Consider the following 57,671-nt stretch of genomic DNA (forward strand, 5'->3'; position numbering starts at 1 on the left):
TTTTCGGGCGTTCGATTGAACATTCTGTCGCATCAATAATGACCCAGTTAAAGTGTTCTTCTGCTGTGGTTATGCTTCGTTTTGGCAGGGTAAAACGTCTTGATTTCATCAATGCATCTTCAACCTTTTTAATGGTTCGATTCACATTACTTTCAGCGATATGGTAATTTGCCGCTAATTCCAGTTGAGTGCTGTAGTTGCGTAAGTAATTGAGAGTTAATAACAACTGATCCTCTATATCTAAAGTATGAGGTCGACCTGATTTCTTTTTGAGTGATTCTGCTTTTTCTAGAACCTCTACCATTTCAGTAAAAACTTGTCGAGGTACGCCAACTAAGCGTTTGAATTCAGAATCTGAAAAACGGTTTAATTTCTGATATCTCATGAAATTTATATGGAGGTGATTTTTACTTTCGCAAGAGGTCTATTATATTTTTAATATATAAAACAATCTATTGTGTTTAAATGTGACGCGTCATGTGTGCATCACATAGGTTTTAATTTATGCTTTTTATATATTTATAATTTGTTGAATTATATTGATTTTATATTTATTAGGTAACCCGAATCATGGATAAGCCTGATTTTACATCTTTATAAATTGAGGCTTATTTTGATGACAGATTTGATAAGCACAGAGTGATGCATAAATCCCAGCGAAATAACCTGAAAGAGAACGATAGCGACTGCTTACTAGATTGTATTGCTGCTTCAATAAGCTAAAGATCGTCTCTATTTTATTGCGTTGTCTCAGCATAAGCTCATCCTCTAATGAGAGTTCTAATGGTCGCATGTTCTTGCAATGATACGTAATTCAACACCTTGCGCTCCTAGCTTATCTTTTAAAATCTCACTGATGTAGCCACGATCACCGAAGATCTTACCAATGTAACCTTGGGCGAGCTTCGGCAGAATCTTGATATCTGAAGTATGGCCATTCGAAAGTTGGGTGTGAATAAATTGACCCTGAGCATCCACCAATACATGCAATTTGCATCCATAGAACCAACCCATTGAGCTTCTACCTCGTGTGGTAATTTGTTTTAAAGATTTATGACGTTGAATACGCTGATTTTTACATACGGGTAGAGTTGTAGAGTCAACCCAAGCACACGTTGTTTGAGCATTGGAAGTTAAAGAAATATGCAATGCCTGAAGTGCCAGTTGATGTTGGTTGATCAAATAAACGATCCGCTGATAGGATGGTAATGTTTTAAAAAGCTTGGAGTAAAAGCGCTTTATCATTCTATAAAAGGCTTTGAAATGATGAAGTTGAGAGTTTTTATACCAAACTGCGATAAAGATAATTTCAGATAAGCATAGAACACCTGATCGCTGTCTGACTTTAGGATTTTCTTGTTTTAGATATTGCCAATAGATGGCTTCATTTTTTTGAAAAAAATCATCAATCGTGCAGAATAAAGTTGTAAACTCGAACATAGGATGGCTAGTTGAATGGTTTGTGTCGTAACTCACTTATCAACTCAGTCATCTTTTTTTTCAACTGAATTTCTTATCCATGATTCGGGTTATATAAAAAATATTAATGAATTTGTGATTTGAGATTAATGTGAGCAGCTTTGAACCTAAGCAGTGTGAATTATGTCAAGCTATTAAGCTAAGGCACACATAATTCATTGAATATAGCTCTAAATAGTAGTAACCTCACTGGAGAAACTTCTCCAGTGAACTTTTTTGTAATGAAATCCGCTATTTTTACTCTACATTTTTCAGGTCATGAAACCTTTGCACTACGCTATGGTTGGCTAAATAAAGCATATAATAATTTTAGTTTAAATGAAAAAGATATTGAAAAACAAGTTGTTGAGCTTGGTGTTGGTAAGAATATGGTTAACAGTATTAAATACTGGGCTGAAGTTTCAGGGTTGGTGCCGCTCAAAGATTCTGAGAATAGTAAACAAAACTATATAACTGTAATAAATGAAATTTTTGCAAAATATGATACTTACTTAGAGTTGAATGAATCTACTTGGTTACTACACTATTTTATTCAAAAAAACTTTACTGATCTAACATTTGCTCGTTGGTATTTTAATTATTGTAATAAACAAGTCTTTGAGAAATCTGAATTACTTAATGATCTTATATTTTGGCTTGAAACAAACGGTTTGAAGCTACCTTCGGAAGCGACTTTGCAAAAAGATTTAGATTGTTTCATTCTTTGTTACTCAAAAAAACTAAGTAAGAAACAGCTTAATGAAGATGCATTTATTTCGCCGTTAAATGAACTGAATCTAATTTATCAGGTGGATTCTCATAAGTTTAAAGCTGATCTACTTGAGCAAAAAAATCTTTCAGTGGATATATTTTTATATTGCTTAACAGATTTTTGGCAAACACATTTTTCGGAAGCTCCTTCACTAAGTGTAGATATGATTTCGACTTATCCTGGAAGCCCTGGTCGTTTATTTCGTTTGAATAATGCATCGGTCGATTATTTCTTAAATCAATGTGCAGTGATTGACGGTCGTTTTAACTGGACTGATACATTAGGAATGCGAAGCTTATCGTGTTTGGATATCAAAAATGTAAATTTAAACGAACTATTAGCTAATATTTATCGTGAGTATCAGAAATGAATCAAAACTATAAATTAAATCATTACTATGAAATTCACGTAAATCATCTACTCTCGACACGACTTGATAGTGACATATCGAAGGAGTTTTTTGAGCGAGTAATTTTTCATGGAACAGCGTATAATTCATTGAAAACAATAGTTGATTCTTTTTATGAGAATACTCAATCTGCTTTTACTTTGACAGGTGGATATGGTACGGGTAAATCTACTTTAGCAGCGATTTTATCAGGGCTTTTACATCCAAATGATGAAATTAGAGAGGCCGCTAGAGCTTTAGTGCAAGATTCTGATTTAATTAAACAAATTGATAAAAATTTCAAGTTATCTAGTGATAAACCTTGGTTGATTATTAAAGCAGTCGGAGGGGTAACTTCACCTGTTGAGCTGTTTTATAAATCCATCCTAAAGGCACTTCAAGATGCAAATCTTATGGATGTATTTGAAGGTGACTTATTCTTTCTACCAGATCAGATAGATAGTGATCATCAATTAATTGAATGGATTGATGAAGTATTTAGAGCATTAGATGGAAGAATTTCAGGTAGTTTATTTATCTTAGATGAGATGGGTAAGCTTTTAGATCATATTGCTAGAAATAATGGTGATCTACATTTATTCCAGGATTTATCTGAGAGAATCAATAGACTTTCTACTAAGCAGTGTCCATTTATCTTTTTAGGGATTTTGCATCAGGCGTTTGCTGACTATGCAAAAGGGATGAGTCATCATATCGCTTTAGAATGGACTAAAATTCAAGGTCGTTATGTTGATATCTCATATCGAATTTCATTAGATGAATCGGTTGCACTTGTTTCTAAAACAATAAAAGTAAGAGAAACTCAAATTCCAGAAGCTATTACAGCTGTAAATAATGCCTTAGTAACTAAAGTTGTAGGTTCTATTAAATCTCGATTGACAGAGAATAGTCCAAAACTGAATGTATATCTGCAAGAGGCTTTGCCACTACATCCATTAACTACGGTACTGCTTGGTATTATTTCTAAAAGTAGCTTTAGTCAAAACGAACGTAGTATTTTTAGTTTCCTATTGTCAGTCGAACCTTTTAGTTTTAGGAAGTTTCTAGAGTCAGAAGTTAATCTAAATTCAACTTATACAATTGTTGATTTATGGGATTACTTAAGTCAAAACTTGCAACACCAAATCCTAAGTTCTAAAGAAGGGCATTTATGGGCAATCGTTGAAGAAACTCTCACTTTACTTAGTAAAAATCTAAGTAAAAAAGAGGGGTTAACTGCGGAAAGTGAAGAATTATATCCTAACGTGATTAAAGCAATTGCGATGCTTAACATGTTTGGTAAATCTTTAGGTATTTATCCCTCAGTAGATTTAATTGCTCACGCATTACCATCTTCATCAAAAAACCTAGAAATACTCCCTGCATGTCTAAAAAATCTAGAAGATTGGGGGATAATTACTTATTGGAATCGTACAAAGTCTTATGAAGTTGTTGAGACATCTGAACTCAATATTCAGCAATTGTTACAAGAGAAGTTGGAAGCATTAAGTAACCAACAAAATTATTTTGAGCACATCAACTATAAGGGCAATTCAGTACTTGCAAAACGCCACTATCATGAGAGGGGTGTAATGCGTTGGATGGATCAGCATCTAGTAAATGATCTTCCTGGATTAGAACGTCTCATAAATAAATCTGAATTTATTAAGTCAAAAGCTTTTGCACACTTTGTTTTAATAACAGATCAAGCTCTTAATTCAACGAAACTAATTGAATTATCGAAGCTACATTCTCGTCTTGTTATTGCTAAGTTGGATAAGATCAGTGAGTTATTAAGTTGGTCCAAAGAAATTTATGCTCTGAATGAAATTTTTAGAGAATTGCCAAAACTGATGCTGGATACCGTTGCGAAAAAAGAATATGAGCAACGGTTAAACTATGCATATCAACAGGTCGATGATCTATTTAGCCAGTCCTTTGAATCAGTGGAATGGTACTGTAAGGGGAACCTGTTAAAGGGTAAGTCTTTATCCATTATTGTTTCTGATTTGGCTGATGAGCTATATCAATCATGTCCAAAAATTTTAAACGAGTTAGTTGTGCGACATGATGTTTCTAGCTCTGCAGCAGCTGGTCGTAAGAAACTACTAGAAAATATGTTGGAGAATTCGAATCAAGAAAATTTAGGTATCGCAAAATTCCCACCAGAAAAAGCAATTTATTTGTCTTGTATTAAACAATTAGGCTTACATCAGTTTAATGCGGAGAAGAAGGAGTGGGTATTTGATTTTCCAGTCTTAGATAAATCTAATAGAGAGCAAAGTGAAAATTTAGAGCGTGTTTCGAAATTATTCCAACGTGGATATAAAGTTTTCACAGATACAAAGTCTTTAGTTCCTTTAACAGAGCTTTATAAGGTATGGTCAGATACACCATTCGGTATTCCTCAAGGTGTATTACCAATATTTGCTTTAACCCTTTTGTTGGCTAAAGAAAAGAGCCTTGCTTTTTATGATAAAGATGTAACTCAAGAATTTAAGTTTATTAGTGAAATTGATGATGAGTACATCAATAAACTGGTTAAGCGACCTCATGAGATTGCGGTTAAATATATTAAAGAGCCTGCTGAAAAAAATAGGTTTATCAATATTCTAGCGAATAGTATTAAAGATATTTTTGAAAAAAATATAGAAGCTACACCTTTAGCTGTTGCACGTTTTCTAGTTTCATACACTGTGAAGCAGTCTAGTTGGGCTAAGTTTTCTAAGGATAAAGAATATTTTGACGAGAAGGTACAGTTATTAAGATCATTCCTTGTTAAGGCAGATGATCCTTACAAATTGCTATTTGAAGACTTGTATGATGTGCTTGAGGTTTCTACAAGATCTGATGATCTAGTTCTTGCAGATCTATCAAACTTACTTGGTAGTTTTATGGGTGCAAAGCCAAATCTATTGAGAAATTTTGAAGGTAGATTACGTAAAGAACTCGGTAATATCACACCTGAAATCATTCAAGAAGCAGATGCAGTGAGCAAGTTTGCAGCTGATTGGAAAATGAAAAAATTTGCGGAACATCTATCTAGAAGCTCAAAAGGGTCAACTCAATGGTTGTCAAATTTAATTACATTGCTGGGTCAGATACCAGAAAAAGATTGGACAGATGATAGTCTGAAAAAAGCTTTTGAAGCTCTGCCTAGTTATGTCCAAAGATTTAAGCAACTAAGCTTTTTTGCTAGAAATGCTGAGAAATCAGAACAAATTTCATCTAATAAGCGATCCTTAGCAGTAATTATTAACACGGATCAAGGTCTTGAAGAATATAACCGAGACGTCATTGTAGATTCGACTATTGAGGATGATTTAAAAAAATTGCAAAAAGAGCTACTTAAAAAGGTGAATACTTTTGACCTAAGTGATGATGCTAAAGCAATGGTATTATATGGGTTGCTTAAAGATTATTTACATCCGATTGGTGAGGACAAAGCATGACCCTTGAAAAACCAGTAAAACATGTCCTAGGGCTTTCTGGTGGTAAGGATAGTGCTGCGCTTGCTGTCTATATGCGAGACCACTATCCTGAGTTAGATATTGAGTATTTTTTCACAGATACTGGGAAAGAATTGCCTGAAGTCATGGATTATCTAAACCAATTAGAATCTTACCTAGGTAAACCAATTTTGCGCTTAGGTTCAGATAAAGATTTCGATTACTGGTTGAAGGAATATAATCATTTTCTTCCGTCTGGCCATCAACGCTGGTGTACTGTTCAGATGAAATTAGTACCATTCGAGAAGTGGGTAAAACCATTTCTTGATGAAGGGTACGAAATTATCAGTTATGTTGGGATTCGTGCAGATGAGCCTTGGCGTGAAGGTTATGTGCCAACTCAAAAATTCTTAACCACAAAAATGCCATTTGCTGAAGATGGTCTAGTCAAAGAGGATATTATTAATATTCTTGAAGGGACTGGATTAGGTCTTCCTAAATATTATGAATGGCGTTCACGTAGTGGATGTACGTTCTGTTTTTATCAAAGAAAAATTGAATGGGTGCGTTTGATGGAGCGACATCCTGATAAATTTGAGGAAGCAAAGTCCTACGAAAAAAAGTTGAATGATGATAAATCTACAAATGGTGAAACTTATTATTGGATGGGTAAAAATACACCGTTAACTACACTTGAAGATCCAGATCGTGTGGCGAAAATTAAAGCTGACCATGAGAAAAAGCTTGAGAGATTTAAGAAGAAGCGTCGTCGTAATGCTCTATATGATGATCAGTTGATTGAAATGATCGATTTAGATGCTCTATATGATGATATGGAAGGTGGTGGTGCTTGTGTAACCTGTTATAAGTAGGCTGCTTTTAAAGCAGCCTACTTATAATTTTAGACAACAATAGATGGAAGGGAAGCCAATAAATTATTTGTAATGGTTTTGTATTGCTGGGTTACTTTCTCATGATCTATACTTTCGTTTAACATATAAAGTAGAATATTTTTCAGCAGAGTTTTATTGTCATTCATCATCGTATTTTTTCTCTCATCCCACATCAGATGAAGAAAAGGTTCATCTGTTAAAGTTTTCGGTAATAAGGATGCGAGTCTAACAGATTCCTTTAAACTATAAGTTTCTGTTAAAATGGCAATTATTTTTACAATAAGTTGAAGACCGATTGGTCTAAATAAAATATTTCCGCCATTATTATTTCTATATTTTGCGACTACTTTAGGGTAATCTGGAGAGTCAAAAAATTCTTTAATTTCAGGGAAGTATTTCTTCATTAGCTTGAAAAATATTCTTGAAAGTTTGAAATATCTCTGAAGTTCTTCATCTGATGGTCGAACTTTTTGGAGATCTACCTTCTTTTTTTTCAATGAAGTATTGAAAGATGTAAAAATAATAGTCATTACATCATAGAGGTTGCCGATAGTTGTAAGGCTTTTAGTATTGGTAAAAGGCATATTATTTGTTGCTACGAAAGCGATTCTCTCTTCAGAGAAAAACCCACTTTCTTCGATCAACCATCTAACAGTTATAGACATAACATCATCTTCATCAAGAGCTATGATATCTCCTTTTTTAACTGGTCTTGCTGTTTTATTTAAGGTGGTAAATAATCGACGGGTTCTTTCTAATCCTTTAGAGGTGATATGATGAGAAACGAAAATTACTGACACCTCATCATAAGGATCATTTTCGATCATTTTATTTTTTACAGCTTTTTTTATTCCAGCTAAACGATGTTGTCCATCTAGTGCAAATAATTTTTCTTGACCATTTAGGGATAAGAAACCAACAGATGCTATTGCTTCTTCTGTTAGTTGAATCTGGTTTGCATTTTGGATATTGTTTTTAATATTTGTTAATGGTAACCATGATGGTTCACCGCCGTAAGTAGCTACGACAAGAGAGTTAAAAAAACGTTCGTCTTGATCTTTCAAGTATTCTGCAACGCTTTTACTACGTGAATCTGTAAGACTACGTTGGATCATGTCTGATAGTTGTTCATTTTTATGAATTTCCTTAGCAAAATTAACTCTTTTACTAACTTCATCTAAACTCATTAAGCAACTATAATATACCCAATCACCCATAATGCCTCTAAGGGCTGGTAATAGAATTGGTGAAGATTCATCTAATTGTTCAGTCATTTAAATGCTCCTAACATTTGTTTAATTTCTGCTTCTAAATCACCTTTAGAGAAGGGAGGTAATAAGGCAACATTTAAATTTTTTTCAAGTGTTTCAAGCTCTTCTGATGTAACAGTATCATCTATAGGAGCATAAAAAAATCTCAAAACTTGGTTCCAATTTCCAATCATATTAGCAATATGAGGTCTTTTCATGATTTTTTTTTCATTTAAATAGTCTTTATACCTTGCGCGAATAGATCTTTGAGATTTCCGGCCAGCGATTCCTATATACACAATATAACCATGCGTTGGAAAAAGCGCGTGATTATCACGGCATATTGCAAAAGCATATATTCCACGTTTGTCATCAGGAATATTCTCTATTTTATCTTCACCATATTTAATAGATTCCCAAGCAAGTGTAGTAATGCCAAAGTCATCTCTTAAAATTAAATTTGGTGAAAGACAAAACTCAATTCTATAGCGTCCAAGCTCATCATGTAACTTATTAACGAAGTCATGCAATTTTTGAAAATCTTTCAACATTCATTCTCACAAGAGTTTTAAATCTGTATTAAAAATTGATTAATTAAATTTTCATTAATATTATATCCCAAACTGAGTCTAATAGATTGATTTGCTGAAATAAAATCTAATCCTATCTCACGAAGTACATAAGACATTTCAATATTCAGAGAAGAGCAAGCTGAGCCTTGAGAACATAAAAAATCTGAGTTCGCTACAAAATGTGATGCATCAAAGTCTGGTAAGCGAACATTTAGAATATGAGGAATGTAGTGTGTATCTGGAGAGTTGATAACTCCACTGATTTCGATAACTTTTGCTCGCAACAAGGAATTTATTTTATTTACTTCCTCAAAACTATCTTCAATAGTTTGATCTTCTACGGCGGCACCGAATCCTAAAATCAATGGAGTAGCAAGAGTCCCACCTCTTAACCCATATTCCTGGCCAGCTCCATGAATAACAGGTTGCATCCTAGTTTCTCGCAAGTCTCTAATGTACAGAGCTCCGACACCTTTAGGACCATAAATTTTATGAGCGGATAAAGAGAGCATATCTATATTTAGCTCATCAACATCGATTGGAATTTTTTTATAAGATTGAGCAGCATCTACATGAAATTTTATATCTCTTTCAAAACAAGCTTGGCCTATAGCTGCAATAGGTTGGATTGACCCAAGCTCGTTGTTTACATGCATAATACTAACTAAAACAGTATCTTCTCTCATTGCTGAGATTACTTCTTCAGGATCAATAATTCCATTTTTCTGGGGAGGAATATATGTGATGTCATAACCATGTTCTTTTTCTAAGAAGTGGCATATGGAGAGAATACATTTATGTTCTATCGAAGAAGTAATGATATGTTTGCCTTTTTTTTGATTAGCTAATACATATCCTTTGATTGCTAAATTATTAGATTCAGATGCTCCACTAGTAAAGATGATTTCACTTCTATACGCACCAATTGATTCAGCAATTATAGCTCGCGTATTTTCAATTTTTTCTGCTGAAGATCGACCTAACTTATGGGCAGAAGATGGATTTGAGTATTCTTCTTCAAATGCTCGGAACAATTCATTTTTGACAGAAGGCAAGAGCGGAGTAGATGCTGCAAAATCTAAATAAATCATTTTCGGTCAATAAAAAAGAGATGCTTTTAGCATCTCTTTTTTTTATTATTTATGCAATCATTCTAACCATTTAATTAATTCATCCCAAGCAAGTTCATATAAGCGTTTCGAACGAGTGACAATAAAACCACTTGTCCAAGGTTTAGTCATGTTTCCTAGGGTAACCAAGTTAGGCATATATTTTTGAGCGGCTAGTAGATCTTTAGTCAAATCACCAAATCTAATGTTATTAATGCTTGCTGCTTCATTTAACACTTTTGCTGCCTCATTAGGATCTTGGGCACCGACAACTTTATAGAAAATACGTTTTTCTGCCCAAACTCTGTTTCCTAATGATGAATTTAAATCATGTGAGATTAATACAAGATTACCTAAAGTATCTTTGAGTTCACCATTTTCATAAATTGCTACATCCCATGTGCCATTGTTTGACTGTGGTGCAATGTGTTCTAAAGATAAATTTCGGTCATCAATATAACTATCTATATCTAAGCATGGGTTAGAAGAGTTTCTACCTTTAACTAATAACCCCTCATATGCTGAATCTATGACTGCATCATGATGAGCCGCAAGTAATAGGAGCTTTGCAACTTTTTTAGCACTACTATAAATAGGTAAGTGACTCGATATTGATACAAAATTATCTTTATCAATTAATTTACCTTTTCTGTTGAGATCTAGCAGTCTTGATTTGAGTTCTGCCTTGAAAAGATTAATATTAATAATCTGATCATTCATATAAATTTTTGCGAGTTTAGGTAGCCCTGAAGGCATATCATCCTTACTTAAAAACTCACGGTATTCATTGTCAATACCGCCAGTACCACGACGGGATGCACGCCAGAGTGTGCTAAAAGCTACCATTGCTTTAAGTGCATCTTCAAAATCTTTGAATCGAGCTATCTTCTCTTCATCACTCTGAGCATCCAAAATTTGGCTATAAAATAGTGTAAGAATAGGAATTACGATTGTGTGATTAATATCTTTAAAGAACTTGAGACCTAGTTTACTTGTAGGTGAGAGCTGCATGGAGCCAAATACTTTAGAAAGATCACTATAAGAGTCCGATTCCCAGATATATTTCTTAAAATTTGCGCAATGGCTTAACATTTTGATAAATGTCAGTTGATTAGCTGTCTCTTCGAAAGCTGTTTTTAGCTCACTACGTTGCTCAGCGAGGCGTCCTGAAATACGTAGGCCAGAGTAGGAGCTAAAGAAATGGATGAGTAATTCTTTTGTGGCTTTTTGAAGTTCTGGTCCAACGGAAAAAACGCAAAGGTATTCAGCAACCTGATCCATTAGAGATTTCTCTTGAGAAGTCTCATAATTTGCTAAACCCACAGCATTAACCACACGAGGTTTAAATGTTTCAAATGCTGTTAGTGGCTCACCTGTAGTATTAAGTGATTCAAAAATAGTAAAGGCATAATCTTCATTTTTACCTTTTACTACGGTTAGTACTACACGATGTAAGACGTACCGTGCATAAAACACTAGAATACATAACTTATCGAAGAATTCTTTTTCATTTGAAGGCAAGTTAAGAATATTAGGAACAGGAGCTAAGTGATTTAATAACCCTTCTTGCAATAAGTCAGAAGCATAGATATCACTGATTTCTGGGATTTCTTCAATTTCATCGAGAGTTGTACTGCGATTACTGATTAAGCTTTTGAAAATTTTCATGAGCTGAGTGAAGCGATCCACAATAGCTTCTTCACCTTCCATGCTGTTATTACGTTTTATAGGTTTGTATTCAACTACTTCGTAATCAGCTTTATCAATCTCGGTTATATAGTTAAATATGAGATTAGCAATTGGTGAATCATATTTACGTGTTGCTGTACCTTTAGACCATTGATCATCAATCGAACGAATCATTCTTGGATATAAAGGTGATTTACCGAAAGAATATTTTTCATAAAAAGTTTCAGACAAAGCTGAGAGGACTTCACGAGTCTGTCCGTCAAGCCATTCTATTGCTGTAACATGACTTTCTAATTCGCTTAAAGATGCATCTGAATCAGGTGCATTGCTTAATTTTTCGTATTCAGCAGTAATACTTTTGGTTTTTTTTAAAAATTGTTTATGGGCAAGATTTAAAGAATTGTGCAAGGCAATACAAACTAGCAGTAAAGTGGTCATACGTTGTTGACCATCAATTACAGTTAAAACTTTGCTAGGTACATCGGCTCTAACAATTGGTTGAACTGTTGAGTTGTTTATGTCATGAATCGTGATAACTGTTCCGAGAAATGTAAAGCTATCATCAGACTTCACCAACATTTTAAAACCATGGCTAATGTCTTCTATTAGTCTACTGACTTTATCTTTGTCCCAACTATAAGGTCTTTGATATGAAGGAATATATAATCCTAGACCTCTATCTGCGAGTAACTCCATTGGAGATTTTGATATTGCTTCAAAAATTGTTTTAGGATCTACAGCCATTATTCCCTCTGAATATAGTTTTGTTGAATTCATCAATCATACAAATAATATGTTCTTGTTCCAAAAGAAAAAACTATCAAACTCAAAATAATTAATTGAAAAGATATGATGCAACAGGATTTCAATTATATGACGACAGATTTTGTCGCCCAATTTTTTGTTTTTATGTCTTTGTATTTTAATATAAACCGAATCATGGATAAGCCTAGTTTCACATCGTTGTAAATAATGGCCATTCGAGAGTTGGGTCTGAATAAATTGCCCCTGAGCATCCACCAATACATGCAATTTGCATCCATAGAACCAACCCATTGAACTTTTGCCTCGTGTGGCAATTTGTTTTAAAGATTTATGACGTTCAATACGCTGAATTTTACATACATGTAGAGTTGTAGAATCCACAAATAAAGTGAGTGTTCAGACTAATATGTTATAGTTAAATAAAAAACATACGCTATAGACAAACCTGTGTTCAAATAATGGAAAAAGTTCTTTAATTTGAAAGAATGAAGTTTCTTCGACAAAGGTTTTAAATGCAGCTAAATCTTTAATTTTATGAGGCCGTCTTGCTTTATCTGGATGAGGGCGATTGCCACTTCCTTGTCAGGACATAAGGCTAATCCATAGATCTAAAGTGGTACGTGCAATCTTAAAAATACTGCAAGTTTTAGATTTATTTTACATTTTCTGTAATAATCCAAAGCTTCCTGGCAAAGATCATTTGAATAGGACTTTGGTATATCAATATCGTTGAGTGCTTTTTCATAGTCTGCAAACTTTGTATTATCAGCTATGACAGCTTGTTTTCAACCCAAAAAGAGATAAATTTTATCTTGTTCGAGTAGATAGAGATTTACTACAATCAAATAAGAAGACATTCTGCAAATGGTTGATTAAGCTCTGAAGCCTTTGAGCAGAGATATTCTAAGAGTTTGGCGGGATTGGTCGTCCATGATACTGTCTAAGATGAATATATAATCTATTCAATGTGCTGACTACAACGTGTGGCATATTAAGCTATGTTTTTTATTAAATATAATTGATTGCAGTTAATCATAAGAAAAGCCTAATGTCCGTCACTAAACTTAATTCATGTACGCTATTCTTATTTTTTAGAAATGTAGTCAAGGGATGAAAAGAAGGATATTAAAAAGTTTTAGTGTTGAACATGACTAATATTATGAGTTTATTGAAAATATGAGAAGTGGATGAAATGCCTTATATTCTGAGTCTAATGTATATCCTAATAATGCTAGGGGTTTATCTATTTTTACTCCTGCTTCCTTATTATATTGCTTACTCTTTGATAGAACCCTCAAGCTTTTTAGGGGTTGTAGGAGTATTTGTGCTTGGCTCTATTGTTGTGCCACTAACAATCGGCACAGCTTTTTTATTTCTAGGGGGAATAGGGGGCATATTTGCAGTCTTTGAAAAGATTAAATCATCTTATCAGAATGAAACTATAGGAGATCATCATCTCATTAAAACGATTAGTCCTTTAGACCCACCATTAGATACTGAAAGACGCAATAGAAGAACAATCGTGTTGGTAATGCTATTCGCAGCAATAGGAATTAGCATAGCTACTCTTTTTATCTACGCCGTACAAGATTATCAAGAATTAAGCATGCCTAGTGAGGTGCAAGAACATAGCTCTGAGAATATTCGAGATGTAGAGAAGAGCAATAGTGATGCAGATGAACTATATTTAGCAACAGACCTACAATCGGAAGACACGAGTACATGGGAAAGTAGAGAGCCTATTGAGGATGACTATTCATTAATGAGCAAGGCTGTCAAACAAGTATTTGATACTATTTCTTCGTCTGGTATTAGTGGGACTGCAAAACAAGTTAGAGATTGCTATGTCAATTCATCAAATACTGCTTTGTACTGCATTTACCTAGATAATGCTGCACGCCTATTTGATAAAACTATGGCGGAACAGGCTGGATTGGCAAGAAATGAATATTTGGCAGATGCAAGAGTACAAAAAAGAAATCAAGAATACTATTATCTTCCTCATGGGCATATAGCCAATGCAGAACAACATACAAAGAAAATGGAAAGCGAGTTGATGCACTTTCTTGCTCAAGAATATGAATTGCGATACTCAAGTAAAAATAACAATGAATCTACTCAATCCAGCTTACCCGATCAACCCAATGATCTTTTAGCTAATTCGCCTACTACTATTAATGCTGAAATGAATCAGGGTGCTATACATAAGCAGCATAATATTTCTGAAGTCGATGTCGAAACTTTGATGAGAGAGGATAAGATTTCTGAAGAAAAAACTCCTCTATCTATTGAAGAAGATGATGATTTAGACGAATGATGTAGTTCGCCAAAACCCCACTACTTTTGCCATAATTTTAAATGATGCCGTTAATGGTATTGTTTGCTGTGGCCATTTTTCATTTAAAACCTGCAAAAACATACCATCAGTTTCTATGACTAAGCGTTTAAATAAGGCCTCTTGATGATCTTGAGTTTGTACAATCACAAAATCTCCTGTCTTAAGGGATACTGATTCTAGATCAGTAGTGACGTACAGATAATCATGTGGACGGAATTCTGGCAGCATAGATTCGCCTAAAACTTCTAAGGCATAACAATCCTTGATCATATTGGGATGGGCTGCTAGCCAATTTTTATGATTTGCGTTGACATTTTTTAATGAGTTTTTTTGATTGGCCTGTTGCCAAGATAAAACAGGAATCAAATGATCAGTAGGTTGAGTATTTGATTGCTTTTCATCAGTAGATTTCATCACTCCTATGCCAGATAAGAGCCATTCTGCATTTACATTTAAAAAGTCAGCAATTAGAGGAATCTTAGATGTTTCAGGGATAGCCTCACCTTTTAGCCATTTTCCAGCCCCTTTGTCAGAGATACCAAAAGTCTGACTTAAAATTCGAGCACGTCCACGTAAGGGTAGTTGTGCATTGTCCATTGCCATATGAAGGCGTTTAGAAAAATCATTTTTAACTTTTTCTGTTTTGAGATTCATAGGCTTAGGTAATGAACTGAAAGTTCAATTCTATTCGCTATTGAAGGAACTTTCAGTTTCTGTTAAATTGAACTAATAGTTCAACTTGGTGCTATTTTATGGCAGAAACAGTTAAACATGTAATTCTCGCTTCAGGCGGAGTAGCTAAAGTGGCTCAGGCTGTCAATTTAACAGAAAGGGCTGTCTATAAATGGATTCAAAAAAATGCCTTACCGCGTTCTGAATATACAGGAGAAAGTGATTACGCCAGTGTAATTGCTCAATTAAATACAAAATTTTCAAAGGAGGAAATATTAGAGCTTTGTCGCCCCATTAACCGAAAACGTAATTCAATATTTTAAATAGAAAAAAGCCCGATGGATCAGATCAGGCTTTTTAGGAACTCAAACATCTGAGGTTTGAATATGCAAAGAAAATTATCACAGTTGCCTATAAATGGCAATATGCTTTGTGCTGCTCAAAATAATGTGCAGTATTTAAATACCCAACGCATGGCTTTTCATTTCACTATTAAAGCAAGTGAGGTGGCGTTATGAGCTTAGATGCAACCAATTGGGCATGGAAACTCGAACTCAACGAAAAACCAGGGGGTAGCCGTAAACCCTTAAAACGCTTATTGCTGCTGTCATTAGCAGACCGTGCTGGGGAAGACCATTGCTGTTACCCAAGCATGGCACGTTTAGAGCGAGATACAGGTCTTGAACGTAAAACCGTGCTTAAAATTATTGCTGAATTGCTAGAAGAAGGACTAATCGAAGATACGGGTGAACGTAAAGGCACCACTAAACGCGTTAAAGTCTACCGTTTGATGGGTATTCATGGACGAGAAATGATACCAAATCCGGCATCATTATATCCAATGAATAGTACCAATAATGGCACGACTAATCATGCCAACAACGGGACTTTGAATAGTGCCGTCAACGGCACACAGAATCTCCCAAAGAATCTTTCAGAAGAATCTAAATATAAAAATACCTGGCTCGATGTTGAAAAACTTGAGACTGAAGTCTTTTTAGCCAATGATCAAATTTCATTCCAAGCACTGATCACGGCGCCATGGTTCGAAAGAGAACGCCGTGCTTTTGAGATTTACAATCAAGATCGACTCAGCAATGCCAATTTGATGCTGTATCACTTTGCTGATTGGCTCATTCATGCCTATAGCCACAAATACAACAAAGGATCCATGCATCAGGCGATATCTGAGCAAGCACAGTCATCTAAACCACAGGGCATGAGTGCCAAGCAGATTCATTATTTTGCGCAAAAACTGGCACAGCATACCGGTTTTGCCTCTTGCTACGCCGATGTTGGAGAAACTTTGGCAGGCTTTAGCTCCCGAGTCGCCAAGCTGTTACAAGACCCAAAGCAGCAACACGCTTGGCAAAGTTATTTAAGCGATGTGGGCTTTGAAACTAAAGCCAATACGTTATCTGCATCCAAGCTTTAAGCCTTGAACCTATAGCAACACATTTTATTCATCCTAGTGTCCTCAATATACCCATAATCCGGTGGGTAAGGGGACACGACACAAAAAATAAGGAATCTTCCCATGGCACAAACCATGTTATTAAAAAACGTCTTAAATCGTCGCCCTATGATTGCTTATGCCGAGCAATACAGTATTCAACGAGATGATTTTGAAATTACACTTGCGGATTTTGCCCAAAGTGAAATTATCGATAAGCTCTACAAAGCCGATAATCAACGCTCTACAGAATATTGGAGTCTACGCGATATTATTCGTTTCATTAATGCATGTACGACTGATCCGAATGCATGGCTGACCTTTTTGTATTGGAAAGATCAACAAGGGAATATGTATTTAATTGATGGTGGCCATCGATTATCGAGTGTCTATGCTTGGATCAAACGTTACTTTGTTGATGAGCAAGTCAAGGATGCCCCCAAATTTACGTCTTCACAAAAAGAAGAATTACGTACATTGCGGAAATCTTTAAGTCAATATGCGGATTTCCAAAAAATTATGACATCCCATTTAGAAGAGTTTCAGGAAGCTAAAAATAATATTCAAAATTTAAAGATGCGCTTTGTACAGGTGATGGGATCACCGGAAGATGCACGCCGTGTGTTTGAAAGTATGAACTCAGATACCAAGAGTTTGGATAAAAACGAAGCCTATCATTTAAGTCATCGAGGGACGGTTCGCTACTATGTCACGTCAGCATGTTGCTATTTAGATGATAATAAAAGTACCCTGATGCAGCTAGGCAGTGATCTTGAGAATCAGATGATTGAACTAGGTGAAAAGATTCATCATCTGGTTTTCCAAAATATGCTGCTCAATACCTACATGACGCATGGCAAACGGATTGGGATCGTGCATGAGTTATTTGATATTTTGACCAGAGGTGATACGCAGGAGTATTTTTCTGGGGCAAGTTTAGCGACGTCGGTACTCCTTCATTTGCAACGCTTGTATGCAGTACTGACCCGTATGGTGACATCGCCTTATGATCCGCATTTAGTCAGTCTGGGTTTACATCCGCAGCTATATTTCTTTAAAGATACGCGTGTGCAAATTACAAGCTTACTGGCATGGTTTAGCATTATGTCTGATATTCACGATCAGCGTAAATTACGCGAATTTACGGCGGTACGAAGTAAAGTTGAAATGTTAATTGCCAACTTCCCCATTATGATTACTGAGACCATTGGTAAATATGGGAGTGGCGTGAAGGGTCATGAGCGTTTAGAGCTGGTCTATTTGGCATTTATTGAAGTGGCCAAAAGAGTAGACATTGATGTGGATGATCCGAACACTATGAATACCATCATGATGGTATTTTCAAAAAGTTTTCCATATATCAACTTTACTGAATTTTTCCAGCAAAACTTCGAAGCAGATTATGATCATCAACTGGTAGACGATGTATCTGGCTATATCCTGGGTTTAATGCCCTCTAACCGTAAAAATTCAACACAGTTTTCAAGCTTTACGAAGGCTTTAATTAAGCAAAGAATTGAGGTTGCTCGACATAACTTCTGTGAGGTGTGTGATGGCTTATTGCATTTAGATAGTATTGAACATGACCACATCATTGCACGTTCTGTTGGTGGTCGCGGTGATGTGGATAATGGCACATTGCTACATCCGTATTGTAATCGCTTTAAAGCAGATCGTGAGTTAGAGGAAGCACGGGCTGATTTGTTTGGTTAAAGCTTTGCTGAGAATGCTTGATCATGTTTAAAGCATGATCAAGTATGATGTATTTCTTAATTGAGCTCGATTTTAATGTACAAAGTAGATATCCGCGTTGGACAAGGGTAAAAAATTAGATAAACTAAGCCAAAAATAACCCAATATTTTTTAGCTCTTTAACAGTTTAATAAAATCAATAGTTTATGATTATGGTTTAAAATTTAGGTCTTTTTAAAGATTTAGGGGTTAAATCATTGTTATAGATTTATTTTTTACGCTAAAATTACTGTTCACTGCCATGTAGGCAGCTTAGAAAATACAAGTAACGCCATTAATGTTTTGGTATTCTTCTTAGAAATAATCGATTTACCCTAAACGCCGTGCCACAAAGTTAATTACGATATAGCTATAGGTACTTTAGCGATATTGAATACACAAGCGTTATTATTTGCAGGCTATCTACTTGGCTTATCTATATCAAATATTGTAATTATTTTCAAAGTAGGATAAAAAGAAAATATCTCTTCAGAAAGCTAATTAAGTAAATTAACTTTCTTCTTATAACGAGCAATACATAAGCCGGCAACTATATCAAATGTCTGAATTAATAAATTTTTTAAAACTTTTTAGTCCTAAAACGATCGAGCGTAGTGCTAGTTATGTGAGTCGAATTGATCGTCAGACCATTGATATTGTGATAGAGGATGAAGAGCTTTTTATGTATGCCCAGATTGAGGGTACTGACTATTATGACACGAATATTATTTATGATTTAAAAACTGGTATATTGATTGATGATGATTGTAGTTGTCCCGTGGGTTATCACTGTAAACATGCAGCAGCGTTAGCAAGGCTCTTTTTTAAAGAATATAGAGAAAAGGTACATACCCAGTTAAATAGCGAATACTTGCTTCAGTCAGGATTACAACCTCAGTCATCTCAAATGACTCAAGCGAAGAAGTGGTTAAATGAATTTAAGCGTTGTTTATTAGATGTTCATAATCAAGAGATTATTACACCAACAACTAATTGTTTAATCTATTATTTGGACCAATCTTTTTCTAAGCTAACAATTGAGGTTAAAAAAGGACGACTTAATCAAAATGGTACAGTAGGCAGTCTTAAGCCTTATAGGGAATATAAGAATATTCTTACAAAGAAATTAACATTGCCTGATGATCAAAGAAAATTATTTAGCCAACTGTATGCTTATTCTCAATCTAATAAAATGGATTACTTCTACCAATCGTACTTAGATATCACAGGTATTTCATTTACGTCTTTTGAGCATTTAATTCACAGTAAACGGGTATATTGGAAAAAAACAATTGATCGTCCTCTTCAGTGGTCAGATAAAGTTTATCAAATAGACCTAAGTTGGCAAAAAAATATTGTCACTAAAACAGAAAAACTAAAAGTTGCTTTTTGTCACACGGATCAATTCTATCATTTAGACATATATACGAATTTATCGATATTGGCTACAATGCCTTTATGTTATATCGATATTTCTACTAACGAAGTTGGCTATCTAGAAACAACGTTATCATTTGAGCTTTTAACTGCTTTTCAAAAAATGCCAGAAATGTCAGTAGAATTAATGCATGATTTTGAAAAAATCGTAGCACAATCTGATCTTTTGAAAAATCTACCTAAGCCAAATTTTATTCAAGAAATACAAACAGTAGGTGGCTCACCTCAGCCAATCTTAAGGTTTGGGACTACAAATCAGTTGAATCATAGATTAAATAATCATAGCCAAACATTTGCAGAGATTGAGTTCCGATATTCAAGTGGAGCGGCAAATCTTACTAGCACTGATCATTATTTTATTGGAGAAATACAAGGACATCCTGTAAGACAAGAGCGCAATTTATTACAAGAACAACAAGCACTTCAAAGATTGGAGAAAGCACTTCCATCTTTAACATGGATTAAGGATCTATCTTCTCAGCAACGACAGCCTGTACATGTGGAGACAGATTCTCTTGTTGCTGCTGAATTTAAGGAATGGTCTAGTCAATTATTTCCAGTGAATCAATTCGAAAAGATAGGATGGAAAGTTGAACATACGCAAAATAGCCCATTAAATCTGGAATATGTAGACCATATTGAACTCTATATGCGTGATTCAGAAAACCACAATGGATGGTTTGAGATTGGAACCAAAATTCAGGATAAACAAGGTAGAGAATATGACCTACTGGATATCATTTCAATGATAATGAAGCGATATCCAGACTTATTGGATCCTGAGAAGTTTAGATATTTAGATGATGATCGAATCTTTATGATCCCTGCTCTGTTGGGTAAACATCCAGATTTTGCTATGCAAGTTAAAGATATCAAGCCAATTATATTAAATTTATATAGTTTATTAGATCAAGGTGAACGCAAAATAGATCATTATGATGCACAACATTTTTTAGATATACAGGATGATTTAGGGGGTAGATTCGAATGGAAAATGCCAGATCATCTACATAAAATGATTGAGGAAATGAAGAAAGGACCCCAGCAGATCTTAGGTACACCAGATGGCTTCAGGGGGCAACTTCGACCCTATCAACAAGAAGGTGTAGCTTGGTTACAGTTTCTTAGAGCTATTGGTCATGGTGGTATTCTAGCTGACGACATGGGACTTGGCAAAACAGCACAAACATTAGCACATTTACTTTTAGAAAAGCAGGCTGGTTATCTAAAGCAAAAACCTACTTTAATTGTTGCACCTAGCTCTTTAGTCCATAATTGGTTTAAAGAAGTTCATAAATTTACACCAGACCTCAAAGTATTGATTTTACAAGGGGCAGAAAGGCATGATTTTTTCCAAGAAATTCAAAGCCATGACGTGGTAATTACCAGTTATTCACTGGTTGTGAGAGATCAGGAAAAACTCAGTCAGTATGAGTTTCATCAACTTATTCTTGATGAAGCTCAATATATTAAAAATCCCCGAGCTAAAGCTGCACAAGTTGTACGCGCATTAAGCGCTGATCATCGGTTGTGTTTGACTGGTACACCTATTGAAAACCATTTGGGTGAATTGTGGGCCTTATTCCATTTCCTAATGCCTGGTTTTCTTTATTCGCAGGAAGCGTTTAATCGGCAATATCGATATCCTATTGAAAAGCACGGAAAGTCTTATCTTAAGGAAAAACTAGTAGCAAGAGTAAAACCATTTATTCTGAGAAGATTAAAAACTCAAGTGGAACAAGAGCTTCCTGCAAAAACAGTAATTGATGTAAACATCAATATGAGTTTACAGCAATCGAAATTATATGAAGCTGTGCGTGCAACAATGCAAAAAAATATTATACAAATTGTTGAAGAGAAGGGTTTAAAAAAGAGTCAAATCCATATTCTTGATGCACTGTTAAAATTAAGACAAGTATGCTGTCATCCAAGTTTATTAAACGGTGAAAATTTCAAAAAGGAAGAAGCTGGCTCAGCTAAATTAGATTATTTAATTGAGATGGTGCATACCATGGTAGGAGAAGGTAGAAAAATTTTAATTTTTTCTCAATTTACGACGATGTTATGTCTGATTGAGCAGCAGTTAAAAAAGATCGCCATCGATTATGTAAAATTGACTGGACAAACTAAAAAAAGACAAGAAGTCGTTGAAAAATTTCAACATGGACAAGTTCCAATTTTTTTAATTAGCCTAAAAGCAGGTGGGGTCGGCTTGAATTTAACTGCAGCAGATACAGTAATTCACTATGATCCATGGTGGAATCCAGCAACTGAGAATCAGGCATCTGATAGGGCATGGAGAATTGGTCAGAATAAGCCTGTATTTGTTTATAAACTGATTACAAATCAAAGTATTGAACAAAAGATCATAGATTTACAGGAAGATAAATCTGCTTTAATCGAATCTATTTTAACTAGCGGTTTGGAAGGTGAAGCGAAAATTAGTCAAGATGATATTATGAAGCTATTTGAAAAATTATAAATGTTAAGGATTACTCAATTTGTCTGAGGAATATACCGAAAGTTTGTCAGATCCTGAGTGTTGAATGGGATGTATTTTATCGGGAAATCGTATAAGTGGATTGCAGTTTTAGGTTACATTGGCTTTGTTGTATAAACCTACCTCTAAGGACTCATTTAGCAATATAATTCTCACATGAATAAGCCTACTCCTAAAATCTATCATACAACTCATTGGTCTACCTACAATAAAGCCTTGATCAATCGAGGAAATATATCTATTTGGTTCGATTCAGCCACCCAATGGTATGCTTCGTCCATCGGTAAACAAGGACGAAATCAGAGATGGTCCCACTTGTTTGAACAACTAAAAGCTTATTTATAAGTGATATTCTGCTCTAGTTAAGCGACCTTATTTTGTTGTGGTAGCTGGTTATAGTAAAACTCATCTGGAGTCATTTTGTCCAGACTCGAATGAGGTCGTTTCAAATTATAAAATTCAAAATATGCATTTAATTGCTTTTTCGCATCAAAAACATTGCTGAACCGTACCGAGTTTATCGGAGACTTTTTATTTAAGTTAGGCTACCTGACCTAACAGGTTAATCTTATCATAGTACATTGCTTCAAACTCAAAAGGCGATACATAAGCCAATGCACTGTGTACACGCTTTTTATTGAACCAATCCACCCAATTTAATGTCGCAAGTTGTACATCCGCTAAACCTTGCCAGTCTGCTTTTAAATATTCAATCACCTCTGTTTTGTATAAGCCATTCACCGTTTCAGCCAGTGCATTATCGTATGAATCACCCGTTGTACCGACTGATGCTCGTAAATTTGCAGCTTCTAAACGATTGGTATAGCGAATGGAAAGATATTGTACACCTCTGTCGGAATGATGAATCACATTCTTTGGCATACCTCGATCATGCAATGCTTGCTCCAATGCATCCAGGATCATCTCTGTATTCATCCGTGTTGATACTTTCCATCCAATAATTGCTCGTGAGAACACATCAATAATAAATGCGGTATAGACCCAACCTGAATGGGTTTGAATATACGGGTGAGTAGACCAAGGGAATTTCACCCTTAGCCCCTCGCAGAACCGGACATGAACCTCTCAGCTCATCCGGCTCCCATTATCCAACCGATGGTAAACATCCCATTTTCCAGTGCACAAAGGCATTTGGAAAATCACGCGCAAGTCGCCCTAAGGCATATCTAGCCCGTCTTTTATGACGGGCCAAGTTTTTATACTTACGCCTCATCCAGCGTATAAGATAGGCATTCATGTGTTGCCAGATCGCTGACATTGCTGAACCATGGAATCGACCATAGTATTGCTGCCAACCTTGAAGAATAGGATTGAATATTGCAGATAAATCACTTAATTCGCGATTACACATCAGATGTAGATGCCATTTCCGAATAGTCTGTCGCATTGCTTTAAGTGCATCACGACTGACTGCAGGAGAGAAATTTACATAAACTCTTTTATACTTGTCCACAGCCTTACGGGGCCTAAACGTGTACCCGAGAAAAGTAAATTGAACATCGGGATATGCTTTACGACGATTAATATCTTGGCAATAAACAATCTTTGTCTTGTCTGGATGCAATTCGAGACCACATTCACGAAATCGTGCATCGATCTTTTGTAAAACAAGTTTGGCTTGAGATAAACTCCGACAATGAATTACGCCATCATCTGCATAACGGCAGAACCGTACACTTTGAAGATGTTTCGTAATCCACATATCAAAAGCATAATGCATAAATAAATTCGCCAATAAAGGACTCACAACACCACCTTGTGGTGTGCCGCGATTCCTTTCTAAAAGATGGCCATTTATGTGTTGCATTGGTGCTTTTAACCAACGTTGCACATATAAAAGAATCCATGGAATTTCACAGTGTTTCTTGAGTGCACGCATTAGTAAATCATGGTCGATGTTATCAAAGAGACCTTTGATATCAAATTCCACAACCCAGTCATAATCCCAACTTCGTCTCCTCACTATCGCAATTGCATCATGGGCAGAACGCCCCGGACGATATCCATATGAGTTTGGATGAAATAATGGATCAATTTTCGGCTCTAATAAGAGCTTAACTGCTGTTTGCGCGACTCGATCTGCAACTGTTGGAATACCTAGTATACGCACGCCACCTGACTTCTTTGGAATCGGAACAGCCTTAACTGGCGGTGGAAAATAACTGCCAGAACAAAGTCGATTCCATAGTTTGTATAGGTTGTTCTTTAAATGCTTTTCGAATTGCTCAATAGATTCATGATCAACGCCTGGAGCGCCACCATTCTCTTTGACTTTTTTAAATGCCTCCCAGATTAACGCTTTAGGAATATTAAATGGTTTGGTCATAAAGTTTTGCTCCTCCTGCTTGCACAGTTGACAAATCCGTAGACCTGGATAATGCAACCCCTTCGCTCCATTACCATTACAGTAACTTCAACACTACTACGAGTTGCTCCGCCCCTTGGTGACGCATTGCTATTATCAGCCTTGCCTTTTGAGCTTGTGCCTTTCGCTTGACATCGCCACCGAAGGTTCCCGCAGTTCAACGTAAGAGCCTGAATTAGGATCGCGCTGCCTCTACGCCGGACACCGAATGGCCCGTAAGCAGGTAACGGCCAAACTAATCGCGGGGTAACTTCCATCCCCGGTTTTGATGTCATTTGAGTACTTTCGACACTTGAACGGCAGTTCACTGTTGTTCGCCTTCCTAATTCTTACCTGACATCTCTACGATGCCTTTTCCATAACGCTCACGACCGGGACTTTTGATCCAAGCCGCTTATGGTGGTTTGCTACCTGCTCCTGCAAGCCGATAGCGAGGGGCCATACCCTCATCTCTTACGCCGCTTGCTGCGGCACACTGAAGTCAGCGACCCATAGTTGGTCAGGATGATCCGCACTAAAATTGCGTTTCACCAAGTCATCCGCTCTTTTTTGATCATCTCGGCTATGCGTCGTTTGTTTGTTCTTACCACGCCAAACACCTTGTATATCTAGTTTTTGCATCAATCGAGCAACTGTACAGCGCGCAATAACATAGCCTTCACGTTTCAATTGTTGCCAGACCTTACGCACACCATATCGACCTGAACTTTCCTTCCAAATTCGTTTTATTTGTTCAGCATGATGCAAATCATGCAGAGCACGTTTCGCTCGATGTTCTCTTGCGAAGCAATGCTTCTCATCAACGAGATCTAGTGTTCGATAATAGGTAGAAGCCGCGATCGGTAAAATCCTGCAAATCGCCTCAATACCATATAACGCCTTATTGTTATGGATGAAATCCACCATTATTTGTGTGGGCGGTCGAGATCCGCCTGGGCGAAAAAAGTGGCTGCTTTGCGTAGAATTTCATTGGCTCGTTGCAGTTCTTTATTTTTGCGTTCAAGTTGTTTAATGCGTTCCTGGCCTGAAAGCTGCTGTACTTTGACTGGATTCTGTTGATTCAAATGCTTCTGATGCCAGGCACGAAGTGTTTCAGGAGTACAACCAATCTTAGGTGCAATTGCGGTGATTGCAGCCCAAGTAGAAGGATAATCTTTTTCGGATTCAATCAATAATTGAACCGCTCTTTCTCTGATTTCAGGGGTGTATTTTAATTTTGTCATAGGGATAGTCTCTCAGAATATTGACTCTCCGACAAACCCGGTACGGTTCAGTTCCCGGTGTATAGAAAGCCTTCTTATAAAAATGGGTGCCGAGGTGTTCGGGAATATATTTTTGTTCTATAACTTGACAATCTTGCCCCAAACTTTCTAGCCCTTTTCTATAGGCGTCTAACACAGCCAAACCCCGAGGCTCTACAGCAGCTTGATACTTACCTGCTGGGTCAATTTGGCAATCAATATGATATTCTTTAACTAGCTTCTGAATAAGCTGCTGTGCAGATTGATTTAATTTTAAGTTCATTCGTGCAGTTTTGGGATCTCCTATATAATCATGCGCCCCAATATCATGAGGCAAATCAATCATAAATCCTGAGTTATGTCCAGAAGCCCCATAGCCTACAACTTGTGCTTCAACAAGTACAATATGATCATCGGGGAAGTTTAATGCAAGTTGTCTTGCGGCAGCGAGTCCGGTCAAACCAGCACCTATGATTACCCAGTCTGCTTTTACAAGTCCACGTAGTTGTGGTTGGGGGATACGCTCAGAACTCAAGTGAAACCATGCACATCCATAGTCATCGGCGGGTGTTGAGCTTATTCTTGCCATACTTAAATAATAGAAAATCCGTTTCATTATTTTTGACCTCAGTGTGATGTCTTTCATATAACGAAATGGGCAATTTTTATAACAAAAAAGACATCAACAAAGATTTCATAAAAAACTAAAATTTACATAAATAGTTGATGTCTCTAAAAGTATTTATTTTCTATTCGATAAATTGACCTTTTTCTTATATTTTTAGCCCTAAAATTTACTCGTTTTGTATTTTCTCGGTGATTGCTAAGAAAAGGGATCTTGTAATAAGTAAAGCTTGAACTACAAGATTTTCGAGACATGATTAAAGTAAATAGTCAAAAATAGTGCATATCAGCTCATACTGTACAAATTAGATGCAATTTTTATTCATGCTAGGAAATGGAAGACTCTCTATCTACTTTAATTGACATTATTTGTTTTGCTCATGTATTGGCGCATTAATTGCTTAAAATTGGATAGTTTGCTTATGTAATATTTAGAAGAACTAGACTAGTTGAGCCAAAATATTGAGCTTAAAAATTTTGGAGTGATTGGTTGCAGTTCTTTAGAAATTTATATCTATAACAAAAATAAAATGATTAGCACATGTAGCAGTTGAGTTTTCATTTACTCCACACTCTCCAAGTGTGATGCTTACTTATCAGTATGAAAAATTTGGTGTCCTTTTTGGTTAAGTATGAGTACTGATGATAAAGGTATAAAATAAATAAAATATTCCTTTTGAGAAAAAAATATTCATAAAATTGTAGACAGTTTAAAAAAAATACAATATAAATTCCCCTAAAGAAATATATTTTCCTAAAAAGAAAATTAAACCAAGCAATTCAGACCTCATGAATGAAAAGTTTTAAGGGAAATCTCCATGCTACACTTAGATCCTGCACAATACATTCTTAAAATTACCTGTCCAGCTGCCTCAGGAATTGTGGCTGCAGTAAGTGGGTATTTGGCAAAAAACCAGTGTTATATCAGTGAAATGTCACAATATGATGATGAAACTACGGGTCAGTTTTTTACCCGGATCGTATTTCGTTTTAATCAAGGGCAAGGGGATCTGCAAGCACTTAAGGATGGATTTACGGAAGTGCAAACCCAATTCCAGATGCAAGCTGATTTTTATGACTGTCAACAACCCATGAAAGTTATGATTTTAGTCAGCAAGTTTGACCACTGTTTATTAAATCTTCTCTATCGCCATCACAAGGGTGAACTGGATTTTGAAATCACTGCAATCGTCTCTAACCACTTGGATCTACGTCCAATTGCAGAACGCGAGGGGATTCGCTTTATCTACTTGCCTGTCACTAAAGAGACCAAGGCGCAGCAGGAAGCTGAGTTACTCAAAATTATTGATGAAACCAAGACTGAGTTAGTGATTCTAGCGCGTTATATGCAAATTTTATCTGATGATCTATGTCGTCAGCTCTCAGGGCGTGCGATCAATATTCATCATTCATTCTTACCTGGTTTTAAAGGTGCTAAACCTTATCATCAAGCATTTAAACGTGGCGTAAAGTTGATTGGTGCTACAGCGCACTTCGTCACAGGGGATCTTGACGAAGGTCCTATTATTGAGCAAGAAGTACAACGGGTTGATCATGCCTACTTACCAGATCATTTAGTTTCAGTCGGACGAGATACTGAAACAGTGGCGCTGTCTAAAGCGGTGAAATATTTTGTTGAGCACCGTGTTTTCCTTAATGATGATCGTACGGTGGTGTTTAAATGAATAATATTGTCAACCTAGATGCTCAAGCACAAATCATTGATGGTAAAGCAACAGCCAATATAGTGTTAGATGAGGTCAAAGCTGAAGTCGAACAGTTTAAGACTCAAGGGGTTGAGCCGTGTTTAGCTGTAGTTCTAGTGGGGGATGATCCAGCCAGTCATATCTATGTGCGCAATAAAGTTGAAAAAGCACATTACGTTGGGATGCGTTCCTTAGAGTTTCGTTTAGCTGAGGATACGGATCAACAAAGTTTACTTGATCAAATTGATGCTTTAAATCGAGATTCATCAGTACACGGCATTTTAGTGCAACTCCCCTTACCTAAGCAGATTAATGAGACAGTTGTATTGCAGTTCATTGATCCTAAGAAAGATGTCGATGGGTTTCATAGTGAAAATGTGGGTGGCTTGAGCCAAGGGCGAGATGTACTCACACCTTGCACACCTACAGGTTGCATCCGTTTACTCAAAGATACTTTGGGCAATGATTTAAGTGGATTACATGCTGTGGTTGTTGGTCGCTCGAATATTGTGGGTAAGCCAATGGCTGCATTACTACTTAAAGAAAGTTGCACTGTTACTGTGGTGCATTCAAAAACCAAAAACATTCAAGCTGTATGTCAACAGGCTGACATTATTATAGCAGCAGTAGGTCGCCCACAAATGCTTGATGCAAGCTATTTCAACCCAAATGCTGTAGTCATCGACGTTGGTATTAACCATGTTCAACTGAGTGGGAAAAATTGCTTAGTTGGGGATGTGGACTTCCATGCAGTTAGAAGTCAGGTCAAAGCTATTACACCAGTGCCGGGTGGAGTAGGACCAATGACAATTGCTTATTTAATGAAGAACACGCTCAAAGCAGCCAGATTACAACAAAAAATCTAAAAAAATAAATCAGGTATCACAAATGCCTCGGAGGAATATATATGCCACTTGGACTACTTAAATATGGATTAAGCAGTGAGTATCCCGTTGAAGTGGACTTACCTGCACCCAAGGAACTCAAGAGCAAGTATGATGTCGTCATTATCGGTGGGGGCGGTCATGGCTTGGCAACTGCATATTACTTAGCAAAATACGAAGGTATTACTAATATTGCTGTGCTTGAAAAAGCTTATCTCGGTGGAGGAAACACGGCGCGTAATACTGCGGTGATTCGCTCGAATTATTTAACTTCAGAAGGGGTTAAGTTTTATGCCGAATCTGTAAACATGTTTAAAAATCTCTCCAATGAATTTGATTTTAATATTATGTATTCAGAGCGAGGACAGCTAACACTGGCCCATACTGATGCGACAGTGCGTGCTTTTCGTCAGCGTGCTGAAGTGAATAAACATTTTGGTGGACGTACAGAACTGATTGATCGTCAACAAATTAAAGAACTGGTTCCGTGTTTAAACTTAGATCCTGCACACTTACCTGTTCTTGCTGGGTTATGGCATATGGATGGTGCGACTGCACGCCATGACGCTGTCGCCTGGGGCTATGCGAAAGAAGCGGCCAAACGTGGTGTGGAAATCCACCAATTGACGGAAGTTCAAGATTTTGTCACTCAAGGCAGTCGTGTCACGGCAGTTAAAACCAACCGTGGCACAGTACAGTGTGGGTGTGTGGTGCAAGCGATTGCAGGGGCATCGAGTTTATTGATGCATAAACTCAATATCCGTGCGCCGATTCATACCTTTCCATTACAAGCTATGGTTACACAACCTTTTAAACCCTTTCTGGATCCATTGGTCAGTTCATCGGCATTACATTGTTATGTACAGCAAACGAGTCGTGGTGAAATTGTATTTGGAGGTGGATCTGATCCATACCCACTCTACAACTCTCGTTCAACATTGGACTTGAAAGAAGGCTTGTTGGCACATGCAATTGAGATGTTCCCATTCATGGCAAATGCCAAACTCATGCGCCAGTGGGCTGGTATTACTGATATGACCCCTGACTATAGTCCAATTATGGGGCAATCCCCATATGATAACTATTACCTTGATGCAGGGTGGGGAACTTGGGGCTTTAAGTCTACGCCAATCTGCGGGAAAACTATGGCGGAATTGGTGTCCACAGGAAAGACACCAACGCTTATTAAACCATTTGAGCTATCTCGATTTAGCCGTTTCCAACAAGTCAATGAGATGGGCGCAACTGCCGCAAGTCACTAAGGAGAAGCAATATGAAAATAATGATTTGTCCTTTAAATGGACCACGCAATATAAGTGAGTTTGTTTATGGCGGTGAAGTCCGTGATATTCCAGACCAAAATACTTGCACAGATCAAGAATGGGCAGACTATGTCTTTAATAAAGATAACCAAATTGCGATTGTACGTGAGTGGTGGATGCATGCGCCAAGTAGTTATTGGTTTATTGCCGAACGCCATACTGCATCGGATGAAGTGATCCGGACTTATGACCCAAAAGAAATTTTTAACCAGCGTATAGAGTTTGGCGACACAGCCACAAAACCAATGCTTAAACAAAAAGAAAAAGGAGCAGTCGCGTGAATAAAACAAACTTAGAACGACTATCAGCACCTTATGGCGTATGGATTGACCGTAATCAGCAAGTACAATTTGAATTTGATCAACAAAAATTTAATGGCTATGCAGGAGATACGATTGCCAGTGCTTTGATTGCGAGCGGACGTTGGATTATGTCACGTTCATTCAAATATCATCGTCCACGTGGACCTTTAACTATGGCAGGTCAAGATGCCAATACACTTATACAACTACCGCAAGAACCTAATGTATTGGCAGATTGTACAGAAATTCAGGATATTACGACGTCTGCAGGACAAAACTATTCTGGTTCTTTAATGAAAGATAGTGATGCTTTCCTCGGTCGTTTTTCTAAATTTATGCCTGTTGGTTTTTATTATCGCTCTTTTTATAAACCTAAGGGGGTATGGAAACTATGGGAACCATTGATTCGAAAAAAAGCAGGTTTAGGGGTATTAGATCTTAATTTTGAGCCCGAATACTATGACAAAGCTTATCTATTTACCGACGTTGCCGTCATTGGAGCTGGCCCTGCAGGTCTTCAAGCAGCGCTAACAGCTGCTGAAGCTGGACACAAAGTTCTACTGATTGAGCAAGAAAAAGCATTGGGTGGAAGTTTAAACTACGCACGATTTGATATCGCAGGTCAACTTGCAGCAACACTACGTACCAAACTGATCACTCAAGTTGAGGCAAATGCGAATATCATCGTCCTTACAAAAGCAGTATGTAATGCATGGTTCACTGATCATTACTTGCCTGTGATTCAAGGCAAACGTATGTATAAAGTGCGTGCTAAACAGTGCATTGTAGCCAGTGGTAGTTTTGATCAACCTGTGATCTTTCGCAATAATGACCTCCCTGGTGTGATGTTAACCAGCGCAGTTCAGCGTCTAGTTCATTTGTATGCAGTGAAACCTGGGCAGAAAATTGCGATTTTAACCGGTAATGATGATGGCTATTTAGCCGCCCTTGATCTGGTTCAAGCGGGATTGAATGTAGTTGCGTTAATTGATATGCGTTCAGGTGTAACCAATAAAGCATTACAACAGGTGATACAAAAGAAAAAAATTCCATGTTATTTCAATAGTACGGTGTATGAGGCATTACACAGTAAAGGGATGTTACATCTCACAGGGATTGATGTACGTCAAATTACGGCAGAAGGGGTAGTGTCTGAGCATGCTCATTATTTGAAATGTGATGTATTGGCCATGTCTTCGGGTTATATGCCAGTGTATCAACTCTTATGTCAAGCAGGTGCAAAACTCAATTATAATGATCGTGATGCTGAATTTACCATTACAGGGTTGCCAAAAGGCCTGCATATTGCAGGTTCTGTCCATGGTGTGCATGCAATTGAAAATGTATTAAAAGATGCTCAACATACTGCACAAAATGCGATACGTTCAATCCAGGACACATCGAATATCGCAGATGAATTAATTTTCAATGAAGCACCTGTTAATTTCTCTTGGCCCATCTTCCAACATCCTAAAGGTAAGGAATTTGTCGATTTTGATGAAGACTTACAGGTGAAAGACATTATTAATGCCACTAAATCTGGTTATCGTGATGTGCAGTTGGTCAAACGTTTTTCTACAGTAGGCATGGGGCCATCGCAAGGACGTCATTCGGCACTTCCAACGGCGCGTTTGGTAGCAAAATATACCCATCGTAGTATCAGTGAAACTGGGGTAACCACAGCCCGTCCGCCATTTAGTGCAGAAAAGTTAGCGCACGTGGCTGGACGAGGATTTGACCCTTATCGTCAGACGCCAATGCATCAACGTCATTTGGCGCTCGGTGCACACATGATTCCTGCAGGGGTATGGCAACGACCAGCCTATTATGGACCTGCTGAAAAGCGTAGTGAAAATATTGCGCGTGAAGCATTAAATGTTCGTCAAAATGTCGGCATCATCGATGTCTCAACTTTGGGTGGTTTAGATATTCGTGGTCAGGATAGTGCTGAATTTTTGAACCGGTTATATACCTTTGCTTTTGCTAAATTACCCGTAGGTAAGACTCGCTATGCAGTCATGGCAGCAGAGGATGGTGTAGTGATTGATGATGGTGTTGCAGGAAGATTGAGTGAGCAACACTTTTATGTAACAGCGACAACGAGTGGCGTAGATCGTATTTATCAACAAATGTTGAAGTGGAATGCACAGTGGCGCCTCAATATCGATATTAGTAATGTGACCACCGCATTTGCTGCCGTGAATGTAGCAGGCCCAAATTCACGTCACTTAATGCAGAAAGTCTGTCAGGACGTTGATTTTAGCAATGATGCTTTTCCATACTTAGGCCTAAGACTAGGTACTATACATGGGGTCCCGGTGCGACTCCTACGTGTAGGCTTTGTTGGTGAATTAGGTTATGAGATTCACTACCCATCACGTTATGGCGAATTTATTTGGGATCTTTTAATGGATGCTGGCAAAGCGTTTGATATTCAGCCATTTGGTGTTGAGACGCAGCGTTTACTTCGTTTGGAAAAAGGTCACATTATTGTGAGCCAAGATACGGATGGTATGACTCATCCAAAAGAATGTGATTTAAGTTGGGCGGTCGCAAAATCAAAACCTTGGTTTGTAGGCAAGCGTTCCATTGAAATTTTGGCATCGCAACCGTTGAAAAGAAAATTAGTCGCTTTTGTATTAGATAAAAAGCACAGTCAACCTTTAGAGGGCCATATTGTACTGAATGGTAATGATATTACGGGCAATATTACTTCGTGTGAGTATTCGCCAAGCTTAGATAAAATCATTGGTATGGCTTATGTTGGAGTTGAGCAAAGTGAAGTCGGACAACAGTTTCCAATTCGTGTCGAAAAAGGGGAAATAGTACAAGCAACAGTGGTAAAAGCACCATTTTATGATCCAGAAAACCAACGCCAGGAGGTTTAAACCATGCAAAATTTATATACAGTAGAGCGCAGTTTAATTCAGCATACATGTAAACCGTATGATCTCTACGGCGACGGCAAGCAGTTTTTGTCAACATCTGATCAAAAATCGCAACTAAAAAAATGTGCTTTAATTGATTTAACCCATCTTTCTCGTGTTGGTTTTCGTGGCACAGATGCACAAGAATACTTACAAAAACGAGGGTATAGTACACCATCGATGCCGAATACCTTTTTAGAGCAGATTGATGGTAGTGTGGTGGGTCGTCTTTCTGCAGCGGAATATATAATCTTAGGTTCAATTAAAGATTTTGGTGCCCGTGTCAATGAGTTAGAGTGTACCTGGCAAATGGATGAAACGAAATTGAATTATATATTGCCACGGCAAGACAGCCATGCATGGCTGATGCTTACCGGGGAATCTGTAGCAATGGTTATGGCAAAACTTTGTGGCGTAGATTTAATGGATGAAGCATTTAAGCCGGGTCAAATTGTACAAACCTCTGTCGCTCGTGTTAATGCAATCGTATTTAATGTTAGTGATACAACTTGTCCAAAATTCAGTATCTTGTGTGATAGATCAGCTTCTTTATATTTATGGGAGGTATTAATTGATGCTATGCAAGAGTTTGAAGGTAAAATAATAGGGATAAATCATGTGCTGTAAATAGCTGTTCCTTAAAATGTAGTCAAACATAGTCAAGGACTAATTCGCACTCTGTTAATGTCTTGTTGCCAAGCGTGTAACTAGAGCCTGAGTCGGTCAGTTCCGACTTATAGCGGTCAGTCCATTCTTGCAATATGCGCTTTACAGTCTTGTAAGGCGTATAACGACTGATCTCATTGTCGTTTAATCTTGCAAGCACGTTTCTTACAGCATTCCAATCAGCTTGCACAACTTCCCCATTAAAATGGTGAAAGCGATCTCCCTTGCGTGTGCCTATTAAAAGCCCACGTAAGAAAGAATCACTTTGCGAAGTGTATGCAGTATTGACTAGATGCAGCGTAGAACCTCTACGGTGAGATATACCTGTTAGAACATCAGCTAATAAGCCTTTAGCCCATGTATTTAAGCGTCTATTGGTGTTTTTACCATAGCTACGCTTACTTTGAATTGGAGAGGTTAAATCCTCGGCAACAATCACCTTGGCTTTATCAACCAATTTATGCGTTGCTGTATGAATAGCCACCGATTTTGTAGACACCTTTTAATTAGATAAAATGGCTAATTAACGAAGTGCTTATGAGCAGTAAACGATACCCTGCATAATTCAAAATTGAAGCAGCAAAAGCAAGGTGTATATTTGGCAGATTTAGTGGATGAAGCAATTTTCTTATATCCTGCTCAGCCTAAACCAAACTTCTCTAGCCAAATTATGAATCTATTTTCTGAGTACAGTTTAGAGCCAAAAAAGTTTCGTGAGGTACGCGAAATTCAGTTGGTATTAGGCTTAGTGGCAGCAGGTGAAGGAATCTGTATTGTGTCAGAGAGTGCTAAGACCCTACAGTTGACCCATCTACATTATATTCCTATTTTAGATGAAAATGCAGTGAGCCCTATATTTATGGCCACGCGTTGCATGGATGAAAGTAAAGATATCAAGGCCTTATTTGATTGTATTTATCAAGTTTATGATTTAGAAGCAATTAACTACGATCGCTCCGCATTTTAAAAAATGTAAAAAGACTATATTGTAAGGTTAAAAAGACGCTATGCTGTGCTAAAAAATAAGCTAGCGTTCTCTATGCATCATTATTCTAAACTATCCGCACTTGATTTAAGCCTTGCTGTTCAACAGGGTGAAGTAACTGTAGTTGAGTTAAGCCAATATTTTATTCAACGTATTAAAGATCATGATGAGCTCAATTGTATCAGTCAGTTGCTTACTCAGCGTGCATTACAGCAAGCAGCTCGCTTAGACCAATTGGCAGCCCAAGGGATATATCTGAGTCCCTTACATGGAGTACCCATGATTGTCAAAGATAGCTTTGCCATTTCAGGTGAAGTGACTTGGGCAGGTACAACATATCTGAATCAATTAGAGCAGCAAGATGCTGCTATCATCACGCAGCTTGAAGCCTTAGGTCTAGTGATTGTGGCGCGTGCTAAAATGACTGAACTGGCTTTTGGCTTATCTGGCCAAAATCCAATACAGGGCACACCACGCAATCCTTGCTATGCCAAACCTGTTGCTCCGGGTGGATCCTCTTCTGGCTGTGCAGTTGCAGTGGCCGCTGGGCTCGCTCCTCTGGCAGTTGGCGGTGATACTGGTGGCTCGGTGCGTGTGCCAGCAGCAATGAATGGTATTTTGGGGTTTAAACCTAGTCATGACCAACTGAATGGTCAAGGTAATCTGCCTTTAGCAGCATCTTTAGATAGTGTCGGCTTAATGGCAAGATCCAGTGAAGATTTACTTGAGCTTTATACCCAGTTACGACCAGTAGCTCAGACGTTTCACCCCAACATACCGATCTATTATTTATCAGAAAACCATTTTCCTGAGTCATTAGAGCCTGAGGTTTATACGGTTTGGCAAGCACAACTGCATCATTTACAGCAACAGGGCTATGCTTTAACAGCCTGGCAGCCCCCACAGGATTTTAATTTTCAGCAGTTATCCGATTGGTGCTCAGATATAATCGCTTATGAAGGTTATCAACTTTATCACCATCTAGCTGACGATGAAAATACACCAATGTGGTCGATTGTACGGCATCGAATTCAACGTGGAGCACAGATTTCAGCACCCTATTATCAAAGCTTAATTACAAAGCGGGATGCCTATTATGCAGCTTTTGCAGCATCTTTAGATCAGCAAGCCGCACTATTATTACCGATGTTGCCAGGCTTTGCTCCACCATTAAATGCCGAAGATAGCAGTTGCCATACTGTTGGGCCATATTCTAGACCATTTAACTATTTAGACCTGCCTGCTTGTAGTTTTCCAATCGGTTATGCTCGGCAGCATGAGCCAATAGCAGCACAATTGGTGATGTTAAAAGGTCAGGAAATCAGTCTGTTACAGCAAGTGCAACAGATCATAAGGCTACTTAATCTACCGGTAAATCAGCTGGCAAAAAAAATCCCAAGCTAAAGCATAGATTGGGAGAAAAAGCATTTGGTCGGTAGCCCAGCAAGGTTTGAGCAAGTTGCTGGCTACCTGGTATAAACTTAATATAAAGCTAAATATTAAATGAGTAAAAACGATAAAAATAATAAAATAAATCTAAAAATACGATTTTTGAACTTAATGCTGACTGGGCAGACAAAGGTGTTGCCATAATTGCTCAATCGATTCACGTTGCGTTAGATTAAGCTTAAGTAAAAAAATTTGTTGCGCCGGATAACTTAAATGTTCATCACAGATGATGAGTTGGTGTTGCTGTAATTCTTGTTCAATTGTCAGACGCGGTAACCACGCAATGCCACGACCTTGTAAAACTAAATCTTTAATATTGTTCGCATTGTCAGTTTCATACAATAACTGCGCTTTAAGTGTATGTTGGGTAAGAATTTTACTCACTAATTGTTGTAAGTAGGCCTTAGGACTATAACTAATTAAGGGGAAGGGAGCATGGATATCAAATTTTGGCTGTTGATTTTCATTGACTAGACACACGGGAACAATATCAGTACTGCCCAGTTGAATGGACTGAAACATACCTTGGCTCACACGATCTAACAGTTGGTCATCGGCATAACACAACATAAAATCGCATAAACCTTGTTTTAGGAGTTGAATGCCTTCAAAAACATTGGTGGCTTGCATTTCAATTTTAAAGTGACTGATATTATTAGGAAAAAATTGTAAAAAATGCGAAAAAAATTGTGATGTCAGTGAATGAGCCACTGCAAAGCGAATATTTAAATTATTTTCTTTGTGCATATTATGCAATAAAGCCATGGTTTCACTCATTTGCTTGGCCATAGTTTTAGCACTATTGAGCAGCACCAAACCTGCCTCAGTAAAGGTCAGTTGCTTGGCATCACGTTGTAAAATACTAAAACCGAGTTGCTGCTCCAGTTGTTGAATCCGACGGCTAAAAGCGGGTTGACTAACACAGCGTAAACTTGCAGCGCGTGACAAAGAGCCGGTATGTTCTATGGCCAGTAAATCTTCAATCCAACGAATCTCTAGGCTCATATACTATCCATCGTGTCGTGTGAGTATTGTTTTTTATGTTGTGTATCAGTATGCAAAAAATGCATATGACAAGCAAGAAATGCATTGGCGAGCCGATGGTTGACAGCGTTAGCATGAGCTTAATCTCCTTTTAGATGTATACAGCTATGACGCAAGTAAGTGCTCGTTTAGAAAAAGATTTACTCGGAACGAAACAAGTAGATCAGCAATATTATTATGGGATCCAGACGTTACGTGCATTGGAAAACTTTGATTTAACTCAAAATAAGCTAAATCAGTATCCTTATTTTATTCAGGCGCTAGCGATGGTGAAAATGGCAGCAGCTGAAGCGAATTATCAACTCAAGTTGTTAACTGAAGAAAAATACCAAGCGATTGTCTATGCTTGCCAACAATTGCTACAAGGTCAATTTTTAGAGCAGTTTCCACTTGATATGTTACAAGGGGGCGCAGGCACATCCACCAATATGAATGCCAATGAAGTGATTTGTAATATTGCTTTAGAACACATGGGCTATCACAAAGGCCAATATCAATATTTACATCCTAATAATGATGTGAATATGTCGCAGTCTACCAATGACGTTTATCCTACCGCCATTCGTTTGGCGTTATTAAACTATCTAGAAGATTACCGTTTGCAGTTGCATGCGTTGGTTGAGCGTTTAAATGCCAAAGGTCTTGCTTTACATGATGTATTAAAAATGGGGCGTACCCAATTGCAAGATGCTGTGCCTATGACCCTTGGACAGGAGTTCCATGCTTTTGCCTCTGTTTTACAGCAAGATTTAAAGCTACTAGAGACCGTGCCGAGCGTTTTGCAACAGGTCAATTTAGGCGGGACAGCGATTGGTACTGGCATTAATGCGCCGGCCCATTATCAAGAATTAGCCATAGCCGCGTTAACTCGTATCAGCCAAAAAAATATTCAAAGTTCAAGCGATTTAATAGCTGCAACCTCGGATATGGGCGACTTTGTGCTGTTATCAGGTTATTTAAAACGTACCGCAACCAAGCTGTCTAAAATTGCCAATGATTTACGCTTACTCTCCAGTGGACCACGCGCTGGACTCAATGAGATTTACTTAGAGCCACGCCAACCGGGCAGCTCTATTATGCCGGGGAAAGTCAATCCGGTGATTCCTGAAGCAATGAATATGGCTGCTTTTCAAGTCGTAGCCAATGATCTTGCCATTACCTTAGCAGCTGATGCGGGGCAATTTCAGCTCAATGCTATGGAGCCCTTAATTGCCTTTAAACTATTTGATTCTTTAGATTTAATGAGCCGTAGTTTACAGATGTTTAATCAATTCTGTATTCGGAGTATTGAAGCCAATGTGGCGCAGTGCCGTGCCAATGTCGAACATTCGATTGGCATTATTACAGCACTGAATCCGTATTTGGGTTATGAAGCCACCACGCGTCTTGCTCAATTAGCGCAGAGTACGGGACAAAGCGTGTTAGATTTAGTGCGTCAAGAAGGTTTACTCTCTGAAGAGGTGCTGAAATATGCGTTATCGGCAGAACATATGTTACAACCACCCTTGGAGCTGGCGATCTAATTAATTCATTTTACGATAAACACTCGGATTAATCGGGCGTGAGGCTTGCCAAAGCCCACGCTTTTTGGCTTTGGCTTTGGCTTGTAGACTGAGCATATGTTTTTTCACTGCTTGATCACGAATATAGTCTTCATACACCCACGCAGCGCCGCGTTTGACCAGTTCTTGATTAATATTTTTGCCACGGCGGTACACGACACCAACCTGACGCCCATAGCGGTCATTATCAGTGATTTCAACTCGCACCCATTTGTTTAAAATCAAGCTGCGCACTAATTTTGTAGCCTCAGCCCCATAAGCTTGTTTAGATTCTGGTGCGTCGATATAAGCAAAGCGCATTTTACTTTGTGAACGACGTAAATTCAGACGCTGGCAGCTAATAGTATCGCCATCACTCACTGCAATCACCTTACACCAGTAGCGCTGCCCCTTCTTAAATGGGACCAACTTAACAGCCATATAATTGCGTATACGCAGAAATAGCCATACGCAAATTAAACATAAAAGAAAACCAAAAGCAGTTAAAACCACAGGGGGGAGATCAGCAAAAAACATCATCGGGGCAGTAGCAATCACAAAAATACAGCACAAAATAGCGTGCTTGGTCTGAAAATAGAATCAATTTCAATATAAATTGAGTCTAATAGTAGAGAAAATGAATAAAAAACGCTTAATTTTAGTGCAATTAGACATATTTTGAAATACTTTTATCTGTATGTTTTGTAAACGTTATAAATTTAAAAAATAAATAAAAACAATGATTTACTTTGTTGGGGGATCATGGTTTTTAGAAAAAGGATTTGCTATGATTTTGAGCAATTACGATCCTACATGCCTTACTTTGGCTAAAAAGGGACAATAATATGGGTCAAATGACCAAAACCATAAGGATATGCCTATGTTAGGACGAATGATGTTTCAACCTTTGCTGATCAGTAGCATGATTGAACATGCTGAATGTTACCATGCAGATACTGCAGTGATTTCAAAAAATACTGATCATAGTATTACCCAAACCAGTTGGGCTGAGATTGCACATAATGCAAAGCGCTTTGCGCAAGCATTGTCGGCTTTAGACGTGGTGCAAGGCCAACGCGTCGCTACAATTGCATGGAACAATCATCGTCATTTAGAAGCATGGTATGCGATTTCTGGGACAGGTCTGATCTGTCATACCATTAATCCACGTCTATTTCCTGAACAAGTCGAATTTATTGTTAATGATGCTCAAGACCAGGTGATTATTTTTGATAAGACTTTTTTGCCTTTGGTACAAGCAGTCATTGATCAAATCCCAACGGTGCAACATTTTATTTGTTTAGATGGTTTCGATCAGGCGATTGCTGATGCACTTCCTCAAGTGCATTTTTATGATCAATTGATTAGTGCTCAAGATGGTCAACTAGAATGGCCAATTTTCGATGAAACTACGGCTAGCTCTTTATGCTACACCTCAGGCACGACAGGTCATCCTAAAGGTGTGTTGTATAGCCACCGTTCTACAGTGTTGCATAGTTATGCAATCAGCTTACCTGATTCAATGAATCTATCAGCACGTGATGTCATTATGCCTGTCGTGCCAATGTTTCATGTGAATGCATGGGGGATTCCGTATGCCGCTGCTGCGGTGGGTGCCAGTTTAGTTCTACCTGGTCCACAGCTCGATGGCGAAAGTTTGGTGAAGATGATTGATCAATTCCAAGTGACTTTAGCTTTAGGTGTACCCACCATTTGGCAAGGTCTAATTAGCGCAGCCACCGCCATGGGCAGTACGCTTGAGAGTATGAATCGTAATATTGTGGGGGGGGCGGCTTGTCCACCAAGTATGATTCAAACCTTTAAAGAAAAATTTGCCTGTGAAACCATTCACGCTTGGGGTATGACTGAAACTAGTCCACTCGGATCATCCAATCAACTCAAAGCCAAACATAGCCAATTATCTGAGCAAGAGCGCGCTAACATTCGGTTGTCGCAAGGCCGTCCACCATTTGGGGTGAGTTTGCGCTTATGTAAGGGGGAACAGGGCTGTGAAGCCGTTCCTCATGATGGCCAAAGTATTGGTAACTTGCAAATTAAAGGTCATTGGATTATTGATCGTTACTATGGCAAAGATCAGTCTGCTTTAACTGAAGATGGCTGGTTTGATACCGGTGATATTGCCACTTTAGATCAAGATGGATTTATGCATATTAGTGATCGTGCTAAGGATTTAATTAAATCAGGGGGAGAATGGATTTCCTCAGTTGAGCTTGAAAATATTGCGATGGGCCATCCGGAGATTAAAATGGCAGCGGCGATTGCTGCGATTCATCCAAAGTGGGATGAACGTCCGGTGTTGATTGCGATTAAAGCTGAAGAAAGCACATTGACAGAAGATGAATTACTGGCGTATTACCAAGGTAAAATTGCCAAGTGGCAGATTCCAGATCGGGTGATTTTTGCTCAGAGTATTCCCTTAAGTGAGACAGGGAAAATGCTCAAAAAAGAGTTGCGTGTTATGTATGAACAGGTTCTGCTGTCCAACGTTTAATCATCTTGACAATTAAAGGGGCGATTTGCCCCTTTTTTTAGTTACTGGCAAAAGTTGCACGTAACTCTTGCACAAAATATTGCTCAATTAAAGACAATTCACGCTCTTTATGCCATTGCAAATAAATCGGTGCGATCCCGACATCTGGAAAAGGTGGCAGTTGTTTAAAGGCTTGTGGAGAGGGGCTGGCTGCAACAATATGTTTCGGCAACAGACCAAAACCAAAGCCATTTTTAATAAAGCGCATCACTTCATCTAAATTATTGGTGGTCACCAAGAGCTTATTTTGTTGCAAAATTTTGTCGCGGATATCATGTAAGTGCGAGTTAATATCATCGAGTTGATCTTGATGAAAGGAAATAAACCCATGGCCTGCGATTTGTTCAAGTTGCTCAATTTTTTGCTGATATAAGGCATGGCCTTGACCACAAAATAAAGCATAATGCTGTCGAATGAGCACCTGATAGTGCATTTTTGGCGAATGCTTAGGGCTGAGTGCTAAACCTAAAGCTGGAACTTTTTGTAGTAATAACTGCTGGATCTCAGGACTCTTGTGGACATCTACTTGAAAATCGACTAAAGGATATTTTTGGTGAAAATCATGTAAGACTCGATCAAAACGTGCCGATTGTACCCGGCTTAATACCAACAAACGAATCGTACCAGATAAGGTATTCTCTTGGCTTTTTAAACGCTGTTCAATTTCAGTAAGCTGGGTATAAATCATTAAACTGGCTTCAAAAACAATTTCACCCACTGAGGTTAACTGAAACTGGCCCTTTTGGCGTTGAATTAAGCAACTCCCTACTTGTTGCTCTAAACGCTTTAAACTTTGACTTAAAGCTGATTGGGTGACACAAAGTTTAATAGCCGCTTTGTTGAGGCTACCTTCTTGAACAATAATCCTAAACGTGCGTAGCAAAGCCCAATTACATTTATCTACCAATACATGTGCATGCATATTTGATCTTCATTTTAATTCTTATGACTTAAAAGCAAAAAGTGCTCCAAGAAAATCCAGCCCGTGGGCTGGATGAGATTTAATATTCAGGATTTAAGTAATTTCGTCAAGTTTTTTACCAGCGGTTTCAGGCATTTTTAAGAAGGTTATTAAAGTCAGTGCTGCACCGACTAAAATAATGAAGTAGTAATAATCTTGTTTACCAATACTTTGTAGCCAAGTCAGCACGTAGGGTGTTGTACCGCCTAATAAAGCATTCATGATGTTATACGGTGCCCCAATACCTACAGCCCGTACTTGAGTTGGAAACTGTTCCGAGAGTACCGCAGGACCAATCGAGGTATATAAGCCATACAGCAGTAAGCCAAACAACTCGGCTAATAAGATTGAGCTAAACGAACCATCCATGCCTTTAATGACAGGATAAAAGAAAATTAAGTAACCTAAAGCGAATACAATCAATTGCGGACGACGGCCCAAACGATCTGACATCATGCCAAATAAAGGCTGGCACAGCATAAAGATTACCAAACCAATGGTATTGGCGGCAAAGGCCACAGTCGGCGGTGTACCTAACACATTAATCGCGTAGGTAGGTACATAAATCACAAACACATAAAATGAGAAAGTGGTCAGGATGGAAATTCCCACCACACGCAACAGAGATTTAGGATGATGTTTAATGAGAAATTTCAGTGGGTTTTTAACTTTAGACTCTTTATGTCCCATCGCGCTATCAGGTACAGAGCGACGAATCCAGATCCCGACTAAGCCGCCAATTGCACCTAAAATAAATGGAATACGCCAACCATAATCATGCATTTGGGCATCAGTTAAGATTGTGGTGAGTAACCAAGCCATGCCTGAGGCCATTAAAATTCCAAATGCAGCACTTAAAAATAAAAAGCTTGAGAAAAAACCACGGCGTTTAGGCGGCGCCATTTCTGATAAATAAGTAGCAGCCGAGGCAAATTCACCCCCTAAGGACATGCCTTGTAATAAGCGAGCAATGACCAAAATAATCGGGGCCAACACGCCAATGGTTTCATAGGTAGGTGATAAACCAATCATTAATGAACCCACAGCCATCATGATAATGGTTAAGCTTAGCGAGGCTTTACGGCCAAAACGGTCAGAGAAAATTCCAATCACAATTCCGCCGAGTGGCCGCATAAAAAAACCAACTGCGAAAATAGCAAAGGTGGCGAGCATGGCTGAGGTAGTGCTGGTGGTGGCAAAGAATTGTTTGGAAAAGAAGACTGCAAAGGTGGCATAAATGGTCCAGTCAAACCATTCCACTGCATTGCCTACACTCCCAGCTAAAATGATTTTACGTTGTGAGACGGGCGCTGTTTGTGTTTCTGTAAGCTCTGGATTTAATGTTTCTGAGGTCGATGATGTGCTATGCATATGCCGCTCCGATTTTGATTGTTATTGCGGTCTTTGGGTAAAGTGCCTCAAAGAGGCACCTGTGCCTAAATACGAGGATTAACTGACGCGTGCTAAATGCTGTTGTTGGTCAGCTTTTAAGATGCTACTTAATAATACGCTCGCGCCGTGTTGGGCTTGTAGAGGGGTAATATTTTCTGCTTCGTTATGGCTTAACCCCCCTTCACAAGGAATAAAAATCATGGCGGTTGGACAATGGAGTGACATTAAGAAAGCATCATGACCTGCACCACTAATGATATTTTGTTGAGTCAAACCCAGTTCCATGGCCGAGCTGCGTACATTTTCGATGCTAGATGGATCAAATTTATACGCGGGACTGAGCCATAGTCGGGTGATCTCAATTTGCGCCCCCCGTTTGCTGGCGTGCTGCTGCATGATCTCCTGTGCGATTTGTTCAATTTGCAACAACACCTGATCGTCAGGATGACGAATATCAATACTCCAGGTGATATAAGGTGGGATGGTGTTACGTGAGGCATGCGGAACATTGAGTTCGCCAAAGGTGATTAAAGCATCAGGGAATTGTTCTAAAATCATTGTTTCTAAAGCGCTCATCATATTCGCTGTAGCGAGCATACTGTCATGGCGCATATGCATGGGTGTAGTGCCTGCATGGGCAGCTTTACCGATGGTCTTGGCATTGAGCCATAAAATTCCTTGCCCACCAGTAACCACACCAATGTCACGTTGATTGGCTTCTAAAATTGGCCCTTGTTCAATATGCGCTTCATAATAAGCACTAAAAGCACGTCCCAAGGCCAAATTACCTTGTTGCTGATGACGCTCTAACTCCTCGGCTACAGTAATCCCATGTTTGTCTGCGGTAGCCAGTACATCTTCTAAGGCAATTTTACCCATAAAGGCTGCAGAGCCCATCATTGCGGGCGGAAAGCGTGATCCTTCTTCGTTGGTCCATACTGCCACTTCAATGGGATGGCGATGAGGAATTTGATGTTCGTCTAAGGTACGCAGAACTTCAAAGCCTGCTAATACCCCATAAATCCCATCAAAACGGCCACCTTTAGGCTGAGTATCTAAATGACTACCCATGACAATCGGGGCTAGATTTTCACTGCCTTCACGACGTAAAAATAAGTTACCAATGGCATCGTAGCCAATGCTTAGACCTAAGTCGCGCGCCCATTGAATTAATAATGCACGTCCCGCAATATCTTCATCTGTTAAAGCCAGACGTGAGCTGCCACCTAATTCGGTTGCCCCGACTTGAGCCATCTCCATGAGACTGTTCCATAAACGTGATGGATTAATTTGCATTGTTATTCTCGCTACTTTTTAGTTCTTGTTCACAACATAGCCTGTTTATTTTTAGACAGGCAAACAATATTTTTTGAGCTCAACTATTAGTAAAACTTATAGGGTAAAAAATGGGGCAGGATGGTACAGAAGAATTGATTTTGGAACAAATATATGCAAAAGCTGATGGCATAAAATAAAAAAAACGCACAAAAATAGAGCATATTATGCGTTAAAAAAATTAGAAATTTTAATCATATAAACGAGAGTAGATCGTTAAATTTATAAGCTACCTAAGCGTGATTCGATTGCTTGGATACGTTGATCCATAAAACTTTGTGTCATTAATGGCTCATCTCCACCATTTTGGGCGCGGCGGGTACTTTCACGTTGATATTTTTCCCAGAAAGTGATGGCTGCTTCTGGGTTGTAACCCGCTTTTTCAATCATCTCTAAACCCAATAAATCAGCTTCTTGTTCAAGAGTCTCTGTCATGGACTTACCTTGATGTTTAAGTGCTGCTAATGGCCCAAATAACATACCCGTGCTGACGCGTTCACGGCTGTGTTCGCGTAAAGCGTGTGCCATTTCATGGGCAATCACATAAGCCAACTCATCATCGTTCAAGTTCAAACTCCAGTACATACCTTGATGCAAGAGGACTTTGCCACCGGCAAAACCATGGGCATTGAGTTGGTTGCTCATTACAGCACTAATTTCCCAGTCCCAGTGGCGCGAATCAGGACGGTACTCGTAAGCGACAGGTTGTAATCTTTGCATGATCTTGTTGAGGCGTTGATCATAAATAATGGTGCCACTTTCGGTAAGATCATCGATCACCTCTTGATAGGCTTTATCCGCGTTGTTGTGCCATATTTTCTCAGGAATCAGAATCAACTGTTGGCGTTTATTGTCTTGTAAGGATGTGGTTTGCATACAACCAACAAGTGTAAAACTCAGAACCGCACTTGATAGAATTTTAAAAATAGCAGAAGACATAAAGAGAGGGAGGCTGCCTAAAAAGAATAGCCCGCTATCATAGTTATTTTATATTTATAGTCACTACTTAAAGTCCAAAAATCGTATTGCAAAATATGTCATAAATCGTATGTGTTTAAATATTAAGCAAATTTTATCTTTATCTTACTTAGAGGCTTTATCTATATATTTATTGGTTTTTTATCTGACTAAAACCTCATAACACATGTGACGTAACCACTCATGACTGGTTTTATGATGCGATGACAGATGCCAATATTGTTTAATGGCGTAGGTTGGGAAAGCAATAGGTGCTTGTAAAATTTTAAGATTTCCACGGGCGAGCAACACTTCACTTAAATAATAAGGCACTGTAGCGATGGCTTCAGTTTCTTGAACTACTAGTCCAACCCCTAAATAGCTAGGTAAACGCATCAGAAAGTCGCGTTTTACCCCCAATCTAAGTAACTCATTTTCGATATGGTAATGGCCAATACCGGCATCAATATCAATATGCGATTCTTGTAAATACTCTTCAATGGTTAAGGTATCGCCTTTAAGCCGGGGATGATTTTTGGCAGAAATCACCACATAATGTTGTTCGAACAGTTTTTGCTGATAAAAGCCATTTTCTAAATGCGGTAAAAAACCCATCGCCAGATCAATTTCACCATTGGCCATTTGATAGCTGGTTTCTGAGGTCATGGCGCGTACATTGAGTTTGACTTTAGGTGCATGCTGTTTTAAATACTGTGACATTTGGGGCAATAACACCAAATGTGCCACATCGGTCATGGCAATGGTAAATTGTTGTTGTGAATTCAATTGATCAAACTGTACGGTATAGTTTTGAATGACCTCGACTTTACTGAGTACCTCACTGACCAAAGGAAATAACTGTTTGGACAATTCAGTGGGTACCATTTCATTACCAATGCGTACAAAGAGCGGATCTTTATAATAGTGACGAATCTTATTGAGCAAATTACTCACTGCAGGTTGGCTTAAGGCCAAATGATCTGCGGTGGCTGAGACACTTTTGAATTTATAAATATAATAAAAAATGCTGAGTAGCTTGAAATCCAGTTCAAACATTGAGTTCCATCTCCCGACGACATATGCTTTTACAATAATGCGCTATTTTACCTGAATTCTCTTTCTGGCATTGCGTAACTTTTCAACATTTAAAAAATAGAGGCTGTATCACAGACCCGAGTATACAGCCTCAATGCGATGACTCAATTATGTAAGTATTGTGCTTTGAGTCACGAGATTGACATTACTGCCAATATTTACGTTTCGAGGTATGTCCAATCCCCACGTTAAAACGGTTGGTTGGATCTAGGTATTGGTAATGCTGTTTCAGGGCAGGCTTTGCGACATAGAGATGCCCCACATTATGCTCCGCTGGATATTCAGCCCCGCGTTGATCGAGTAGTTTCCACATTGCATGTTCCATCTTTAAGGGATCAACACCTTTTTTGACAATATAATCTTGATGGAACACGTGGCAAATAAAATGCCCGTAATACAATTTATGGATGATTTTGTCGTCCATCTCCGCAGGCAATGTTTCCACCCATTCGCGGTCATTACGACGTAGGGCAATATCTAGCGCGACAATGTCTTCGACTTCATCTAGATGGGTATCACGATAACGAATCGCTGCACCAGCAATCGCAAAACGGTGTAAAAAGGCTTTGCGACCTTCATCTTCATCACATAAGAAATAGTCACCACTTTGCATGGCGCTAAAATACTGTTTTAAGAAGCGCTCTACCTGTGCAACATCTTGATTTTCAATCCGTAAAATTAAATGATGTTCGTATAAATCGCGGAAATCATTCATGCGCTTGGGTAAATGTGACGGTAAAAATTTAGTCAGCAGTTGTAAGGCTTTATCGCTTAAACCGCGCAGACCCCATTTGTTTAAGTAGCCATCGACTTTGTCTTTCATGGCAAAGGCCGCGGGTACTTTGGCGGTACCAAATTTTTCAATAAATAAAAAGCTGTCTTTACCGTATTGGGCACCAATGTCATAGGCCACGCGGTGAATATATTCACCTGCAATGGGTAAACGTGGTAAATCGGTGAGTAAAAAACGCCGAATTGCAGTTAAGTCATCTTGTGAATTGGTGCCCACATAAAATACTTGGCTAGGAATTTTTTCAAAAGTATCGAGACGTACCGCAAATACGCAGACTTTACCTGCAGAGCCTGACGCTTCAAATAAACGTGATGGATCAGCATTAAAGCGTGCTGGGGTATCGGCATCAACTTGACAAACATCGTGCTGATAATGACGGTCGGAACCACAGCGATGCTCATCTTGTTGAATATCTTGGGCTTGGTAATCACCACGTTCGAGGCGGGTTAGAATCTCTTCAGGGCTGTGACCTAAATGGATGCCTAGGTGGTTAATCAGTTCTAATTGACCGAGTTCATTGACACGCGCATAAAGGGCAAGTTCGGTATAGGCAGGGCCACGGCGCACTAAAGCACCGCCTGAGTTGTTGCATACGCCACCTAAAACGGAAGCGCCAATACATGAAGAACCAATCACAGAATGCGGTTCACGGCCATGAGGCGCCAGTTGCTTTTCTAAAGCATCTAAGGTTGCACCCGGTAAACAGACCACTTGCTTGGCATCATTAATGACCTGAACACCTTGTAAGCGACGCGTGCTCATCAGCACAATAGGACGATCATAATCATCGCCAAATGGGGTAGAACCCCCAGTTAAACCGGTGTTGGCCGCTTGCATAATCACAATACAATCGGCAGCCACGGCAATTTCTAACACACGCCATTGCTCAAGCAGGCTGCCTGGACTCACGACAGCAAAGACTTCACCGGCCCCATAACGACGACCTTGACGATATAGACGCGTATCTTGATCATCAGTGAGTACATGGGTTTTACCCACTACTTGTTGTAGTCGTTTTAAAGTATCTTGAGCATTAAAGCCAGCTTGAACATGCATGTCGACTTATCCTTGTTTCAATTCGCGGTCTAATTTTACTAAGCAATCTTGGGTAATATCGGCAATCGTGCGTGCGCCAGTTAAAGTCATGGCAACGCGCATTTCTTTGTCAATCAAATCAAGTAGATTGCTGACTCCAGCACCGCCTGCAGCACCTAAGGCATACACAAAAGCACGGCCCAGCATACAAGTATCTGCGCCGAGGGCTAACATACGCACTACATCCAAGCCGTTACGAATACCTGAGTCGGCTAAAATGCTCAGATCACCTTTTACTGCATCGGCAATCGGGGGGAGGGCACGTGCCGATGATAAGACACCGTCTAACTGACGACCGCCATGATTGGACACCACAATCCCATCGGCACCAAAACGTACTGCATCTTTGGCATCTTCCGGATCTAAAATGCCTTTAATGACCATTGGGCCATCCCAATAATCACGAATCCACTCTAAATCTTTCCATGAAATTGAAGGGTCAAAATTGGCGCCTAACCAGCCAATATAATCTTCAAGACCGGTCGGTTTACCTAAGTATTTGGAGATATTGCCCAGATCATGCGGGCGACCCATCATGCCAACATTCCATGCCCAATGTGGATGCATGCAGGATTGCATATAACGACGCATCGCTGCATTGGGGCCGCTCATGCCTGAATGGGCATCACGGTAACGTGCACCCGGTACTGGCATATCCACAGTAAACACCAAGGTAGAGCAACCTGCGGCTTTGGCACGCTCTAGGGCATTTTTCATAAAGCCACGGTCACGTAGTACATACAACTGAAACCACATCGGGCGCTGAATGGCAGGTGCTACTTCTTCAATGGGGCAGACAGAAACAGTCGATAAGGTAAAAGGAATGCCTTTTTTGTCTGCTGCAACGGCAGCTTGGACTTCGCCACGGCGTGCATACATGCCCGTTAAACCTACAGGCGACAGCGCCACGGGCATGGATAAGGTTTCATTAAACAGTTTGGTTTCTAATGACAATTGTGACATGTCATTGAGGACACGTTGACGTAAGGCGATTTGCGATAAATCTTCAACGTTACGCTTTAAGGTATATTCTGCATAAGCGCCACCATCAATATAGTGGAACAAAAAAGGTGGCAAGCGACGACGCGCGGCTTCACGGTAATCATTTGCAGAAGAGATAATCATAATGAGATCCTGTTTAATCGACTGGCACGTTGACGACGCGCATCGGCTTCGTCAATCGCACGCACTTGTTCAATGATATACTCGATGTGACCACATACGGCTTGGCGCGCAGCCTCTGGATCACGACGTTCGATCGCGGCCATGACTTGATAATGTTGGTCACGCAGTTGATCGTAACGGTTATACTCGGTATAGACCTTACGACGGCCCAATACCACGTTATATTCCAGCAGATCAAATAGACTGCGCATCATTTGAATCAGCACTAAATTGTGCGATGCTTCGGCAATAGCCAAATGAAATTCAGCATCGGCTTTGGCAGCTTGGTGGTCATCGACCAAGGCTTGAAAGTGACTAATCTGATCATAGCAGCGGCGAATTTTGGCTAAATCTTCAGGTGTGGCGCGCGTTGCTGCATGCCATGCACAGCCACCTTCTAAAATCAAGCGTGCCTCTTGTACATCAAAACGATAAGCTGGATCTTCATCCATTAAATGACTAATCGGTTGTACAATTTGCTGCTGTGACCAATGCTGTGGCAATTGCTGTAAATAATTACCCGCACCCATACGGCTATACAGCATTCCTTGGCTGACCAATTGCTGGATGGCTTCGCGTAAGGATGAACGCGAAACCCCAAGTTGCTCACATAATTTACGCTCTGCAGGTAGTCGATCTCCGACTTGTAGTTGTTGGGTTTCAACTAAAGTTTTAAGACTTTGCACCACTTTTTCGGAAACTTTCATACCTGAATCACCTTAATTGCCACTTATGGAATCATCCATGGGAAGACATATGCTTGTAAGGTGATAATAATACCGATCATGATGGTAAACACGATACTGTGTTTCACAGTAAAGCGGAATAAATCTGATTCTTTACCCACTAAACCCACCGCAGCACAGGCAATCGCAATCGATTGCGGGGAAATCATCTTACCGGTCACCCCACCACTGGTATTGGCTGCAACCAACAACACTTCTGGTACACCAATTTGCTGCGCAGTTGTGGCTTGTAGGGCAGAGAATAGCGCATTGGCAGAAGTGTCTGAACCCGTTAAAAACACCCCAACCCAACCTAAAAATGGTGAGAAGAACACAAAAGCATCACCCGTATGTGCCAAAGCCAATGCTAGGGTTGCTGACATACCTGAGTAGTTAGCAATAAATGCAAATGACAGCACCATACCAATTGAATAGATTGGCGTTTTTAAATCTTTAAAGGTTTCTGCAAAAGTTGTCACCGCATCGCGTGGCTTCATTTTTAAATACAACATGGTAATCATCGCTGCAATAAAAATGGCGGTACCTGTGGCAGAGAGCCAATCAAATTTATAAATCGCGTCATAATCTTTGATATCAGGCACAACAGGTGGTAGCTTTTGAATCATTTGATGTAAAAATGGCACTTCAAAAGAAAACACCAAGTGTTCTAGTGGGCCACCTTTAGCAAACAAATCCTTAAATGGTTTAATACTCCACAGCGTCACCATCGCCGTTAAAATCGCAAATGGCGACCATGCCTTGGCAATTTGGCCAATGCTATATTTTTTATTGGCATCTGCTAAAACGTTTGAGTCAACTTGTGCATCTTCATCTTTAAAACGGAAAATGTGTTTGGGTTGCCAGTATTTGAGCAAGAGCGTTAAGCTTACTAATGCGGCAATGGCTGCGGTAATATCGGGTAATTCCGGACCCACAAAATTAGAGGTTAAATATTGTGCTAAGGCAAATGAACCACCACCGACAAAGATCGCAGGCCAGGTTTCTTTCACACCGCGCCAACCATCCATAATCGCCATAATCCAAATCAGGACAATCGGTACCATAAACGGCAATTGACGACCGACCATTTGGCTAATTTCCATGGTGTCCACACCAGAGACTTGCCCTGCGACAATAATTGGAATCCCCATAGCGCCAAAGGCTACTGGTGCAGTATTGACGATCAGGCAAAGACCTGCTGCATAAAGCGGTTTAAAGCCGAGGCCCACTAAAAGTGCTGCAGTAATGGCTACGGGTGCACCAAAACCTGCAGCACCTTCTAAAAAAGTACCAAAGGCAAAACCCACCAACAGCATTTGTAAACGCTGATCTTCGGTAATGGACAAAATCGAAGAGCGAATAATGTCAAATTGACCGGTTTTAACCGAAATTTTATATAAAAACAAAGCGCCTAGAATGATCCAAGCAATAGGCCATAAGCCATACAAGAAACCATAGCCAAGCGATGCAAACGCCATAGCGATGGGCATGTCATAAGCAAATAGCGAAACGAGTAAAGCCAATACGACAGTGATCGTACCCGCAACGCTGCCTTTCATACGAAAAACCGCTAAGGCTAAGAAGAAAAAGATAATCGGAATAAGGGCAATCGCACTGGAAATCCAGATATTGCCCATGGGATCGTAAATCTGTTGCCACTGTTGCAGCATTGTCATCTCCTTGAAATGCTAGCGAGTACAAAATTATCATTCATATTAAATTGGTAAGACCAATTTACCCTCTAAATTAGCTATATGTGCTAATTTTGCGGGTAATCATATTTTTAAAGTGATTTTTTTGCAATATTGGGTGAACCAATATTTAATTGGTCATACCAATATTAAGGGCTTAATTGAGATGTTCGATTGAACGAGTTGTTTAAAAAATGATAAAAAACCCTCAATTACGAGTTTTTTTTAAGCAATTTTATGGTGTGCTGGCCCATCTGCAACTTTAGTCTTAGAGGTTCAAATGAGAGCAAATCATAATTGCATGGCAGCTAAGCTGATAGCTGACATCAGTGATGTGATAAGTTAAATAATGCTGATCAACCAGAGCCAAAACATCGTTTAAGATCGGGGAGATTTCAGAATGATTTGTGCGACTTAAATCTATACCTTGAGCTGTGTTTTAGTGGCACATGGGTCTTATGCAGGCAAGGCAGTTGAGGCTGAGCAAAAGCAATAAAATTATGTGCATTTTCGATGAAAGCCACCTTTTTACTGTCCAATATGATTTTTAATATAAATTTAATAATCTGATTCAAGCCTGATTTTTCGCGTGAAAGGAGCAAAGTGGCAGTTTTTAGGGCTAAAAAACCTTATTTTTTATGTTCGCTTTGAATAAAGGTCTGTTATTTTTGGTATTTTATGCTTTAGGTGCTGTAGGCGCATGGCTAAAATTGTTTATTTAACAGAAGAGTCTTGTAATTCTAGTGGTTCAATTACAGTACTAAAATCTGATTTTTAGTCGATATTTTAATAAAATATAAATAAAAACAATAACATATATTTATTTTAAAACCAATTAATGCCTCATTTTTAGAGCAATAAAAATTACAAATAACGTAATTAAAGTGTTTTTAGGTAAAAAAAATAGATATTTCACCTATATTTTGTAATTTTTTGTTTTTATGGTTATACTGAATTTGACGTAAAACAATTATAAGCGCGTCAATTATGGAGGATAAACAATGAGCATCATTGAGTTAAGCGTTTTGTCGGCATCAGCCACAGGGATGATAATTTTAGTTTATAAAATTGGTCAGTTATTTTATTAAAAAAAGCCCCTCAAGTGAGGGGCTTTTTTTAGATCTTACGTTTATCAAGTTGTTGAGAAATGCTATCGCCTGTGGCTTGTACCAACATCACTAAAACCACCAAAACAACAATCACGGCTAACATGATTTGCATATCAAAACGTTGGTAACCATAGCGGTAAGCAATATCACCTAAGCCACCAGCCCCAATCGCACCCGCAATTGCAGAAGAGTTGATCATGGTGACTAAGGTCACAGTGAATCCTGCCACAATGCCAGGTAGCGCTTCTGGCAATAGCACATGCCAAATAATTTGTTTACGGTTACAGCCAATCGCTTGTGCCGCTTCAATTAAACCTTGATCGACTTCACGTAAACTGACTTCAGCAATTCGGGCAAAGAAAGGGGTGGCTGCTAAAGTCAATGGCACCACCGCAGCCCACACACCGTAACTGGTACCAACAATTAAACGTGTCAGCGGAATGAGAGCGACCATTAAAATTAAGAAAGGAATGGAGCGGGTAATATTGACGATCCAGCCTAAGGCTTGATTGGTACTTTTTGAAGGATAGATTCCATGTTCTGAGGTGCTGACCAGAACCACTGCCATGGGTAGACCAATTAAAAAGGCAAACAGGGCAGATATACCAACCATAAGTAAAGTATCAATGGTGCCTGTAAGTAATAAATCAATAAGTTGGTCGTGCATAGCCAAGCTCCTCTACCCCTGCAACGTGTTGTTGTAATTTTTGTTTGAGCTGATATCGATCTAAAGATGTACTGTGTACAGCAATAATGATCGTACCAATCAAATGTCCTTGGATTTGATCCACATGACTTTGTAGTAATTGTACGGGGTGATCAAAAACTGTAAAAATTTGCGTTAAATCGGGTGACTGTTGAACATTAGATTCATAGCGCAACTTTAAAATACAATGGGTATCGTCTGCATGAGGCTGTGAATGCAGCTCGAATGGCAATTCAAGTTGTTCAAGATTAAGCAGCTCTTGGGTAATGGCTTGCTGTGGACGTGAAAACACCTTCCAAACTTGTCCTGCCTCGACAATTTCACCGCCTTCAATCACCACCACTTCATCACAAATTTCGCGAATCACTTGCATTTCATGGGTAATTAAGACGATGGTTAAGCCTAATTTTTGATTAATTTCTTTAAGTAAACTCAGCACCACTGAGGTACTTTCTGGGTCAAGCGCCGAGGTTGCTTCATCACAAAGTAAAATTTCTGGATGATGCACTAAAGCACGCGCGATACCGACACGCTGTTTTTGTCCACCTGAAAGTTGCGATGGATAATGCTCAGCTTTATCCGCTAAACCGACCAAACTTAAGGCTTCATCTACACGGCTTTTGATTTGATCTGGCGCCACACCGGCAATTTTTAGGGGTAAGGCGACATTGGACCATACAGTTTTGGCAGACATTAAATTAAAGTGCTGGAAAATCATACCAATACGTTGACGTAGTCGAATTAAATCTTGATGACTCAATTCTGCTAAATTTTGCTCATGAATATGAATACTGCCTGAGCTAATTGCTTCTAGACCATTTAAAGTACGAATCAGAGACGATTTTCCTGCGCCACTTTTACCAATAATGCCAAAAATCTTGCCTTGAGGAATATCCAGTTGGATATTTTTTAAGGCATGTACCTGACGACCTTGCACATCATAATATTTATTGAGGTCACGAATTTTAATATGTGGAACAGCAAAGTCCACCTGTGCGCCAAAACTCACCATATCGTTCTCCTTATTTCCAACCTGGGAACCACAAAGTGCTGCCAAAATCTGCATCCAAAGCTGCTTTTACTTTGGGTGAGTTTTGATAGACATGGACAAATTTAGCAAGTTTGTCGCCTTTATCTTCGTAGTCTTCACGTACTGCAAATAAGATGGCATAGCGGCTATTGGTATTGTCATCAAAGAGCAATGCTTTTTCTGGATCAGCCGTTTTTGCCATGCGTAAGTAATGTGGGTAGCCAAAGGCTAAATCAACATCATCAATAGCACGGGCTGTTTGTGGTCCTTCTACTTCAATAAATTTAAAGTTTTTTGGATTTGTGGCAATGTCACTCAGCCTAGATAAATAGTTATCTGCATCTTTTAAGCTAATCAGGCCTGCTTGTTGCAGCAGTTGTAGGGCACGGCCTTGATTGACAGGATCATTGGGAATAGCTACGCGCGCTTCTTGTGGAAGCTGATCTAAGCTTTGATATTTTTTTGAATATAGACCGACGTGAGTGGCGGCACCTTTGGCAAAGGCTTTAATTTTAAAATCAGTTTCTTTTTTGGCATTGTCTAAAAAGGGTTGATGCTGGAAGAAGTTCGCGTCAATATCGCCATGGTTTAAGGTAATATTAGGTGTATTCCAGTCGGAAAATTCAACCAATTTGACATCTACCCCTTGAGCTTTAACTTCTTCAGCAGCAATTTGTAAGGGTTTGGCAAAAGATGGGCTAATACCGATCACCAGTTGTTCATGAGCGGTATTTTGATTAAGGCTCCATGCACTCAAGCCTAAGATTAGCGCTGCTGCAACTGCGCCAAGGCCTAGTAATTTCTTTTTATTGGTTTGTGCTGTCATGTTCAATATCCTAAAATTATGCACTTATGTGTTGTGAAGTGATGTTTTGATCAATTCGGTAATTGTGTACGGGATGGTTAGAGCCTAAACGATCACCTTGACCGATAAGTTTGTGGCGTAAGCTGCCTTCTTGATAAGCAGTCTTATAGCGGCCGCGTTGTTGCAGTTCGGGTATCACGTAACGAATGAAATCTTGATGTGATTCAGGTGCAACCGTACGGGTCAGGTTAAAACCGTCAATGCCAGTTTCATCTAAATAATCAATCAATTGCTGTGCTACGCTTGCCCCACTGCCAATAAATAGCGGATAGCGTCCGCCCAATATATGTTGTTGTTTGAGGTCAGCAACGCTAACACTTTGTTGTTTAAAGCGTTGATTCACAGAAGCAATGCTATTGGTTTTTTGGTAGGGAATGGCCTCATGTTCTGAGAAACGCGCTAAATCTATTCCCACTGAACTTGAAAAATGTGCCAGACCGGCCTCTGGGCTGGCATAGCGACAATATTCAGCAAATTTTTCGTGGGCCTGTGCATCTGTTGCTGCTGTAACCACAGTAATGCCCACAAATAACTTGAGCAGCGCTGGATCACGTCCTTGTTGCTTAGCCAAGTGCCGAATAGTGTGTACTTGCTTTTGAACTTTTTCAGGTGTATCTGCACCAATAAACATCGCTTCAGCATGCTCGGT

Annotated in this window: 43 protein-coding genes, 7 pseudogenes and 1 other annotated feature (1 of these 51 running past the window's edge); of the genes and pseudogenes, 21 read left to right on the plus strand and 29 right to left on the minus strand. The window is 38.9% G+C overall.

The annotated features are described in order from the left end of the window. Nucleotides 1-385: transposase family protein (locus tag AC5YCD_RS09650; protein ID WP_164709168.1), on the minus strand; the 385-nt coding region annotated here is incomplete at its 3' end. Nucleotides 386-586: 201 nt separating this feature from the next. After that, nucleotides 587-1,440 (minus strand): annotated as a pseudogene (locus tag AC5YCD_RS09655) (IS982 family transposase). A gap of 260 nt (nucleotides 1,441-1,700) precedes the next feature. Between AC5YCD_RS09655 and AC5YCD_RS09660 the strand changes: the two are divergent. Genes AC5YCD_RS09660 through AC5YCD_RS09670 form a run of 3 tightly spaced genes read left to right on the plus strand, consistent with a single transcriptional unit; the run spans nucleotide 1,701 to nucleotide 6,939 of the window. Then, nucleotides 1,701-2,600, plus strand: coding sequence for a DUF4007 family protein (locus AC5YCD_RS09660; RefSeq protein ID WP_496129840.1), 900 nt, complete (start codon nucleotides 1,701-1,703; stop codon nucleotides 2,598-2,600). Then, nucleotides 2,597-6,070, plus strand: coding sequence for a hypothetical protein (locus AC5YCD_RS09665; RefSeq protein WP_496129841.1), 3,474 nt, complete (start codon nucleotides 2,597-2,599; stop codon nucleotides 6,068-6,070). Before AC5YCD_RS09660 ends, AC5YCD_RS09665 begins: the two co-directional genes overlap by 4 nt. Then, on the plus strand, nucleotides 6,067-6,939 hold the full coding sequence (locus AC5YCD_RS09670; RefSeq protein WP_496129842.1) for a phosphoadenosine phosphosulfate reductase domain-containing protein: 873 nt from the start codon (nucleotides 6,067-6,069) through the stop codon (nucleotides 6,937-6,939). The genes AC5YCD_RS09665 and AC5YCD_RS09670 overlap by 4 nt, the downstream gene beginning before the upstream one ends. Nucleotides 6,940-6,968: 29 nt before the next feature. Here AC5YCD_RS09670 and AC5YCD_RS09675 read toward each other — a convergent pair whose 3' ends face one another. From AC5YCD_RS09675 to AC5YCD_RS09695, 5 genes and pseudogenes are all read right to left on the minus strand, one after another. Continuing rightward, nucleotides 6,969-8,234, minus strand: a complete 1,266-nt coding sequence (locus AC5YCD_RS09675; protein WP_496129843.1) for a DGQHR domain-containing protein — start codon at nucleotides 8,232-8,234, stop codon at nucleotides 6,969-6,971. Then, nucleotides 8,231-8,761: a hypothetical protein gene (locus tag AC5YCD_RS09680; RefSeq protein ID WP_496129844.1), complete on the minus strand. Its 531-nt coding sequence runs from the start codon at nucleotides 8,759-8,761 to the stop codon at nucleotides 8,231-8,233. The genes AC5YCD_RS09675 and AC5YCD_RS09680 overlap by 4 nt, the downstream gene beginning before the upstream one ends. 17 nt (nucleotides 8,762-8,778) lie before the next feature. Further along, nucleotides 8,779-9,873 carry a cysteine desulfurase family protein gene (locus AC5YCD_RS09685; protein ID WP_496129845.1) on the minus strand — a complete coding sequence of 365 codons (1,095 nt, stop codon included), beginning with the start codon at nucleotides 9,871-9,873 and terminating at the stop codon, nucleotides 8,779-8,781. Nucleotides 9,874-9,930: 57 nt separating this feature from the next. Continuing rightward, nucleotides 9,931-12,324, minus strand: coding sequence for a DUF262 domain-containing protein (locus AC5YCD_RS09690; RefSeq protein ID WP_496129846.1), 2,394 nt, complete (start codon nucleotides 12,322-12,324; stop codon nucleotides 9,931-9,933). A 36-nt stretch (nucleotides 12,325-12,360) separates the two neighbouring features. Continuing rightward, nucleotides 12,361-12,741 (minus strand): annotated as a pseudogene (locus AC5YCD_RS09695) (transposase); the annotation flags it as partial. A 377-nt stretch (nucleotides 12,742-13,118) separates the two neighbouring features. Here AC5YCD_RS09695 and AC5YCD_RS09700 point away from each other — a divergent pair. Further along, a pseudogene (locus AC5YCD_RS09700) lies at nucleotides 13,119-13,289 on the plus strand (IS3 family transposase); the annotation flags it as partial. A 239-nt stretch (nucleotides 13,290-13,528) separates the two neighbouring features. Then, nucleotides 13,529-14,662, plus strand: a complete 1,134-nt coding sequence (locus AC5YCD_RS09705) for a hypothetical protein (RefSeq protein ID WP_496129847.1) — start codon at nucleotides 13,529-13,531, stop codon at nucleotides 14,660-14,662. Here the strand turns inward: AC5YCD_RS09705 and AC5YCD_RS09710 are convergent. Next, nucleotides 14,651-15,337, minus strand: a complete 687-nt coding sequence (locus tag AC5YCD_RS09710; protein ID WP_496129848.1) for a S24 family peptidase — start codon at nucleotides 15,335-15,337, stop codon at nucleotides 14,651-14,653. The two genes, AC5YCD_RS09705 and AC5YCD_RS09710, sit on opposite strands and share 12 nt — an antisense overlap. Nucleotides 15,338-15,435: 98 nt before the next feature. On the opposite strand from AC5YCD_RS09710, the gene AC5YCD_RS09715 reads away from it, so the two are divergent. The 6 genes and pseudogenes from AC5YCD_RS09715 to AC5YCD_RS09740 form a co-directional block, all read left to right on the plus strand. Beyond that, nucleotides 15,436-15,678 carry a hypothetical protein gene (locus AC5YCD_RS09715; RefSeq protein ID WP_496129849.1) on the plus strand — a complete coding sequence of 81 codons (243 nt, stop codon included), beginning with the start codon at nucleotides 15,436-15,438 and terminating at the stop codon, nucleotides 15,676-15,678. Nucleotides 15,679-15,741: 63 nt separating this feature from the next. Continuing rightward, nucleotides 15,742-15,873: a hypothetical protein gene (locus tag AC5YCD_RS09720; RefSeq protein WP_496129850.1), complete on the plus strand. Its 132-nt coding sequence runs from the start codon at nucleotides 15,742-15,744 to the stop codon at nucleotides 15,871-15,873. Continuing rightward, nucleotides 15,870-16,790, plus strand: coding sequence for a helix-turn-helix domain-containing protein (locus AC5YCD_RS09725; protein ID WP_496129851.1), 921 nt, complete (start codon nucleotides 15,870-15,872; stop codon nucleotides 16,788-16,790). Before AC5YCD_RS09720 ends, AC5YCD_RS09725 begins: the two co-directional genes overlap by 4 nt. Nucleotides 16,791-16,892: 102 nt before the next feature. Beyond that, entirely contained in the window at nucleotides 16,893-18,521 is a 1,629-nt protein-coding gene (locus AC5YCD_RS09730; RefSeq protein ID WP_496129852.1) for an HNH endonuclease, read from the plus strand. 577 nt (nucleotides 18,522-19,098) lie between these two features. Next, a complete protein-coding gene (locus AC5YCD_RS09735; RefSeq protein ID WP_496129853.1) occupies nucleotides 19,099-22,458 on the plus strand; it encodes a DEAD/DEAH box helicase in 3,360 nt (1,119 codons plus the stop codon). A gap of 174 nt (nucleotides 22,459-22,632) precedes the next feature. Beyond that, nucleotides 22,633-22,788 (plus strand): annotated as a pseudogene (locus AC5YCD_RS09740) (IS5/IS1182 family transposase); the annotation flags it as partial. A 50-nt stretch (nucleotides 22,789-22,838) separates the two neighbouring features. Here AC5YCD_RS09740 and AC5YCD_RS09745 read toward each other — a convergent pair. From AC5YCD_RS09745 to AC5YCD_RS09765, 5 genes and pseudogenes are all read right to left on the minus strand, one after another. After that, nucleotides 22,839-22,997, minus strand: coding sequence for an integrase core domain-containing protein (locus AC5YCD_RS09745; protein ID WP_496129914.1), 159 nt, complete (start codon nucleotides 22,995-22,997; stop codon nucleotides 22,839-22,841). Between the two features lie 19 nt (nucleotides 22,998-23,016). Further along, nucleotides 23,017-23,502, minus strand: a pseudogene (locus AC5YCD_RS09750) (IS3 family transposase); the annotation flags it as partial. Between the two features lie 79 nt (nucleotides 23,503-23,581). Next, entirely contained in the window at nucleotides 23,582-24,823 is a 1,242-nt protein-coding gene (ltrA, locus tag AC5YCD_RS09755) for a group II intron reverse transcriptase/maturase (RefSeq protein WP_004826931.1), read from the minus strand. Between the two features lie 504 nt (nucleotides 24,824-25,327). Beyond that, a pseudogene (locus tag AC5YCD_RS09760) lies at nucleotides 25,328-26,085 on the minus strand (IS3 family transposase); the annotation flags it as partial. Continuing rightward, nucleotides 25,697-25,810: a sequence feature (AL1L pseudoknot), on the minus strand. Its footprint overlaps the pseudogene before it by 114 nt. After that, nucleotides 26,060-26,719, minus strand: a complete 660-nt coding sequence (locus tag AC5YCD_RS09765) for an NAD(P)/FAD-dependent oxidoreductase (protein WP_496129854.1) — start codon at nucleotides 26,717-26,719, stop codon at nucleotides 26,060-26,062. The gene AC5YCD_RS09765 and the pseudogene AC5YCD_RS09760, both read right to left, overlap by 26 nt. 826 nt (nucleotides 26,720-27,545) lie before the next feature. Here AC5YCD_RS09765 and purU point away from each other — a divergent pair. Genes purU through AC5YCD_RS09795 form a run of 6 tightly spaced genes read left to right on the plus strand, consistent with a single transcriptional unit; the run spans nucleotide 27,546 to nucleotide 34,495 of the window. Continuing rightward, nucleotides 27,546-28,412: a formyltetrahydrofolate deformylase gene (gene purU, locus AC5YCD_RS09770; protein WP_496129855.1), complete on the plus strand. Its 867-nt coding sequence runs from the start codon at nucleotides 27,546-27,548 to the stop codon at nucleotides 28,410-28,412. Then, nucleotides 28,409-29,299 carry a bifunctional 5,10-methylenetetrahydrofolate dehydrogenase/5,10-methenyltetrahydrofolate cyclohydrolase gene (locus AC5YCD_RS09775; RefSeq protein ID WP_496129856.1) on the plus strand — a complete coding sequence of 297 codons (891 nt, stop codon included), beginning with the start codon at nucleotides 28,409-28,411 and terminating at the stop codon, nucleotides 29,297-29,299. Before purU ends, AC5YCD_RS09775 begins: the two co-directional genes overlap by 4 nt. Before the next feature lie 41 nt (nucleotides 29,300-29,340). Next, on the plus strand, nucleotides 29,341-30,579 hold the full coding sequence (locus tag AC5YCD_RS09780; RefSeq protein ID WP_496129857.1) for an FAD-dependent oxidoreductase: 1,239 nt from the start codon (nucleotides 29,341-29,343) through the stop codon (nucleotides 30,577-30,579). A gap of 11 nt (nucleotides 30,580-30,590) precedes the next feature. Further along, nucleotides 30,591-30,920: a sarcosine oxidase subunit delta gene (locus tag AC5YCD_RS09785; protein WP_496129858.1), complete on the plus strand. Its 330-nt coding sequence runs from the start codon at nucleotides 30,591-30,593 to the stop codon at nucleotides 30,918-30,920. Further along, a complete protein-coding gene (locus AC5YCD_RS09790) occupies nucleotides 30,917-33,829 on the plus strand; it encodes an FAD-dependent oxidoreductase (RefSeq protein ID WP_496129859.1) in 2,913 nt (970 codons plus the stop codon). The genes AC5YCD_RS09785 and AC5YCD_RS09790 overlap by 4 nt, the downstream gene beginning before the upstream one ends. A 3-nt stretch (nucleotides 33,830-33,832) precedes the next feature. Next, on the plus strand, nucleotides 33,833-34,495 hold the full coding sequence (locus tag AC5YCD_RS09795; RefSeq protein WP_496129860.1) for a sarcosine oxidase: 663 nt from the start codon (nucleotides 33,833-33,835) through the stop codon (nucleotides 34,493-34,495). Between the two features lie 22 nt (nucleotides 34,496-34,517). Here the strand turns inward: AC5YCD_RS09795 and AC5YCD_RS09800 are convergent, their stop codons facing one another. Continuing rightward, nucleotides 34,518-35,018, minus strand: coding sequence for a hypothetical protein (locus tag AC5YCD_RS09800; RefSeq protein WP_496129861.1), 501 nt, complete (start codon nucleotides 35,016-35,018; stop codon nucleotides 34,518-34,520). 87 nt (nucleotides 35,019-35,105) lie between these two features. Here AC5YCD_RS09800 and AC5YCD_RS09805 point away from each other — a divergent pair. Together AC5YCD_RS09805 and AC5YCD_RS09810 are read left to right on the plus strand one after the other, a co-directional pair. Next, nucleotides 35,106-35,501: pseudogene (locus AC5YCD_RS09805) on the plus strand (LysR substrate-binding domain-containing protein); the annotation flags it as partial. Between the two features lie 72 nt (nucleotides 35,502-35,573). Beyond that, nucleotides 35,574-36,923 carry an amidase gene (locus tag AC5YCD_RS09810; protein ID WP_496129862.1) on the plus strand — a complete coding sequence of 450 codons (1,350 nt, stop codon included), beginning with the start codon at nucleotides 35,574-35,576 and terminating at the stop codon, nucleotides 36,921-36,923. 153 nt (nucleotides 36,924-37,076) lie between these two features. On the opposite strand, the gene AC5YCD_RS09815 is transcribed toward AC5YCD_RS09810, so the two are convergent. Further along, nucleotides 37,077-37,973: a LysR substrate-binding domain-containing protein gene (locus AC5YCD_RS09815; RefSeq protein ID WP_496129863.1), complete on the minus strand. Its 897-nt coding sequence runs from the start codon at nucleotides 37,971-37,973 to the stop codon at nucleotides 37,077-37,079. Between the two features lie 146 nt (nucleotides 37,974-38,119). Between AC5YCD_RS09815 and AC5YCD_RS09820 the strand changes: the two genes are divergently transcribed. Next, a complete protein-coding gene (locus tag AC5YCD_RS09820; protein ID WP_496129864.1) occupies nucleotides 38,120-39,535 on the plus strand; it encodes an aspartate ammonia-lyase in 1,416 nt (471 codons plus the stop codon). On the opposite strand, the gene AC5YCD_RS09825 is transcribed toward AC5YCD_RS09820, so the two are convergent. Then, entirely contained in the window at nucleotides 39,536-40,090 is a 555-nt protein-coding gene (locus AC5YCD_RS09825) for a thermonuclease family protein (protein ID WP_496129915.1), read from the minus strand. A gap of 343 nt (nucleotides 40,091-40,433) precedes the next feature. Between AC5YCD_RS09825 and AC5YCD_RS09830 the strand changes: the two genes are divergently transcribed. After that, the gene (locus AC5YCD_RS09830; protein WP_496129865.1) at nucleotides 40,434-42,065 is read left to right on the plus strand and encodes a long-chain-fatty-acid--CoA ligase; all 1,632 of its coding nucleotides are present in this window, start codon (nucleotides 40,434-40,436) and stop codon (nucleotides 42,063-42,065) included. A 37-nt stretch (nucleotides 42,066-42,102) separates the two neighbouring features. On the opposite strand, the gene AC5YCD_RS09835 is transcribed toward AC5YCD_RS09830, so the two are convergent. The 13 genes from AC5YCD_RS09835 to AC5YCD_RS09895 all read right to left on the minus strand — a co-directional run. Next, nucleotides 42,103-43,026 (minus strand): LysR family transcriptional regulator, encoded by a 924-nt coding sequence (locus AC5YCD_RS09835; protein WP_496129866.1) that lies wholly within the window; start codon nucleotides 43,024-43,026, stop codon nucleotides 42,103-42,105. 93 nt (nucleotides 43,027-43,119) lie between these two features. Continuing rightward, nucleotides 43,120-44,436: an MFS transporter gene (locus tag AC5YCD_RS09840; protein WP_496129867.1), complete on the minus strand. Its 1,317-nt coding sequence runs from the start codon at nucleotides 44,434-44,436 to the stop codon at nucleotides 43,120-43,122. 78 nt (nucleotides 44,437-44,514) lie between these two features. Continuing rightward, nucleotides 44,515-45,753: a Zn-dependent hydrolase gene (locus AC5YCD_RS09845; RefSeq protein ID WP_496129868.1), complete on the minus strand. Its 1,239-nt coding sequence runs from the start codon at nucleotides 45,751-45,753 to the stop codon at nucleotides 44,515-44,517. 261 nt (nucleotides 45,754-46,014) lie between these two features. Beyond that, nucleotides 46,015-46,731 (minus strand): M48 family metallopeptidase, encoded by a 717-nt coding sequence (locus tag AC5YCD_RS09850; RefSeq protein ID WP_496129869.1) that lies wholly within the window; start codon nucleotides 46,729-46,731, stop codon nucleotides 46,015-46,017. Nucleotides 46,732-46,911: 180 nt separating this feature from the next. Beyond that, complete coding sequence (locus tag AC5YCD_RS09855; protein WP_496129870.1) at nucleotides 46,912-47,805, minus strand: LysR family transcriptional regulator; 894 nt, start codon at nucleotides 47,803-47,805, stop codon at nucleotides 46,912-46,914. Between the two features lie 184 nt (nucleotides 47,806-47,989). Further along, the gene (gene dld, locus AC5YCD_RS09860; RefSeq protein ID WP_496129871.1) at nucleotides 47,990-49,693 is read right to left on the minus strand and encodes a D-lactate dehydrogenase; all 1,704 of its coding nucleotides are present in this window, start codon (nucleotides 49,691-49,693) and stop codon (nucleotides 47,990-47,992) included. Nucleotides 49,694-49,699: 6 nt separating this feature from the next. Then, the gene (gene lldD, locus AC5YCD_RS09865) at nucleotides 49,700-50,857 is read right to left on the minus strand and encodes an FMN-dependent L-lactate dehydrogenase LldD (RefSeq protein WP_496129872.1); all 1,158 of its coding nucleotides are present in this window, start codon (nucleotides 50,855-50,857) and stop codon (nucleotides 49,700-49,702) included. Continuing rightward, nucleotides 50,854-51,603 (minus strand): transcriptional regulator LldR, encoded by a 750-nt coding sequence (lldR, locus tag AC5YCD_RS09870; protein WP_496129873.1) that lies wholly within the window; start codon nucleotides 51,601-51,603, stop codon nucleotides 50,854-50,856. The genes lldD and lldR overlap by 4 nt, the downstream gene beginning before the upstream one ends. Before the next feature lie 23 nt (nucleotides 51,604-51,626). After that, a complete protein-coding gene (gene lldP / locus AC5YCD_RS09875) occupies nucleotides 51,627-53,297 on the minus strand; it encodes an L-lactate permease (RefSeq protein ID WP_496129874.1) in 1,671 nt (556 codons plus the stop codon). 1,131 nt (nucleotides 53,298-54,428) lie between these two features. Then, nucleotides 54,429-55,088: a methionine ABC transporter permease gene (locus AC5YCD_RS09880; protein WP_496129875.1), complete on the minus strand. Its 660-nt coding sequence runs from the start codon at nucleotides 55,086-55,088 to the stop codon at nucleotides 54,429-54,431. Then, a complete protein-coding gene (locus AC5YCD_RS09885) occupies nucleotides 55,069-56,139 on the minus strand; it encodes a methionine ABC transporter ATP-binding protein (protein WP_496129876.1) in 1,071 nt (356 codons plus the stop codon). The genes AC5YCD_RS09880 and AC5YCD_RS09885 overlap by 20 nt, the downstream gene beginning before the upstream one ends. Nucleotides 56,140-56,149: 10 nt before the next feature. Continuing rightward, the gene (locus AC5YCD_RS09890; RefSeq protein ID WP_496129877.1) at nucleotides 56,150-56,983 is read right to left on the minus strand and encodes a MetQ/NlpA family ABC transporter substrate-binding protein; all 834 of its coding nucleotides are present in this window, start codon (nucleotides 56,981-56,983) and stop codon (nucleotides 56,150-56,152) included. Nucleotides 56,984-56,999: 16 nt separating this feature from the next. After that, nucleotides 57,000-57,671, minus strand: the end of a protein-coding gene (locus AC5YCD_RS09895) for an LLM class flavin-dependent oxidoreductase (RefSeq protein WP_496129878.1). 708 nt of this gene lie beyond the right edge of the window; 672 of the gene's 1,380 nt are visible here — the last part of the coding sequence; its start codon lies off the right edge, out of view; it ends in the stop codon at nucleotides 57,000-57,002.

Source organism: Acinetobacter sp. CY05, assembly GCF_059515805.1.

Coding starts and splice junctions, on each gene's coding strand:
- AC5YCD_RS09660 (WP_496129840.1), top strand. CDS start 1,701: ATGAAATCCGCTATTTTTACTCTACATTTTTCAGGTCATGAAACCTTT.
- AC5YCD_RS09665 (WP_496129841.1), top strand. CDS start 2,597: ATGAATCAAAACTATAAATTAAATCATTACTATGAAATTCACGTAAAT.
- AC5YCD_RS09670 (WP_496129842.1), top strand. CDS start 6,067: ATGACCCTTGAAAAACCAGTAAAACATGTCCTAGGGCTTTCTGGTGGT.
- AC5YCD_RS09675 (WP_496129843.1), bottom strand. CDS start 8,234: ATGACTGAACAATTAGATGAATCTTCACCAATTCTATTACCAGCCCTT.
- AC5YCD_RS09680 (WP_496129844.1), bottom strand. CDS start 8,761: ATGTTGAAAGATTTTCAAAAATTGCATGACTTCGTTAATAAGTTACAT.
- AC5YCD_RS09685 (WP_496129845.1), bottom strand. CDS start 9,873: ATGATTTATTTAGATTTTGCAGCATCTACTCCGCTCTTGCCTTCTGTC.
- AC5YCD_RS09690 (WP_496129846.1), bottom strand. CDS start 12,324: ATGGCTGTAGATCCTAAAACAATTTTTGAAGCAATATCAAAATCTCCA.
- AC5YCD_RS09710 (WP_496129848.1), bottom strand. CDS start 15,337: ATGAATCTCAAAACAGAAAAAGTTAAAAATGATTTTTCTAAACGCCTT.
- AC5YCD_RS09715 (WP_496129849.1), top strand. CDS start 15,436: ATGGCAGAAACAGTTAAACATGTAATTCTCGCTTCAGGCGGAGTAGCT.
- AC5YCD_RS09720 (WP_496129850.1), top strand. CDS start 15,742: ATGCAAAGAAAATTATCACAGTTGCCTATAAATGGCAATATGCTTTGT.
- AC5YCD_RS09725 (WP_496129851.1), top strand. CDS start 15,870: ATGAGCTTAGATGCAACCAATTGGGCATGGAAACTCGAACTCAACGAA.
- AC5YCD_RS09730 (WP_496129852.1), top strand. CDS start 16,893: ATGGCACAAACCATGTTATTAAAAAACGTCTTAAATCGTCGCCCTATG.
- AC5YCD_RS09735 (WP_496129853.1), top strand. CDS start 19,099: ATGTCTGAATTAATAAATTTTTTAAAACTTTTTAGTCCTAAAACGATC.
- ltrA (WP_004826931.1), bottom strand. CDS start 24,823: ATGACCAAACCATTTAATATTCCTAAAGCGTTAATCTGGGAGGCATTT.
- AC5YCD_RS09765 (WP_496129854.1), bottom strand. CDS start 26,719: ATGAAACGGATTTTCTATTATTTAAGTATGGCAAGAATAAGCTCAACA.
- purU (WP_496129855.1), top strand. CDS start 27,546: ATGCTACACTTAGATCCTGCACAATACATTCTTAAAATTACCTGTCCA.
- AC5YCD_RS09775 (WP_496129856.1), top strand. CDS start 28,409: ATGAATAATATTGTCAACCTAGATGCTCAAGCACAAATCATTGATGGT.
- AC5YCD_RS09780 (WP_496129857.1), top strand. CDS start 29,341: ATGCCACTTGGACTACTTAAATATGGATTAAGCAGTGAGTATCCCGTT.
- AC5YCD_RS09785 (WP_496129858.1), top strand. CDS start 30,591: ATGAAAATAATGATTTGTCCTTTAAATGGACCACGCAATATAAGTGAG.
- AC5YCD_RS09795 (WP_496129860.1), top strand. CDS start 33,833: ATGCAAAATTTATATACAGTAGAGCGCAGTTTAATTCAGCATACATGT.
- AC5YCD_RS09810 (WP_496129862.1), top strand. CDS start 35,574: ATGCATCATTATTCTAAACTATCCGCACTTGATTTAAGCCTTGCTGTT.
- AC5YCD_RS09815 (WP_496129863.1), bottom strand. CDS start 37,973: ATGAGCCTAGAGATTCGTTGGATTGAAGATTTACTGGCCATAGAACAT.
- AC5YCD_RS09820 (WP_496129864.1), top strand. CDS start 38,120: ATGACGCAAGTAAGTGCTCGTTTAGAAAAAGATTTACTCGGAACGAAA.
- AC5YCD_RS09825 (WP_496129915.1), bottom strand. CDS start 40,090: ATGTTTTTTGCTGATCTCCCCCCTGTGGTTTTAACTGCTTTTGGTTTT.
- AC5YCD_RS09830 (WP_496129865.1), top strand. CDS start 40,434: ATGTTAGGACGAATGATGTTTCAACCTTTGCTGATCAGTAGCATGATT.
- AC5YCD_RS09835 (WP_496129866.1), bottom strand. CDS start 43,026: ATGCATGCACATGTATTGGTAGATAAATGTAATTGGGCTTTGCTACGC.
- AC5YCD_RS09840 (WP_496129867.1), bottom strand. CDS start 44,436: ATGCATAGCACATCATCGACCTCAGAAACATTAAATCCAGAGCTTACA.
- AC5YCD_RS09845 (WP_496129868.1), bottom strand. CDS start 45,753: ATGCAAATTAATCCATCACGTTTATGGAACAGTCTCATGGAGATGGCT.
- AC5YCD_RS09850 (WP_496129869.1), bottom strand. CDS start 46,731: ATGTCTTCTGCTATTTTTAAAATTCTATCAAGTGCGGTTCTGAGTTTT.
- AC5YCD_RS09855 (WP_496129870.1), bottom strand. CDS start 47,805: ATGTTTGAACTGGATTTCAAGCTACTCAGCATTTTTTATTATATTTAT.
- dld (WP_496129871.1), bottom strand. CDS start 49,693: ATGCATGTTCAAGCTGGCTTTAATGCTCAAGATACTTTAAAACGACTA.
- lldD (WP_496129872.1), bottom strand. CDS start 50,857: ATGATTATCTCTTCTGCAAATGATTACCGTGAAGCCGCGCGTCGTCGC.
- lldR (WP_496129873.1), bottom strand. CDS start 51,603: ATGAAAGTTTCCGAAAAAGTGGTGCAAAGTCTTAAAACTTTAGTTGAA.
- lldP (WP_496129874.1), bottom strand. CDS start 53,297: ATGACAATGCTGCAACAGTGGCAACAGATTTACGATCCCATGGGCAAT.
- AC5YCD_RS09880 (WP_496129875.1), bottom strand. CDS start 55,088: ATGCACGACCAACTTATTGATTTATTACTTACAGGCACCATTGATACT.
- AC5YCD_RS09885 (WP_496129876.1), bottom strand. CDS start 56,139: ATGGTGAGTTTTGGCGCACAGGTGGACTTTGCTGTTCCACATATTAAA.
- AC5YCD_RS09890 (WP_496129877.1), bottom strand. CDS start 56,983: ATGACAGCACAAACCAATAAAAAGAAATTACTAGGCCTTGGCGCAGTT.